Source organism: Rhodococcus koreensis (assembly GCF_017068375.1).
Taxonomy (GTDB): domain Bacteria; phylum Actinomycetota; class Actinomycetes; order Mycobacteriales; family Mycobacteriaceae; genus Rhodococcus_F; species Rhodococcus_F koreensis.
Genome location: NZ_CP070609.1, coordinates 1,539,215 through 1,596,885, shown reverse-complemented (window position 1 = coordinate 1,596,885; position 57,671 = coordinate 1,539,215). Strand labels below are relative to the sequence as shown.

The following is a 57,671-nucleotide window of genomic DNA, read 5'->3' as shown; positions in this document are numbered from 1 at the left end:
TGGTTCCGACTCCGAGTGCCGCGACCTGCGCGCGGAACGCCGCCGCCTCGTCCGGCCCGTCCGGGGTGGTGTGCAACAAGGTGAACGCGTGCGCACTGGTGCCCGCACCGGGAACGCCGTGCCTGCGGACCGCCTCCAGGTTCGACGTGGCCGTGAAACCCGCCAGGTACGCGGCGCGCGAGGCCGCGACCGCCGATTCCTCGTGGGTGCGCCGCGAACCCATCTCGATCATCGGGCGTCCGTCGGCGGCGCTGACCATCCGTGCGGCGGCGGACGCGATCGCGCTGTCGTGGTTGAGGATCGACAGGATCAGCGTCTCGAGCAGCACGCATTCGGCGAACGTTCCGCGGACGGACAGGATCGGGGAACCGGGAAAGTAGAAGTCGCCCTCGCGGTAGCCGTCGATGTCGCCGCCGAACCGATAGTCACGCAGCCATTCGACGGTTGCGTCGTCGAGGAAGCGGGAGACGATCTCGAGTTCCGGATCGCCGAAGCGGAAGTTCGACAGCGCCGCGACCAGGCGGGCGGTGCCGGCGACGATTCCGTAGCGGCGACCGTCCGGAAGGCGGCGGGCGAACACCTCGAAGCTGCAGTGACGGTGGGCGGAACCGTCGGCGAGGGCCGCCGACAGCATCGTCAACTCGTACTGGTCGGTGAACAAGGCGGTGCTGTCTCTGGACACCCGGCCACTGTAAGCCGCGGTGTCGCCGGGCGGTGGAGCGTCGTACCCTTGTGTCATGGCTCATTGCTCGACGACAGCTCCATTCGTGGATGCCATGCCGGCATCGCCGCAGGTCACCCCTGCAGAGTCGGAGGTCGTCGAGGTCGATGAAGCCAATGATCGTCCCTGGGTCACCGTGGTGTGGGACGATCCGGTGAATTTGATGCACTACGTCACCTACATTTTCCAGAAGCTCTTCGGGTACAGCAAAGCGAAGGCGACGGAACTGATGATGCAGGTGCATTCCGAGGGGAAGGCCGTGGTGTCGAGCGGCTCCCGCGACAAGGTCGAAAACGATGTACGCAAGCTGCACGCGGCGGGCCTGTGGGCCACGATGCAGCGGGACAGCAGCTAACTTTCCGTTCGGACAGTAAGGAACTCGGTACACGACGTGCGGATGTGGAGCAGGAAGAACTCGCTCGGGGGCATGAAGCTGCGCTCGGAGATGGACGCGCACGAGGCGACGGTGCTGCGATCGCTGGTCGCCTCCGTCCTCGGCCTCCTCGAGGAGCGGGCGGCGTCGGCCCCGGCCGACGAACTCGCCGCGCTCACCGGGATGCGGACGGGCAACACGACGGCACCCGACGAGGAGGTCCTCGCCCGGCTGCTGCCCGACTTCCACCGCCCCGACATGGACGCGCCGGACGACGACGAGATCCGCGCCGAATCGAAGGCCGACGTCAACGGTGCGCTGCGCGGACTCCACGAACCGGAGATCATCGACGCCAAGCTGGCCGCGGGCTCGGTCATCCTGCACACCGTCCCGGAGAACGGCGGCAAGGTTCTGCTCACGCCGGAGCAGGCCGACGCCTGGCTCAGCGGTCTCAACGACGTCCGGCTGGCGCTGGGGACCAACCTCGGCATCGACGCCGACACGCCCGACGAACTCGATCCGGGTGATCCCCGCGCCCCGCACCTCGACATCTACCACTGGCTGACCTGGATGCAGGACTCGCTCGTTCAGGCACTGGCGCCGTGACGGGCACGACGCCGGGCCGCACCGATTCGCTCGTCGATGTGGTCGGCCTGAGCGTCGGGCACCACCACCAACTCGATCCGGACGCCGCACTCGGCAGCGGTGCCGCCACCGGGTGCACGGTCGTCCTCGCCCCGCACGGCGCGACCGGAGCGGTCGACGTCCGCGGCGGCGGGCCGGGCACCCGGGAAACCGACCTTCTCGACCCCAGCCACAGCGTCCGGAAGGTGCACGCGATCGTCCTCACCGGCGGCAGCGCGTACGGGCTCGCCGCCGCGGACGGCGTCATGCGTTGGCTGGAGGAGCACGGTCACGGAATCGCCATGGGGGAGCCCGATCAGGTGGTCCCGATCGTCCCCGCCGCCGTCATCTTCGATCTGCCGGTCGGCGACTGGCGCACCCGTCCCACCGCCGAATTCGGGTACCGGGCAGCGGATTCTGCGTCGCACACCGTGCTCTCCGGTTCGGTGGGTGCCGGGGTCGGGGCGCGTGCGGGCGCGATCAAGGGCGGGGTCGGAACGGCGAGCGTCGTCATCACGGACGGTCCGGCGAAGGGCATCACCGTGTCCGCGCTGATGGTGGCCAATCCCGTCGGTACCGTGTTCGATCCGGCGACGGGGCTGCCGTGGGGTGTCGCCACCGTGGGCGCAGCCGCGTTCGGGCTCCGGGCGCCGGTCGCGGCCGAGGTGTCGGCGGCACGCGAACTGATGGCCAAGGCCACCGTCCTCAACACGACCATCGGGGTCGTCGCGACCGACGCCGCCCTGGGTAAGGCGGCGTTGCGCCGCGTCGCCGTGGCCGGACACGACGGGCTCGCCCGCGCGATCCGGCCCGCGCATTCGCCGCTCGACGGCGACACGATCTTCGCGCTCGCCACCGGCATCCACCCGGTGCACCACCCGGCCGGGGTGCCCGACGCGTTCCCGCCCGATCTGCCCGTCGTCGACGCCGTCTGCACCGCTGCCGCCGAAGTGGTCGAGAAGGCCGTCGTCGACGCCGTCCTCAGCGCCACCCCCGTCGCGGGAATTCCCACGTACCGCGAACTGTTCCCCTCGGCACTGCGTTCCTGACGCGGTCCCGGCCGATCGGTGGCCGAGTCGCCGGTCCGCACCTAGGATGGCGCTCACGGAGGTGGTTGACGTGCTGGTGATTCGATCGGACTTCGTCGAGGCGATGGTCGCGCACGCGCGCGCCGACCACCCGGACGAGGCGTGCGGGGTCATCGCCGGGCCGGAGGGCTCCGACCGCCCCGAACGGCACATCCCGATGATCAACGCCGAACGGTCGCCGACGTTCTACCGATTCGACTCCGGTGAGCAACTGAAGGTGTGGCGGGCGATGGACGACGCCGACGAGGTGCCCGTCGTGATCTACCACTCGCACACCGCCACCGAGGCGTACCCCAGCCGGACCGACATCTCCTTCGCATCCGAACCGGACGCCCACTACGTGCTGATCTCCACCCGCGACCCCGACGCCCACGAACTGCGCAGCTACCGCATCGTCGACGGCGTCGTCACCGAGGAACCCGTCGACGTGGTGCAGAGCTACAAGTTCGCCCACACATCGGTCGCGGACGTCCCCGACAAGTGACGACTCCGTCCCTCGCGACGGTCCCGCGGCAGAAAGACACCCACATCCCGAGGAGCCGACCATGGCTGTCACAGTTTCGATCCCCACCATCCTGCGTTCCCACACCGGCGGCGAAAAGCGGGTGGAGGCAACAGGTCCCACACTTTCCGCCGTCATCGACGACCTCGACGGCAACTACGGCGGCATCAAGGACCGCCTGATCGACGGCGGCCGACTGCACCGGTTCGTCAACGTGTACGTCAACGACGAGGACGTCCGATTCTCGGGCGGACTCGACACCGAGGTGGCCGACGGGGATTCCGTGACCATCCTGCCCGCCGTCGCCGGAGGCTGAGCGCGGCCGTGGCGCGGTTCGATTCGCTCATCGACACCCTCGGCAACACGCCCCTCGTCGGGCTGCCGCGCCTGTCACCGAGCTGGAACGGCACCTCACCGGTCCGCCTGTGGGCGAAACTCGAGGACCGCAATCCGACCGGTTCGGTGAAGGACCGGCCGGCCCTCCGCATGATCGAACAGGCCGAGAACGACGGCACCCTGACACCCGGCGCCACGATCCTCGAACCGACCAGCGGAAACACCGGAATCTCCCTGGCTATGGCCGCGAAACTCAAGGGCTACCACCTCATCTGCGTGATGCCCGAGAACACGTCCGTCGAACGCAGGCAACTGCTCACGATGTTCGGCGCCGAGATCATCGACTCACCGGCGCGCGGCGGCTCGAATCAGGCTGTGGCCGTGGCCAAGGAACTGTCCGCGGAACATCCCGACTGGGTGATGCTGTACCAGTACGGCAATCCCGCGAACGCGCTCGCGCACTACGAGACGACGGGGCCGGAGATCCTACGGGACCTGCCCGAGATCACCCACTTCGTGGCCGGCCTCGGCACCACCGGAACCCTGATGGGCGTCGGTCGCTATCTCCGCGAACACGTCGACGGCATCGAGATCGTCGCGGCGGAACCCCGCTACGGGGAACTCGTGTACGGCCTCCGCAACATCGACGAGGGCTTCGTTCCCGAACTGTACGACGAATCCGTCCTCACCTCGCGGTTCTCCGTCGGTCCCGCCGACGCAGTCCGCCGCACCCGGCAACTGATCGACAACGAGGGCATCTTCGCCGGCATCTCCACCGGCGCGATCCTCCACGCCGCGCTGGGGGTCGCGCGCAAAGCGGTCAAGGCCGAGCGCGCCGCCGACATCGCGTTCATCGTCGCCGACGGCGGATGGAAATATCTGTCGACCGGCGCATACGGCGGTACGGTCGAAGAAGCGGAAGAAGCACTGGAAGGGCAGTTGTGGGCATGACGACAAGCGTGTGCGGATCATGACTTCGCCGTTCGACTCCTCGCGATTCGGCTCGCCGGCGCCGAGGGGTGGCGCGTCGCCGGCGCCCGCGCGCAAGTCGAAGCCGCTGTGGTTGCAGTCCGCGATCGTCGTCGGCGCGTTCACGATGTTGCTGTACGTCATCGAGATCGCCGACGTGGCGTCCGACGAGCGACTCGAAGACAACGGCGTACAGCCGCGCACGATCGACGGACTGTGGGGAATTCTGTTCGCCCCGGTCCTCCACGACGACTGGGCGCATCTGTTCGCGAACACCGTCCCACTGCTGGTCCTCGGGTTCCTCGTGCTGCTGTCGGGCATCGCCCGCGGCCTCGCCGCCACCGGGATCGTCTGGGTGGTCGGAGGTCTGGGCACCTGGTTGACCGGCGGATCCTATTCCAACCACATCGGCGCCTCCGTCCTGATCTTCGGCTGGCTGGCCTACCTGCTGGTCCGGGGAGTCTTCGCCCGCAACCTCGGCCAGATCCTCGTCGGCGTGGTGGTGTTCGTCGTGTACGGCAGTCTGCTGTGGGGTGTGCTGCCGAGCGCGCCCGGTGTGTCCTGGCAGGGGCATCTGTTCGGCGCCGTCGGCGGTGTCCTCGCCGCGTGGCTGCTCTCCGCCGACGCCAGGAAGCAGCGGGCCCGGAAAGCGGTAGGGCCGCAATCGTTCGGATGAGGCCCGCCGCGGCGAACAGGTGGTCTACCGGCGTGTACGCCGCTTCCGGCGGCTGAGCGTATGCCCTGCTGGTACGCTCCTCGCGAGATCCGGGCACACCACCACTGCGTAGTTCAGGCCATCGACAGTGTCGTCACGGAGGGTCGGTCGAGGGGGTCGAGCTCGCGGATTCGCGCACATGCCGTGTCGCCGATGTCCGGGCGTCCCCAGCGGCGGACCTCCGTCGCCGCACCCCACCGCACCCTCAGGAGTTGATCATGGCTGTCACAGATTCGACCCCCGACGTCGACAGCGAGTGTCCGTCCGTACGCCGTGTAGTCACGGAAGGCTGATCGCTGACGTGGCAAGGTTCGATTCGTACATCGACACTCTCGGGAACACTCCACTCGTCGGCCTGCCCCGGCTGTCGCCACGCTGGAACGGCAGCAATCCGGTGCGGTTGTGGGCCAAGCTCGAGGATCACAATCCCACCGGTTCGATCAAGGATCGCCCGGCACTGCGCATGATCGAGCAGGCCGAACGGGACGGCCGTCTGACCCCGGGGTCGACGATTCTCGAATCGACCAGCGGAAACACCGGCATCTCCCTGGCCATGGCCGCCAAATTGAAGGGCTACCAGCTGATCTGCGTGATGCCCGAGAACACGTCGATGGAACGCCGCCAGCTCCTGACGATGTTCGGCGCCCGGATCATCGACTCCCCGGCCGCCGGTGGGTCCAACGAGGCGGTCGCCGTCGCGATGCGACTGTCGGACGAGAATCCGGACTGGGTACTGCTCTACCAGTACGGCAACCCGGCCAACGCGATGGCGCACTACGAGACGACGGGCCCGGAGATCCTGCGGGACCTGCCCGAGATCACCCATTTCGTGGCGGGGCTCGGCACCACCGGAACCCTGATGGGGACGGGCCGGTTCCTCCGCGAACACGTCGACGGTGTCGAGATCGTGGCCGCGGAACCGCGCTTCGGGGAGATGGTCTGCGGTCTCCGCAACATCGAAGAGGGATTCGTCCCGGAGTTGTACGACGAGTCGGTGCTCACCCGCCGATTCCGGGTGCGTCACGCCGAGGCGATCCAGCGCACCCGCGAGCTGATCGACGTCGAGGGAATCTTCGCAGGCACGTCCACCGGCGCCAATCTCCATGCCGCACTCGACGTGGCGTGGTCCGCCGTCGAGTCGGGGCAGCGCGCCGACATCGCCTTCGTGGTCGCCGACGGCGGATGGAAATACCTCTCGACCGGAACCTACGACCCACAGGTCCAGGTCCTCGAAGAGGCGTGGGAACGGTAACGGGGCCGGATCCACGGTAGATCAGCATGGTCAGGTCACATTTCCCCATCGGTTGTGAGGTCGACGCGCCAATTCCGTCGGAAGCTTTTTCCGAAACGGGTCGTCGTGGCAGCATGGCGGGTATGCGCATTACCGTCCTGGGATGTTCAGGGAGCGTCTCCGGACCAGACTCACCTGCATCGGGTTATCTGTTGACCGCGCCGGACACACCGCCGCTCGTACTCGACTTCGGACCCGGTGTCCTCGGTGCGCTCCAGCGGTTCGCCGATCCCGGCGAGGTGTCCGTCCTCCTCAGTCATCTGCACGCGGACCACTGCCTGGACCTCCCCGGACTCCTCGTCTGGCGTCGCTATCATCCGAACCCGCCGAAGGGACGCGCCCTCGTCTACGGCCCGTCCGACACCGCCCGCCGGATCGGCGTCGCGTCCGCCGAGTGCGGCGGCGACATCGACGACATCTCCGACACGATCGATCTGCACCACTGGGCCGACGGCGAACCGGTCACGGTCGGCGATCTCACCATCACGGCCCGGCGGGTCAACCACCCGCCCGAGGCCTACGGGTTCCGCCTGACCAACGGCGCCGGACGGACCCTCGTCTACACCGGCGACACCGGCATGTGCGAAGAAGTGATCGAACTTGCCCGCGACGCCGACGTGCTGCTCGCCGAGGCGTCGTGGACACACGGCCCGGATCGGCCCGAAGGAATCCACCTCTCGGGCACCGAGGCCGGCCAGGTCGCGCACCGCGCGGGTGTCGCCGAACTGCTGCTCACCCACATCCCGCCGTGGACGTCCCGCGAAGACGTCATCGCCGAGGCCAAGGCCGAATTCTCCGGTCCCGTGCACGCAGTGTCCGCGGGCGGCGTCTACACCGTCTGACGCCGTGTCCGCGCCCCACCCGGGGACGACTAGGCTCTCCGCTGTGACCACACGAGAAGACGGCAGGGCGGACGACGAACTCCGCGAGGTCAAGATCACCCGAGGCTTCACCACTCATCCCGCGGGATCGGTGCTGGTGGAATTCGGAAACACCCGGGTGATGTGCACCGCCAGCGTCGAGGACGGCGTTCCCCGCTGGCGTCAGGGCTCCGGGCTCGGCTGGCTGACCGCCGAATACGCCATGCTGCCCGCCGCCACCCACACCCGCAGCGGCCGAGAGTCCGTCAAGGGCAAGGTCGGGGGACGCACCCAGGAGATCAGCCGTCTCGTCGGACGCTCCCTCCGCGCCTGCATCGATCTCGCGGCCATCGGTGAGAACACCATCGCCCTCGACTGCGACGTCCTGCAGGCCGACGGCGGAACCCGCACCGCCGCCATCACCGGCGCCTACGTGGCTCTCGTCGACGCGGTGACCTATCTCCGTGCCGCAGGCCGCCTCGCCGACCCTCAGCCCATCTCCTGCGGCATCGCCGCGGTCAGCGTGGGCGTCGTCGACGGCCGTGTGCGCCTCGACCTGCCATACGAGGAGGATTCGCGCGCCGAGGTCGACATGAACGTGGTCGCCACCGACACCGGCACCCTCGTCGAAATCCAGGGCACCGGCGAAGGCGCGACCTTCCCGCGGAGCACGCTCGACAAACTGCTGGACTCCGCACTCGCAGGCTGCGAGCAGCTGTTCGAGATCCAGAAGGCGGCACTCGAACTGCCCTATCCCGGTGAGCTTCCCGAGCCGAAGGTCCCGGAGACGTCGAAGAAGAAGTTCGGGAGCTAGGGCGTTGCCGGAAACCACACGGGTGCTGGTGGCCAGCCGCAACGCGAAGAAACTCCGGGAACTGCATCGCGTGCTCGCGGCGGCCGGTGTCGACGGGATCGAACTGGTCGGGCTCGACGCCGTGCCCGAATACCCCGAGGCCCCCGAAACCGGCGCGACGTTCGAGGAGAACGCCCTCGCGAAAGCGCGCGACGGTGCCGCCGCCACCGGATTGCCCTGCGTCGCAGACGATTCCGGAATCGAAGTAGACGCGCTGAACGGTATGCCCGGAATCCTGTCCGCCCGGTGGTCGGGCACGCACGGGAACGATCCCGCGAACACCGCGCTGGTCCTGGCGCAGCTCGCGGACGTGCCCGAAGACCGCAGGGGAGCGGCGTTCGTCTCGGCGTGCGCGCTCGTCGTACCCGGCGGCGACGAAACGGTGGTCCGGGGCGAATGGCGGGGCAGCGTCGCCGGTGAGCCGGTCGGCGACGGTGGATTCGGCTACGACCCGGTGTTCGTGCCCGAAGGGGACACTCGATCGGCCGCCCAGCTCTCACCCGAGGAGAAGGACGCCTCCTCGCACCGAGGGCGGGCGCTCGTCCAACTCGTCCCCGCCCTGGCGGCGCTCACCGGACGCTGACACTCGCTACCCTGCAGGGGCACACATTCCGCTGCAGGGCAGGAGGGTCGTATGTTGCCGATGATGGTGCCGCAGACACCGCTCGGCTGGCTGACCTACGTGATCGCGATGATCACCGGTCAGCCGGTCGTCATGTGACGGAGCTCAGCGGCTCGATCAGAGATCGAAGTCGCGGCGGACCTGCTTGGTCCGCTGATGCTCCACGTAGAACGACAGGAACGGGATGGTGCCCGCGAGGAGCGTTCCGACCGTCCGGCCCGCGGGCCAGCGCACCTTGACCGCCAGGTCGAGCGTCACCAGCAGGTAGACGAAGTACACCCAGCCGTGGACCACGGCGATCCAGGTGGGCAGGTTGTCGACCTTGAAGATGTACTTGGCCACCATCTCTGCGGTGAGGACCAGCAGCCACACACCGGTGGCGTAGGCGAGGACGCGGTAGCGCAGGAGCGCGGGGGCGATCTTCTTCTGCTTCGCGGTATCTGCGACCGAACCGGCAGTCGTCTCGTCTTGGCCCGTGCTCACGTGGTGCTCCTATCGGTCTCGCGAGCGGACAGCTCGGCGAGGTACTGGTTGTACTGCGAAATCTGCCGGCTCTCGAGGTCGTCCGGGTCGTCGTCCTCGGCCGCCGCGGGGCGCGGGGGCAGGACGTCCGCAGGGATTTCCCTCAGTTCGGCGGGCGCGGCCGGGACCTCGGTGGTGTCTGCCGGCTCGGCGTCCTCGAGCTGCACGAAGCGCCGATAGGCGTAGACCAGGAACGCCGCGAACAGCGGCCACTGGAATGCGTACCCGAGATTCTGACCCGTTCCGCCCACCGCTTCGAAACGTGTCCACTGCCACCAGCCGAGTGCGAGGCACCCGACAGCCCCGACGACCACCAACAGGATCAGCGCGGGGCGGCGTTGCTTACGGTTACCGGACACGTAACGACGGTACCTGAATCGCCGAATGCGCTGCTAGGAGAGGTTGCCGCTATGGCGGCGGTCACAGCGTTGTGGCGCTCGGATTGCACGGCTACCGAAATCGGCAGGGCCGAGAAGTGCGCGAGGGGGGATTCGAACCCCCACGTCCTTTCAGACACCAGGACCTAAACCTGACGCGTCTACCCTTCCGCCACTCGCGCGCGAAGCACAGACTACGCCATGTGAGCGCGACACTCCGGCGCACACGTGTCAGCCGGTGTGCTCGCCTCCGTTCCCGCTCTTCCGCCCGGCCCACGTCGCAGTCTGACTGTGGCAGTTGGGGCACAGAAATCGAACTTCCTCCAAGCGGGAATCGGACGGGTCTCCCTGCACGTGGTCCACGTGCAGGATCAATGGGAGTCCGCACCAGTCGTCACCGAGTCCGCACAGGACGCATGTGTATTCGACCCCAGCCTCGATCAGGGCGCGGCGCAGTAGGTGAGGTGCAACGCGCCTGCTGTCGGCCGGACGCCGGACCAGGATCTCCTGCCACGCCATTCGGTTTTGGGCGGGCTTGCCCTTGGTGTGCGCCTGTCCCGTGAAGTGCGAGGTGTCGATTGCGAGTGCTCTGATCCGACGCCGCAGGTGCGCATGCGTCCCACCCGCGGGTTTCAGTCCGAGGTAGCGCACGACGCCGGCATAGCTCGTCGATTCCGCGACCGCCTGTCGAGGGCTTCACGCGTGTACTTCATTTCGCACCTGCGGCCCGTCGCTGCCGGCGCTGGTATCGCCAGACGGCATGGGTGAAGGTGGCGGGCGTGATCTCGAGCCGCGCTGCCGTGGCGGCGATGAGGTCGTCCGCCTGTGTTGCGGTTGCGGGTGATTCGAGGTCGAGTGCCTCGCCGAGAAAGTCGCACACCACTGCGCGAGATGCGGGTGTGGGCACGCCGAGTTGCATGGCGAAGCATTCCCAGGTGGCCGCTCCGAACCCGGGCACGGCGACGACGGCGCTCCGCTGCGCGTCGTCGTCGCGGAGATCCGCGGAGGTGGTGCAGCCCAGTTCGGCGAGCGCGCGTGCCGCCGATGCGACGGCCTCGGCCTTGGTGGTGTAGTTCCCCGGCACCCGCTGCCGGTTGTTCAGGACCGCCAGGAGGCCCTCGGGTTCGTCGGCGTGCGCAGCGAGTGCGGTGAGGTCGTCGAGGGGCGCGGCGCGGTGATCGCGCCAGCGGGTGATGACGGCGCGGACCCCGGAGGTGGGCGTGCCGTACGTCGCGCGGGCGGAGAAGGCGGCGTCGAGGAGGGCGGCTTCGATCTCCTGCGGCCAGCCCTCCGTCCAGTGCGGCCACGACTCTCGCGGCAGTTCGGCGGTGACGTGATCGAGTAGGGCGCGGACGTGGGCTGTGCTCATTTCTTCCCCCGGAGAATGGCTGTCGACTGTTCCTGGAATCGAACATTAGTGCGAGGGTCCGACAGGTTCGCTTTCGTCGCGCTCCGGACCCGGTTTCGAGGGCGCATACGTGCATGAACCTGGGACTTCGTCAAGGTGGTAACGAATTGATAACGATTAATGTGAGGCTTTCCTCAGGTTCTTGGACGTCCTTGCACCGCCTACGTCCAGCGGGGACGCGATCTACCCGCCGGTCACTTCGCGGTAGGTCTGTGAGGGACATCACGCGATATTTCTCCGATGCACGGCTGTGACACCGCTGCGGCTCGTGAACGTGAGGAAATCCTCATGATTCTGTGTCAACCTTGAGCAGCCCGGAAGAGCTGATCAGAGCCGATACAGCTGGCACACGATGCCGAGGGCGGCAGACACTATCCCCACCTCCCCCCAGAGGGGACCAGGAGAGGACATACGCGTGACGATTGACGACACGACACCCGCAGGAAACGGAAGCAACTCGAAGGGTTCGCGGCGCATCGGCGTAGACCGGGACGACACTCGGTCGTCGAGCAAGGGCACCCTGGTGGATCGTCTGCTCGGAGGTGAGCCGTACGCGCTCGCCTTCGGCGGTCAGGGCGCACCCTGGCTGAGCTCGCTCGAGGAACTGAGCCGCGACAACGGACTCGAGCCGGCACTCACCACCCTCGTCAACGACGCGGCCGACTTCCTCGCCCCCGTGGCGCAGGAGCTGCTCGTCGTGCGCCCGGTCGGATTCGACCCCATCGCATGGATCCTCGAGCAGGAACTCGCCGACGAAGAGGACGACGCCCAGGCGTCCGGACCTTCCGCGGCAGCGCTCACCTCGGCGGCGGTGTCCCTCCCCGGCGTCTTCCTCACCCAGATCGCAGCGCTGCGTGCGCTGGCAGCTCAGGGCCTCGATCCCGCGGTTACGGCTCCCGTGTCGGTGATCGGCCACTCCCAGGGACTCCTCGCCGCTGAGGCCGTCGCCTCCTCCGGTCAGAAGGACGGCGAACTCCTCGCCCTCGCTCAGCTCATCGGTGCTGCCGCCGGTCTCGTCGGCCGTCGTCGTGGAGTCATCTCCGCCGCCGACGCCACCCCGATGCTGGCCGTCTCCAACGTCGATCCGGAACGGCTCCGTCAGATCGTCGAGGAGCTCGCCGAGGGCCTCGAGCCCGAGCGTGCAGCGGTTCTCGGCATCCGCAACGCCCGTCGCCGCGTCGTCCTGTCCGGCCCGCCCGCCCAGCTGGCGCGCGTCCAGCAGCGGTGCGAGCAGATCGAGGCCGACGAGGCCCGTGAGCGCGACGCCAAGAAGCGCGGCGGCTCCATCTTCGCGCCCGTCTTCGAGCCCCTCGCGGTCGAGATCGGCTTCCACCACCCCGCACTCGCGGAGACGATCGACATCGTCGGCCAGTGGGCCGTGCGCTGCGGTCTCGACGAGGAGAAGGCCCGTGCCCTCACGAGCGCCTGCCTCGTCGATCCCGTCGACTGGGTCGAGGCCGTCGACGGCACCATCGAAGCCGGTGCCGGATGGATCCTGGACCTCGGACCCGGTGACCTCCTCACCCGCATGACGTCGGCCAGTGTTCGCGGCCAGGGCGTCGGGATCGTCGCCGCCGCGACCCGTGGCGGTCACCGCAACCTGCTGACCCCGGGCGCAACCCCCGAGGTTCCCGCCGCATGGACCGAGTTCCTCCCGAAGCCGGTGTCGCTGCCGGGCGGACGCATCGGCGTCGAGACCGCCTTCACGAAGCTGACCGGTCGTTCGCCGATCCTGCTCGCGGGCATGACCCCGACCACGGTCGACCCGAAGATCGTCGCCGCTGCCGCCAACGCAGGCCACTGGGCCGAGCTCGCCGGCGGTGGCCAGGTCACCGAGCAGATCTTCGCCGACAACGTCGAGAAGCTCACCGGGCTGCTCGAGCCGGGCCGCGCCGTGCAGTTCAACTCGATGTTCCTCGACCCCTACCTGTGGAAGCTCCACGTCGGTGGCAAGCGCCTCGTCCCGAAGGCCCGCGCAGCCGGTGCACCGTTCGACGGTGTCGTCGTCACCGCAGGCATCCCCGAGCTCGAGGACGCCGTCTCGATCATCGACGACCTCGTCGAGGGTGGATTCAGCTACGTCGCATTCAAGCCGGGCACGGTCGCGCAGATCCGCTCCGTCATCCGCATCGCCAACGAGGTTCCCTCGTTCCCCGTCATCGCCCACATCGAGGGCGGCCGCGCCGGTGGCCACCACTCGTGGGAGGACCTGGACGACCTGCTCCTCGACACCTACGCCGAGCTGCGTACCCGGCCGAACCTGGTCCTGTGCGTCGGTGGCGGCATCGGCACGCCCGAGCAGGCTGCGGACTACCTGACCGGACGCTGGTCCGTCGCGCACGGCTTCCCGGCGATGCCGCTGGACGGCATCCTGGTCGGCACCGCCGCCATGGCCACCCTCGAGGCGACCACGTCTCCCGAGGTCAAGCAGCTCCTCGTCGACACCCCCGGTACCCCGGACTGGGTCGGTGCGGGCACCGCCGAGGGCGGCATGGCCTCCGGCCGTAGCCAGCTCGGCGCCGACATCCACGAGATCGACAACGCCGCGTCCCGCACCGGGCGCCTGCTCGACGAGGTCGCCGGCGACGCCGACGCCGTCGCCGAGCGTCGCGACGAGATCATCGAGGCCCTGAACGTCACGGCGAAGCCGTTCTTCGGCGACGTCGCGACGATGACGTACGAGCAGTGGCTGCGCCGCTACCTCGAGCTGGCCGTCGGCATCGACGCGGCGAAGGCATTCGACTGCGGCACCGACCTCCAGGACGCCATCATCGAGGCCACCGAGAGCCCGTGGATCGACATCACCTGGCGTGCGCGCTTCGGTGAGATGCTGCAGCGCACCGAGTCGCGTCTGCACCCGGTCGACCGCGGACCCATCCCCACCCTGTTCGCCGACGATGCGATCCTCGAGCGTCCCGAGGCGGCAATCTGCGCCCTGCAGGCTCAGTACCCCGACTACGCGACCACGGTTCTGCACCCCGCGGATGTGTCGTTCTTCGTCTCGCTGTGCAAGACCCCCGGCAAGCCGGTCAACTTCGTGCCCGTCGTGGACGGTGACGTCCGCCGCTGGTGGCGTTCCGACTCGCTGTGGCAGGCGCACGATCCCCGCTACACGGCGGACCAGGTCTGCGTCATCCCCGGCACCGTCGCCGTTGCAGGCATCACGCGCGCCGATGAGCCCGTCGGCGAGCTGCTGGACCGCTTCGAGAAGGCCACCTACGACGAGCTGGTCACCGCCGGTGCCGAGCCGCAGTCGCTGCTTGCACGTCGTCACGCGGACATCGCCCGCGGCCTCCTCGACACCGTTCTCTCGGCTCCCGACATCCAGTGGGCCTCGCGCCTGACGCTGAACCCGGTTCGCCGGCTCGGTGACCTCGACAAGTGGTCGGTCGAGTCCGACACCCGCGCGGTCCACGAGACCACCGGTGCCGAGCTGTCCGTGATCGAGGACCGCCAGGTGCTCCTCACCGTCCCGCTGGTCGCAGGCAAGTCGGTCGAGATCACCCTCACCGTTCCCGCGTCCGTCGTCGACGGTGGCGCCCCCGTGGTCACCGAGGCCGACGCCGAGAAGTCCATGACGGCTCTCCTCGCGGTCGCGGCCGGTCAGGAACTGCCCGCCGTCAAGAACGGTGTCGCACGGCTCAACCTGGCGTGGACGCCCGACCTGGTCGCCGACCACGCCGGTGTCACCGGTTCGGGTCTGCCCACGACGCTGAGCGTGAGCGGCAAGGCCGTTCCCGACGTGGTCGTCGGCGCCTGCTGGCCGGCCGTGTTCGCCGTGCTCGGTGCCGCCAAGACCGAAGACTCGCTCTCCGTCATCGAGGGCATGCTCGACCTGGTCCACCTGGACCACGGCGTCGACTTCGTCGGCGAACTGCCTTCGGAGACCAGCATTCTCGTCGTCAAGGCCGAGGTCGCCTCGGTTCTCGACACCGACCTGGGCCGCGTCGTCGAGGTCAAGGTCGAGGTCGGCGCCATGCTCGGCGAGGGCCTGGATGCGCCTGCCGTCGTCACCCTGTCGGAGCGCTTCGCGATCCGCGGCCGCACCGGCAAGGGCGAACTGTCCGACCCGGCCCGCGCCGGTGGCTCGCTCAGTGACGCGGCCGTCGACACCCCGCGTCGTCGTCGCCGCGACACCACGATCGTGGCTCCCCGCAACATGGGCTCCTTCGCCCAGGTGTCGGGCGACCACAACCCGATCCACACCTCCGACAACGCGGCACTGCTCGCCGGCCTCGGCAGCCCGATCGTGCACGGCATGTGGCTCTCCGCCGCCGCCCAGCAGGTCGTCACCGCCGTGGACCCGGCCGAGACCAAGACGCCGCCGCGTCGCCTCACCGCGTGGACCGCGCGCTTCCTCGGCATGGTCCGCCCCGGCGCCGAGATCGACGTCCGCGTCGACCGCATCGCGACTGACCGTGGTGCCGAGATCGTCGAGGTCGGCTGCCGCATCGACGGTGACCTCGTGATGGTCGCCACCGGTCGCACCGCCGCCCCGAAGACCGTCTACGCGTTCCCCGGACAGGGCATCCAGCGTCCGGGCATGGGCCTCGACGCCCGCGCCCGCTCCAAGGCCGCCCGCGAGATCTGGGACCGCGCCGACAAGCACACCCGCAAGGCCCTCGGCTTCTCGATCCTCGCCGTGGTCCGCGACAACCCGACGGTCGTCAAGGCCCGTGGTGTCGAGCACAAGCACCCGGACGGTGTCCTGCACCTGACCCAGTTCACCCAGGTCGCGATGGCGACTCTCGGTGTGGCTCAGGTCGCCGAGCTCCGCGAGTCCGGTGCGTTCGTCGAGGGTGCCCTGCTCGCAGGCCACTCGGTCGGTGAGTACAACGCTCTCGCCGCCGTCGCCGGTGTGCTGCCTCTCGAAGCAGTCCTCGAGGTGGTCTTCCAGCGTGGCTCCGCGATGCACGCACTCGTGCCCCGCGACGAGGCCGGCCGCTCCGACTACCGGATGGCTGCCATCCGCCCGTCGCAGATCGGTCTGGCCGACGACGACGTCGAGGCGTTCGTCGCCGGTGTCGCCGAGGCGACCGGTGAGTTCATGCAGATCGTGAACCTGAACCTGCGTGGCTCGCAGTACGCCATCGCGGGCACGGTCACCGGGCTCAACGCGCTCGAGAAGGAAATCGACATCCGCCGTGAGGCTTTCGGCGGCAAGCGCGCGTACATCATGGTTCCGGGCATCGACGTTCCGTTCCACTCGACGGTGCTGCGTGGCGGCGTCGACGACTTCCGTGGACGTCTCGAGGAACTGCTTCCGCAGGACATCGACCCGGCCATCCTGATCGGGCGCTACATCCCGAACCTGGTTCCCAAGCCGTTCTCCCTGGAGAAGGAGTTCGTGCAGGAGATCGCCGACCTGGTGCCGTCGAAGCCCCTCGACAAGGTGCTGAAGGACTTCGACTCCTGGGCGAAGAAGCCGGTTCAGCTCACCCGCGTGGTCCTCACCGAGCTCCTGGCCTGGCAGTTCGCCAGCCCGGTGCGCTGGATCGAGACGCAGGACCTGCTGTTCGGCGACGAGTCCGAAGGTGGACTGGGTGTCGAGCGGTTCGTCGAGATCGGTCTGGGCTCGGTCCCGACCGTCGCGAACCTCGCGTCGCAGACCCTCAAGCTGCCGGGCCGCTTCGGCTACCCGGTCGAGGTCCTCAACATCGAGCGTGAAGCCGCGATCGTGTACTCCACCGACGTCGATCCGGCGCCGGTCGAGGACGACGAGCCTGCAGCACCCGCAGCCGCGGCTCCCGCCGCATCGGCCGCACCCGCCGCGGCTCCGGCCCCGGCAGCCGCACCGTCCGGCGGACCGCGTCCCGACGACATCGCGTTCAAGGCTGCCGACGCCACCAAGGTCCTGATCAGCCTGTGGACGAAGCTCCGCCCCGACCAGGTCGGCCCCGTCGACACGATCGAGGCGCTGTGCGACGGCGTGTCCTCGCGGCGTAACCAGCTGCTCGTCGACCTCGGCTCCGAGCTCTCGCTCGGCGCGATCGACGGTGCCGCAGACGCCGACATGGGCTCGCTCGCCGGCACGGTCGACTCCCTGGCCCGCACGTACAAGCCGTTCGGCCCGGTGCTGTCCGACTCGATCAACGATCACCTCCGTAAGGTCTTCGGCCCCTCGGGTCGTCGTCCCGCGGCCATCGCGGACCGTGTGAAGAAGGTCTGGGAACTCGGCGACGGCTGGGCGTACCACGTCACCGCCGAGGTGGCGCTCGGAACCCGCGACGGTTCCAGCATCCGTGGTGGTGACCTCGGCGGCCTGGCCGGCGGCGGTCTCGCCGACGGCGCCGCAGTGGACGCCGTCATCGACAGCGCAGTGGCCGCAGTCGCCTCGCGCCGCGGAATCAGCGTCTCCCTCCCGTCCTCGGGCGGCGGAGCCGGTGGCACCGTCGACGCAGCGGCGCTGGGTGAGTTCACCGAGCACATCACGGGCCGCGACGGCGTGCTGGCCTCGGCTGCCCGCCTCGTGCTCGAGCAGCTCGGCTTCGCCGGCGACACGGCGGCTGCAGCGCAGCCGACCGACACCGAACTCGTCGACCTCGTGTCGGCGGAACTCGGTTCCGACTGGCCGCGACTCGTCGCTCCCGCGTTCGACGCCAAGCGGGCGGTGCTCCTCGACGACCGCTGGGCCAGCGCACGTGAGGACCTGGCTCGTCTTTGGATCGACGCGGCAGGCTCCGAGTCCCTCGAGATCGAAGGCTTCGCCGGTGCAGGCAAGTCCGTTGCGGCACAGGCCGCATGGTGGCAGGCCCGCGCAACCGACGAGGGTCGCACGGCTCTGGCCGAGAAGTACGGACGCATCGCGGAGGCGGCAGTCGTCGTCACCGACGAGACCCCGGAATGGGCAGACCAGGTCGCCGTCGTCACCGGCGCCAGCAAGGGCTCCATCGCGGCCTCGGTCGCAGGGAAGCTCCTCGCCGGCGGCGCGACGGTCTTCGTGACCACCTCGCGTCTCGACGACAAGCGTCTCGGCTTCTACCGCGACCTGTACCGCCGCAATGCCCGCGCCGGTGCCGCCCTGTGGGTGGTTCCCGCGAACATGGCGTCCTACACGGACATCGACGCACTCATCGAGTGGATCGGTGAAGCCCAGTACGAGACGGCCGGTGGATCGAAGAAGCTGGTCAAGGAAGCGGTCACCCCGACGCTGCTGTTCCCGTTCGCCGCGCCCCGCGTGGCAGGCGACCTCGCCGACGCCGGCGCCCGCGCCGAAATGGAGATGCGTGTACTCCTGTGGTCGGTGGAGCGCCTCATCGGCGGACTGTCGAAGATCGGTTACGACCGTGACGTCGACACCCACCTGCACGTCGTGCTGCCCGGTTCCCCGAACCGCGGTCTGTTCGGTGGCGACGGCGCGTACGGCGAGGCCAAGGCCGCGCTGGACGCAGTGGTCGGCCGCTGGAAGGCCGAGCGCAACTGGGCCGAGCGCGTCACCCTGGTGCACGCACTCATCGGCTGGGTCCGCGGAACCGGCCTGATGGGCGGCAACGACCCGCTGGTCGAGGCCGTCGAAGGCGCCGGAGTCCGTACCTGGTCCACCCAGGAAATGGCTACCGAGCTGCTGCAGTGGTGCGAGCCCGAGGCACGTCGCCTCGCCTCCACCGAGCCGCTCGCGGCCGATCTGACCGGTGGGCTCGCCCAGGCGAACCTGGATCTGCCCGCTCTGGCGAAGCAGGCTCAGGACGCTGCGGCTGCCGCCGCCGAGGCCGACGAGGTCGCGGAGGCGCTCGACACCATCGCGGCCCTGCCCGCCCCGCCGCGGGTCTCCGCGTCAGTGGCTCCGGCCTGGTCCGGCGTCACTGCGGCTCCGGAGGACCTCGTCGTCATCGTCGGCGCCGGTGAGCTCGGACCGTTCGGTTCCTCGCGCACCCGCTTCGAGATGGAGGTCGACGAAGAGCTTTCGGCGGCAGGCGTTCTCGAACTCGCCTGGAACACCGGACTCGTCGTGTGGGAGACCACGCCGTCCGCAGGCTGGTACGACGCCGAGACCGGGGAACTGGTTCCGGAGGCCGAGATCGCAGACCGGTACCACGACACGGTCGTCGAGAACTGCGGCATCCGTCGCTACGTCGACGACGGCGCCATGATCGAGAACACTGCACCGCTGCTCACGTCGGTCTTCCTCGACAAGGACCTGAGCTTCGTGGTCAGCACCGAGGCGGAGGCACTCGCCTTCGTCGAGGCCGACCCGGAGAACACGGTTGCAGCCCCGGTTCCGGACAGCGGTGACTGGCAGGTCACCCGCCGTGCGGGCACCGAGATCCGCGTCCCCCGCAAGATGAAGCTCACGCGCAGCGTGGGTGGCCAGATCCCGACCGGCTTCGACGTCACCAAGTGGGGCATCCCCGCCGACATGGCCGACTCCGTCGACCGGGTGGGCCTGTGGAACATCGTCGCCACGGTGGACGCGTTCCTCACCGGTGGGTTCACGCCCAGCGAACTGCTGCGGTGGGTGCACCCCTCGCTGGTCGCCAACACCCAGGGCACCGGCATGGGCGGCATGACCTCCATGAGGTCGCTGTACATCGACACGCTGCTCGGTGAGAACCGGCCGAACGACATCCTGCAGGAAGCCCTGCCGAATGTGATTGCGGCGCACGTGGTCCAGTCCTACGTCGGCGGTTACGGCGCCATGGTCCACCCGGTTGCGGCGTGCGCCACGGCCGCGGTGTCCGTCGAGGAGGGCGTCGACAAGATCAAGCTCGGCAAGGCACAGCTCGTGGTCGCCGGCGGGTTCGACGACCTCAGCGCGGAGGGCATCATCGGATTCGGTGACATGTCCGCCACGGCCAAGACCGACGACATGCGGGCCAAGGGGATCGACGACCGTCGATTCTCGCGGGCCAACGACCGTCGTCGCGGCGGGTTCGTCGAGTCGCAGGGTGGTGGCACCATCCTGCTGGCCCGCGGTGACCTGGCACTCGAGATGGGCCTGCCCGTCCTCGGTGTGGTCGCCTACGCCGGATCGTTCGCGGACGGTGTCCACACGTCGATCCCGGCTCCCGGAATCGGTGCGCTCGGCGCGGGTCGTGGGGGAGCGGATTCGCAGCTCGCCCAGTCCCTCGGCAAGCTCGGTGTCAGTGCCGACGACATCTCGGTGATCTCCAAGCACGACACGTCCACCGCGGCCAACGATCCCAACGAGGCGGAGCTGCACGAGCGCCTCGCCGGGGCACTCGGCCGCAGCGAAGGTGCACCGCTGTTCGTGGTCTCGCAGAAGAGCCTCACCGGACACGCCAAGGGTGGTGCCGCAGCATTCCAGCTGATCGGTCTCTGCCAGGTGCTGGACCAGGGCATCGTGCCGCCGAACCGCAGCCTCGACTGCGTCGACGAGAAGATGGCCGAGTTCGAACACCTCGTGTGGGCCCGGGAGGCGCTCCGCTTCGGCGAGCAGTTCCCGCTGAAGGCCGGTCTGCTGACCAGCCTCGGCTTCGGGCACGTGTCGGGCATGGTCGCGGTCGTCCACTCGCAGGCGTTCGTCGAGGCCGTCCCGGCCGACCGGCGTGAGGCGTACCTCGAGCAGGCACGCAAGCGCACCGTCGAGGGTCAGCGTCGTCTGGCGAAGGCCATGGTCGGCGGCGGCAGCCTGTACGAGCGTCCGGCGGATCGTCGCTTCGGCGGCGACAGTGTCCCGGCCGCCGCGTCCCGTCAGCTCGAGGCGGACGTCCTGCTCACCGAGGCCGCGCGCCTCGGAGCGGACGACGTGTACAGCTCGGGTCTGCCCGGCTGCAAGTAGGAACGACGGATGGGAGTTCTGGGGATCGGCTTCGATCTCGTGACGGTGTCGGAGTTCGCCGAGCAGCTGGACCGGCCAGGGACGGCCATGCTCGACAACTTCACACCGGGCGAGCGTCGGGACGCCGTGACCCGGAGCTCCGATCCGGCTAGACATTTCGCCGCCCGGTGGGCTGCGAAGGAGGCAGTGATCAAGGCCTGGTCCACGTCTCTCTTCGCCAGCCCGCCGGTGCTGCCCGAGATGATCCACCACCTGATCGAGGTGGTGACGGATGCGTGGGGGCGACCGAGTATCCGCTTACGCGGGGACGTCGCCAAGCATCTGACCGATGTGAAGATTCACATCTCGCTCACCCACGACGGAGACATGGCCGGCGCGTTCGCCGTCATCGAATCCGTGTAGGCGCCTCCGGCGCTCGTGCGCCTTTCTGGTAGCCCCGGCAACCGGAAGGGCGCACGAGTGCGTAGCGCCTACGTGGTGCGCGATTCCTTTTCGGCGACCAGCAGGTACGCCACCATCAGCCGTTTCAGTTCGGCGACGGCGTCCGCGTGGCTCTGATTGTCCTGCACCGAGAAGTTGAGCATCGAGTACACGACGTGGACGAGCACCTCGGCCATCATCGTGCGCCGCTCCCGCGACGTCTGCGGGGTGAGAGGCGCCAGCATCCGCGAGACCTGCTCCGCGAACGCCTTCTCGTGGATGGCGCCGGTGGCGCGCGTCGAGGGCGTCGACTGCATCGCCAGCCACACCTCGCGCCTCGACGGATCAGACGTCCACAGCCCGGCCATGTGGTCGACGAACGAATTGAGGAACCGCAGCCAGTCGAGGGACGGGACCTCGCCGTTGAACTGGGCGATCTCGTGCTGCACGCCGACGAGGTCCTGCCGGTTGAGCTCGCAGACGATCACGTATTTGTTCGCGAAGAACTGGTAGAGCGTGCCGATCGGGACGTCCGCGCGGGCGGCGACCTCCTCGCACGTGAACGATTCGAATCCCACGTCCACCAGCAACTCCCGCGATGCCGTGAGCAGTGCGTCGAACTTGCGGCGGCTACGTTCCTGGGTCGGACGTCTGCGCGGCAGGAGTTCCTGCGGGTCCGACTGCAGCTCCAACGCCGGATCCACACGGCGCGGCGCTTGCTTGCTGACTGAAGACTCCACCGCCCCAGGCTATCCGTCTTTCGTCCGGATTCCGAAGATCCCTCCCGGTGACGCGTCGGGTTTCACCTGGGCGGGAGAGACTCAGCGGGCCGTCTTGCGGGTGAACGATGTGATCGCCCACACAGCGCCGACGGCGGCGATTCCGGCGCACCACGACACCGCGGGTAACGCCGTGTCGCCGACGGGTGTGCCCAGCAGCAGGCCACGGACCGTTTCGATCACCGGCGTGACGGGCTGGTTCTCGGCGAAACCGTGCAACCAGCTCGGCATGGTGTCGGTGGGAACGAATGCGCTGCTGACGTATGGCAGGAACAGGAGGAGGAACGTGAATCCGTTGGCGGCTTCCTCGCTGTCGGCGACGAGTCCGAGCGCGGCGGCGAGCCAGGAGATCGCGAGGATGAACAGCGCGATGAGCGCGAGCGCGCCGAGCCACTGCATCGGTCCCGCCGTGGGGCGGAATCCCATGATCACGGCGACGCCGATCACGACGAGCGACGTGACGAGGTTCCGTGCGACGCTCGACACAACATGACCGAAGAGGAAGGCCGAGCGCGCGACCGGCATGGACCGGAAACGGTCGACGATGCCGTGCACCATGTCTCCGGTGACGCTCACCGCGGTCTGCGAGGAACCGAAACCGGCGCAGAGCAGGATTATTCCGGGCACCACGTAGTCGAGGTACCCGGTCCGGGTCTGCATGGCCCCGCCGAAGACGTACACGAACAACAGCAGCAGCATCACCGGAAGAGCGACGCCCATGATCATCGTCTCGGGAGTGCGGAGCATGCGGGTGAGGCTGCGACCGGTCATGGCCGCGGCGTCGTCCACGGCGGACCGTATGCCGGTGATCATCGGGCTGTCGCCTCGTTCCGGATCGGGGACGCGTTCGACGTGTCGGTGAGCGCGAAGAAGACGTCGTCGAGATCGGGGGCGTGGAGCGAGAGCGTGTCGACGGTGACACTCTGGTCGTCGATCCGTCCGAGAAGAGACTTCAATTGGCCGATGCTCCCGTCGGTGGGCACCTGGATCGCCAGACGCTCGGTGTCGAGGACGGCGTCGCCGAAGGCGCGTGCGACGTGGTGCAGTTCGGACGGCTGCGTGAGCGTCAGCTCGAGGTGGCCGCCGGGAACGAGGCGTTTCAGTTCGGCGGGGGTCCCCTCGGCGACGACCCCGCCTCCGTGGAGGACGGCGACCCGGTCTGCCAGGTGGTCGGCTTCCTCGAGGTACTGGGTGGTGAGAAAGACGGTGACGCCGTCGTCGACGAGGCGCCGGACCATCTCCCACATGCTCTGACGGCTGCGCGGGTCGAGTCCGGTGGTCGGTTCGTCCAGGAAGATGATGTCGGGGCCGGAGATCAGGCTCATCGCCAGGTCGAGGCGCCTGGTCATGCCGCCCGAGTACGTTCCCGCGCGGCGGGCTCCCGCGTCCACCAGGTCGAACCGTTCGAGCAGTTCGCGCGTGCGTGTCCGGCCGTCCGCCCGGCCGAGGTGGCTCAGCCGGGCCATGAGCCGGAGATTCTCCTCGCCGGTCAGGAGGTCGTCGACCGCCGCGTACTGCCCGGTGAGGCTGATCTTTCGCCGGACTCCCTGCGGGTCGCGACGGAGGTCGTGGCCGGCGATGGTCACCGTGCCCGCATCCGGCGGTGTCAGCGTGGACAGGATGCGGACCATCGTCGTCTTACCCGCCCCGTTGGCGCCGAGGAGAGCGAACACGCTGCCGCGTGGCACGTCGAGGTCGATGCCGTTCAGGACGGCGACGTTTCCGTAGTTCTTGCGCAATCCCCGGACAGAGATGGCCGACTCCGAAAACTGTGTATCTCGTATACTCATGGTGTGCAGCGTACGCAGTTTTAGGATGAGCGCAAGACCCCGACGAAGTGGACCCGTGCATGCCCCCATCGAACGACCTTCCGGACGACCGCTCCACCGCCACTCTGCCCAAGGCGGTCCGGCTGGCATGGGGGATCGAGGAACCGGGGACTCGCGGACCGCGGAAAGGGCTCAGCCTCGAACGGGTCGTCGATGCGGCCATCGAGGTGGCGGACGCCGAAGGTCTCGCGGGCCTGTCCATGAGCCGGGTCGCGAAGCAGCTCGGGTTCACCACGATGTCGCTGTACCGGTACGTCGACAGCAAGGACGATCTGGTGGAGCTGATGGCCGATCGGGCCATCGGTCAGCCCAGCGGGCTCGTCGTATCGGGTGGATGGCGGGACCGGCTCGAATCCTGGGCGCTGGGCGAGTACCGGGCGGTCCGGGCGCACGCGTGGTGGCCGGAGGTGACCATCTCCGCTCCTCCGACGGGCCCCAACAATCTCGCGTGGCTGGAAGCCGGTCTGCAGTCGCTGGCCGACACCGGCCTGAGCGAGGACCGGAAGCTGCAAGTGGTGCTGAACGTTTCGCTGTTCGTGATCGGGCGGGCGCGGTTCGCGCTGGACCTGGAACGGTCGGCGAAGGCGGAGCAGGTCGACTACGCCCGGCTGCTCCCGCTACTGCTCGACGAGAAGCGGTTTCCCGCACTGCGGGCGGCGATCGAGGGGGGTGCGTTCGATGCCGGTGACGAAGATGACGCGCACTGGCTCGAACACGACTTCCGGTTCGGCCTCGACCGGATGCTCGACGGCATCGAACGGCTCACGGGCGGCTGACGAGACACAGCCGCCCGTCGCGCCGATCAGACGGACAGGTCCCGCCGCAGTTTCGCGACGTGGCCGGTGGCCCGGACGTTGTACTGGGCCACCTCGATCTTCCCGTCCTCGTCGACGAGGAACGTGGAGCGGATGACGCCCTGCACCGTCTTGCCGTACATCTTCTTCTCGCCGAACGCGCCCCACGCCTCGAGGGTGGTCTTCTCGGGGTCGGACAGGAGCGGGAACGTCAGTTCCTCGTTGTCGCGGAACTTGGCGAGCTTGGCCGGCTTGTCGGGGGAGATGCCGATCACGTCCAGTCCTGCGCCGTTGAGGTCGGCGAGATTGTCGCGGAAGTCGCAGGCCTGTTTGGTGCAGCCCGGCGTGCTCGCCGCCGGGTAGAAGTACACGACGACCTTGCGGCCGCGGAAGTCGGCGAGCGACACGTCGTTGCCGTCGGCGTCGGGCAGCGTGAAGGCGGGGGCGGTGTCTCCAGGGGCGAGTCTGCTGTTGTCGGTCACGAGAAGTCAGGCTACCGGGCAGGGGCGACAGTGGGCCGAAGGGCGATTGGGGGAGACGGCGACTGGGAAGACGGGGTCGCAGGCCGGGAGTTCTCGTCTACGGTTGACACAAGTGTGGGAACGCCGCGGTAGCGTCGCTCTCGCTGATCGAACCAGTCGAACAAGTTGGAGGACACGTGCCCAGGGACACCGAGAGCATCGAGCGTGAGATCGAGAACGCGCGTAATCAGCTCGCGAGCACTCTCGACGAATTGACGGTCCGCACCAACCCGAAGCGGCTCGTGGAGAACACGAAGCGGACGCTGATCGCGAAGCTGAACGAGCCGGCGGTCAAGTACGGACTGATCGCCGTGGGTGCGGTGGCAGGGCTCCTGGTGCTCCGCAAAGCGTTGCGCTGAACGACCCCCCGTGACAACGGGCCGTCGGAGGTGAAGTTCGCAGTGACTTCACGTTCCGGCGGCCCGTTCGTCATCTGACCGCCCGCACGGTCCGGTGAGATGGTGACAACGAAAAAGGCCCCCATCCTCGTGAGAGGATGGGGGCCTTCGTGCAAGTGCGCCCACAGGGACTCGAACCCCGGACCCAGTGATTAAGAGTCACTTGCTCTACCAACTGAGCTATAGGCGCTCGCTCTTGCGAGACAGAACATTAGCGGGTCGCTTCTCGGGAATGCAAATCGCCTGGTCGCGACTCCTCGTGACGACCCCATCCGCAGGGGGTGCGTAACAAGAGCGCCGCTGGTCACGATTGATATTCGAACGTTATTGAGCGGCCCGGCGCTTGGTTGGAACCGGTCTCCAGTGGCTGGCATCATTGGAGACCACACGGTCTCGACGTGCCGATTCGTCTTGCGAAGGCGAGGGACGTGCCGGCTTGAACGTGAATTCGGAGCGAGGACGTGAAGTGGGGTTATCCATGGGTGTGGGGCGTGGCGGGCGCATGCGGGCGCAATCGGTGGGATCCGTCTCGAAGACGGCGACGATTGTGGCGGCATCACTCGTATTCGCATTGTCGATCGCAGGGTGCACCGTCTCCGGTGCCGACAGCGTCACGGAAGGTGAGGCGCCGATCGATTCCAATCCGGTCACCGAACTCATCAAGCCGAAGCTGACGGCGTCGGCCGTCGATGGTGCAGTGGGATTCTCGCCGGGACAGCCGGTGACGGTGACAGTGGCCGACGGCACGCTGGCGAAGGTCACCATGCTCAACCCGGAGGGTGAACCGGTCGACGGCGCCATCGCCCCCGACGGGTTGTCCTGGGTCAACACGGAGCCGCTGGGCTACGACAAGGAGTACCGGCTCGAGGTGAAGGCGAACGGGCTCGGTGGCGGCACCGTCTCGACGTCCGAATTCACCACCAGCGCGCCCGGAAACGTCACCAAGCCGTACGTCATGCCGTCCGAGGGCGACGTGGTGGGCATCGGTCAGCCGATCGCCGTCCAGTTCGACGAGAACATCCCCGACCGCAAGTCGGCGGAGTCGGCGATCACGGTCACGACCAATCCGCCCGTCGAGGGCGCGTTCTACTGGGTGAACAACCGCGAGGTGCGGTGGCGTCCGCAGAACTACTGGGCACCCGGCACCGCCGTGGACGTCAAGGTCGCCGTGTACGGACGTGATCTCGGTGACGGACTGTTCGGCCAGGAGGACGTCCACACGGCCTTCACGATCGGCGACGCCGTGATCGCGACGGCGGACGACAACACCAAACAGGTGACGTTCGAGCGCAACGGCGAAGTGATCATGACGATGCCCACGTCGATGGGTAAGGACGACACACCCACCGACAACGGCGTCTACATCATCGGCGACCGGTTCGCGAACCTTGTCATGGACTCGTCCACGTACGGTGTGCCCGTCAACTCCCCGCAGGGATACAAGACTCCCGTCGACTGGGCCACACGAATGTCGTACAGCGGCATCTTCTTCCACTCGGCGCCGTGGTCGGTGGGGCAGCAGGGCTACTCGAACGCGAGCCACGGCTGCCTGAACCTCAGCCCGTCCAACGCGAAGTGGGTGTACGACAACACGAAGCGCGGCGACATCGTCGTCGTCAAGAACACGCTGGGCGGCACCCTGTCGGGCACGGACGGCCTCGGGGACTGGAACATCCCGTGGGATGTCTGGAAGGCCGGCAACGCCAACGCCTGAGCGGGCGTCAGACCAATCGCAAAGAGGAAAGCCCCCGGCCGAGGCCGGGGGCTTTCCGTGTGGGGTGAGTGACGGGACTCGAACCCGCGACACCCAGGATCACAACCTGGTGCTCTACCAGCTGAACTACACCCACCATTGCGCTTCTGTCACCGCCCGGGGGCAGTAACTTCGGCGAGGAAGATATTAGCGCGTTCGATGCGCAAAACGCCAATCGGTATCTCAGGCGGGTCCGAGTTCCTCGACGACTGCGGCGATGTCGCTGGTAGACGGCCCTGGTTCGGCCGCGAACGCCGTCTTCCGGTAGTACTTCAACTCCCGGATCGACTCCTTGATGTCGGCCAGGGCGCGGTGGGCGAGACCTTTTTCGGGCTGACCGAAGTAGATCCGCGGGTACCACCGGCGGCACAGTTCCTTGATGGAGCTGACGTCGATCATGCGGTAGTGCAGGTAGGTGTCGAGGTCCGGCATGTCGCGGGCGATGAACCCACGGTCGGTGGCGATCGAGTTGCCGGCGAGCGGCGCCGTCCCGGCGACCGGCACGTGCTCGCGAATGTAGGCGAGCACCTGCTGCTCGGCCTCGGCGAGTGTGACCGTGGACTTCCGGACCTCGTCGGTCAGTCCCGAGTTCTCGTGCATCTTGGTCACCACGTCGGGCATGGCCGCGAGCGCGTCGTCGTCGGCGTGGATGACGATGTCGACACCCTCACCGAGCACGTTCAGCTCGCTGTCCGTGACCAGAGCTGCGATCTCGATCAGCTTGTCGGTGCCGAGGCGGAGCCCGGTCATTTCACAATCGATCCACACAAGTTTGTCCTGCACCAGGAACACAGTAGTCAAGTGGGTGACGGGATATGGTTTGCGGTGGACACTTTCTCCCGACGTGCGTGATCCGAGGAGGGCGTCGATGACCCAGCAATCGCAGGACGGCGGCGCGACCTCGACTCCGGCGGAAAGGGCAGCGGCGGCGCGGGCGGCAGCCGCCGAAGCGGCCAGGGTCGCGGCTGAGGCCGCAGCCGCTGCGGAGGCGGCGGAGAAGGAAGCCCGGGACGCGGAGGCTGAGGAGAATCGCGCTCCTGCAGGTGCCGCGGCCCCCTCCGGTGCCGCCGCGGACATCGCGGCCGGATACGCGTCGGAGGGTGCGGCTCTGGAGCTGGGGACCGTCGTTCTGGGCGGCGCCGTGGATCGGACGGCCCGGGTGCGTATCCCTCTCGCGACGATCAACCGGCACGGACTCGTCGCCGGCGCCACCGGGACGGGAAAGACGAAGACGCTGCAGGGTATTGCCGAGCAGTTGTCGGCTGCAGGGGTTCCCGTGGTGATGGCCGACGTGAAGGGCGACCTGTCGGGTCTGTCACAGCCGGGCGAGGCCACCGGCAAGATCACCGCCCGGGCGGCCGAGACCGGCGACGACCAGTGGCGGCCCGCGGGATCCCCCGTCGAATTCCTCTCGCTGGGAACGGAAGGCCTGGGTATCCCCGTCCGCGCGACCATCACCGCGTTCGGGCCGATCCTGCTCGCCAAGGTGCTCGGGCTCAACGAGACTCAGGAGTCCACGCTGGGGCTGATCTTCCACTGGGCCGACGTCCAGGGGCTCGCGCTGCTCGATCTGAAGGATCTGCGATCGGTCATCGCGCACCTCACCAGCGACGAGGGCAAGGCCGATCTGAAGGGCATCGGCGGCGTATCCCCGGCCACGGCCGGTGTGATCCTCAGGGCCCTCGTCAATCTCGAAGCCGACGGCGGCGACACGTTCTTCGGGGAACCCGAACTCGAGACCGAGGATCTGCTCCGGGTGATCGACGGCACGGGTGTGATCACGTTGTTCGAGTTGGGTGCCCAGGCCGCGCGCCCGGCACTGTTCTCCACCTTCCTGATGTGGGTGCTGGCGGATCTGTTCCAGACCCTGCCCGAGGAAGGCGATCTCGACAAACCCAAGCTCGTCTTCATCTTCGACGAGGCACACCTGCTGTTCGCGGACGCGTCGAAAGCGTTCCTGCAGCAGGTGGAACAGACCGTGAAGCTCATCCGCTCCAAGGGCGTGGGGGTGTTCTTCTGCACACAGTTGCCGACGGACGTCCCGAACGCGGTGCTGTCGCAACTCGGTGCCCGAATCCAGCACGCGCTGCGCGCATTCACGCCCGACGACCAGAAGGCGCTGACCAAAACGGTACGGACGTACCCGACCACCGGAAACTACGACCTCGAGAAGGCCCTCACGTCATTGGGCATCGGCGAGGCGATCGTGACGGTCCTGTCGGAACGGGGCGCGCCGACACCGGTGGCATGGACGAGGATTCGGCCTCCCCGTTCGCTGATGGACACCATCGGCAACGACGCGATCACGGCTGCGGCGTCGTCGAGCCCGCTGTATGCGAAGTACGGGCAGACTGTCGACCGGGAGTCGGCGTACGAGAAGCTGACGGCCAAGGTCGCCGGGGCGCCGGCCGCGGGCCCGGGCCTCGACCTGCCCCCGCTGCCCGACTTGCCGCCGCCGGCGCCCACACAGCCGGAGGAGCCGAACATGGCCGAGCAGATCCTCGGGAACTCCGCGGTGAAGAGCTTCCTCCGCTCGGCCGCGTCGGCCGCAGGCCGCGAGATCTCCCGCAGCATCTTCGGCACGGGGCGACGACGCAAGCGCTAGAAACGCTGGGCGAATGTACCTTTCAGCGCCTCGGCAGCGGTGAACGGTACATTCACCCGACGGTCAACTGCCCAGCTTCTTGTAGAACGTCCCGACGATCGGTGCGACCACCGCGCGCGGGCTGTACTGCCCGGCAACGGACATCGCCTTGCTGATGATGCCGGGCACGACGCGCATCTTGTTGTCGGCCAGGCCGTCGAGCGACACCTTGGCGGTGTATTCGCTGGAGATCCACAGGAAGTCGGGCACCAGCCTGTCCACGATCGACGCATCCGCCGGATCGGGCTCCTCGGTGCGCACCGGGCCGGGGGCCAGCAGGGTGACGTTCACTCCCGTCCCCTTGAGTTCGCCGCGCAGCGATTCGGAGAACGTGTTGACGAACGCCTTGCTGGCGGCGTAGGTGGCGTTGTGCGGGATGGGCATGTTGCCCGCCGCCGAGCCGACCATGAGGATCGCCCCGGACCCGCGTTCGATCATCCCGGGCAGCACCGCGAGGGTGAGGTCGTGCACCGCAACGGCGTTGAGTTCCACCTGGGCCCGCTCGTACGCGGGGTCGAGTCCGGCGACGGGCCCGAACGTGGCGATACCCGCGTTGTTGCACAGGACGCTGACCTCACGGCCCGCCAGTTCGGTGACGAGTGCGGCCCGCGCGTCCCGATCGGACAGGTCGCACGCGCGCACGTCGACCTCGACGCCGTACTGGTCGCGAAGGGTCCCGGCGAGTGACTCCATCACCTCGCCGCGGCGCGCGACGAGGATCAGGGAGTGGCCCCGGGAGGCCAGATCGGCGGCCAGCGCCTCGCCGATTCCGGACGAGGCGCCGGTCACGACGGCGCGGGCACTGGGGGTGGGGTTCGGCAAGCTCACGGTCAGCAGCGTAGTGCGTCAGATGCGGGCCGCGAGCCGGGTGCCCTGCTCGATGGCGCGCTTGGCGTCGAGTTCGGCGGCGACGTCCGCGCCCCCGATGACGTGGGTGGTGACGCCGGCGACGGTCAGGTCGTCGACGAGGTCACGCACCGATTCCTGGCCCGCGCAGATCACGACGTTGTCGACGGCGAGGGTGCGGGGCTTCTCCCGCTTGGCGCCGAACGTGATGTGCAGGCCGTCGTCGTCGATGCGCTCGTAGTTGACCCCGGACAGTTCCTGGACGCCCTTGCTCTTCAGCGCCGCACGGTGGACCCAGCCGGTGGTCTTCGCGAGTCCTGCGCCGATCCGGCCGCTCTTGCGTTGCAGCAGGTACACCTCACGCGGCGACGGTTCGGGAATGGGTGTGGTGAGCGCGCCCGCCGCGGCCTCGGGTTCGGTGACACCCCACTCCTGCTTCCATTCCTTCAGATCGAGAGTCGGGGAGTGCTCGTGGGTGAGGAACTCACTGACGTCGACGCCGATCCCGCCGGCCCCGATCACCGCGACCGACCGTCCGACGGGCTTGCCGCCCCGGACGACCTCCGGATACGTGAGCACCTTCGGATGGTCGATCCCCGGAATCGACGGGACGCGGGGCGTCACACCGGTCGCGACGATCACCTCGTCGTACGTGCCGACCAGCTCGGCCGCGGTGACGCGGGTGTCGAGCCGGACGTCGACATCGGCGAGCGGCAGCTGGCGGGTGTAGTACCGAATGGTCTCCGCGAACTCCTCCTTGCCGGGAATCTTGCGGGCGATGCCGAACTGGCCGCCGATCTCCGAATCCGCCTCGAACAGGGTCACCGAGTGGCCGCGCTGGGCCAGCCCGAGCGCCGCGGACAGTCCCGCGGGGCCTGCGCCGACGACGGCGACCCGCTTCGCGGTCCGGGTGGGGGAGAGTGTCAGTTCCGTCTCCCTGCCTGCCCGCGGATTCAGCAGGCACGACACGTGCTTGCGGACGAAGGCGTGGTCGAGGCACGCCTGGTTGCACGCGATGCACGTGTTGATCTCGTCGGGGGTGCCCGCCTCCGCCTTCCGCACCCAGTCGGGGTCGGCGAGCATCGGGCGTGCCATCGAGATCAGCTGTGCGTCACCGCGGGTCAGGATCTCCTCGGCGACCTCGGGCATGTTGATCCGGTTCGACGCGGCCACGGGGATCGTCACGTGCTTCTCGAGTTTGCCGGTGATGTCGGCGAACGCGGCCCGCGGTACCGACGTCACGATCGTGGGGACACGCGATTCGTGCCAGCCGATGTCGGTGTTGATGATGGTTGCGCCCGCCGCCTCCACTTCCTGTGCCAGCGCGACGATCTCGTCCCAGGTCTGACCGCCTTCCACGAGGTCGGCCATCGACAGGCGGAAGATGATGATGAAGTCCGGGCCGACCGCCTTGCGCGTGCGGCGGACGATCTCGACGGCCATCCGGCGGCGGTTCTCGGGAGTCCCACCCCACTCGTCGGTGCGCTTGTTGGTGCGCTCGCACAGGAACTGGTTGACGAAGTAGCCTTCACCGCCCATGATCTCGACGCCGTCGTAATTCGCCTGCTGCGCGAGCCGTGCGCAGCGAACGAAGTTGCGGATCTGCCAGCGGACGCCCCGGCCCGTGAGTTTGCGGGGCCGGAACGGGTTGATCGGGGCCTTGATCGACGAGGCGGAGACACTGAACGGCTGGTAGCTGTACCGGCCGGCGTGCAGGATCTGCAGGGCGATTTTGCCGCCTTCGTCGTGCACCGCCGTCGTGATCGCGCGGTGCCTGCGGGCCTCGACACGGTTGGTGAGCTTCGCGCCGAACGGCAACAGCCAGCCCGTCCGGTTGGGCGCGTAACCGCCGGTGACGATCAGCGCGACCCCTCCGCGGGCGCGCTCGGCGAAGTACTCCGCCAGCCGGGGGACGTCCTTGGCGCGGTCCTCGAGTCCGGTGTGGATGGAGCCCATGATCACCCGGTTCTTCAGCGTCGTGAAGCCGAGGTCGAGAGGGGCGAGCAGCTGGGGAAACTGTGTCATTGGCGGCGTGTCCTTATCGTGAGAGCGCGTCGAGTACTTCTTGACACCAGTCGGCGAACCCCTCCTCGACGCGGATTCCGCCGCGCAGGACGAGGTACTGGTGCAGGGCTGCGCCGGAGAGCTGGTCCGGTGCGGGAAAGTCGCGTTTTTCGATCATGCGGTAGACCTCGAGCCGGGTGGCGTGGCCGTCGCGGTGGCGGGCGACCTCGGCCGTGAGTGCGGCGACGTCACCGTGTCGAGCGGCGCGGATCTTCACTGCCAGCTCGTTGCGCAGGTGGTTGGGCTCGGTGGGTTCGGCGATCCATCGCGCGAGTTCCGCGCTTCCGGCCGCACTGACCCGGTACACCTTCTTGTCGGGTCGGCCGTCCTGCGCCACCACCTCGGCGTCGACCCATCCCGCCTCGTCCATGCGTTTGAGGACGCGGTAGATCTGCTGGTGGGTGGCGCTCTGGAAGAAGCCGATGGACTTGTCGAACCGGCGCGCCAATTCGTAACCCGAGCCGGAGTGCTCGGTCAGGGAGACGAGAAGCGCATGTTCGAGTGCCACGAACCGAAGTATGTATGCAACGAGGTGCGTATGCAACTGAGTGCACACTAAGTTCTTCCGTCCGAACGGGACGCTCGTCGCGTCAGACCGCACGAACTCTCCGTTCACTCGCATAGGCTCGCGGGCATGAGCACCGACGTTCGTCCGCCGGCCGGGATCGGCGAGGCCGCGACGCGCAGACAGGTTGTCGCGTGGGGGCTGTGGGACTGGGGTTCGGCGGCCTTCAACGCCGTGATCCTCACGTTCGTCTTCTCCGTGTACCTGACGGACGCCGTGGGTGAGGACCTGCCGGGGTCGATCTCCGCGAGCACGTGGCTGGGATGGTCGCTCGGCATCGCGGGCTTCCTCATCGCCGTGCTCGCCCCCGTCACCGGTCAGCGATTCGACGCCGCGGGACGACGCAAATGGGCGCTCGGCGTTCTCACCTTCGCGACGGTCGGGTGCATGGCGGCGATGTTCCTCGTCCGCGACTCCTATCAGTACCTGTGGCTCGGACTGGTGCTGCTCGCTGCAGGTTCGGTGATCTTCGAACTGGCCGGCGTCCCGTACAACGCGATGCTCAGGCAGGTGTCCACGCCGGCGAACATCGGCCGGGTGTCCGGGTTCGGCTGGGCGATGGGCTATTTCGGTGGGATCGTGCTCCTGCTGCTGTGCTACTTCGGATTCATCGCCGGTGACGGTGACACTCGCGGATTCCTCGGACTCACCACCGACGGCGGCCTGAACATCCGGATGGTCGCGCTGCTGGCCGCCGTCTGGTTCGCGGTCTTCGCTATCCCCGTCCTGCTGAAGGTCCCCGAGCTGGCCCGTCCGCACGCAGACCCGGGCGCGGACAAGGCCGGCTTCCTCGAGTCGTACCGGGTGCTGTGGCGTGATCTGCGCGACCTCTGGGCCGCCGACCGGCGCACCGTGTACTTCCTGGTGGCGAGCGCGCTGTTCCGCGACGGACTGGCCGGTGTCTTCACCTTCGGCGCAGTCCTCGCCGTCAACGTCTACGGCATCAGCGCGGGTGAAGTGCTGCTGTTCGGCGTCGCGGCCAATGTCGTCTCCGCGCTCGGCGCGCTCACCGCAGGCCGGTTCGACGACCGGATCGGCCCGAAGACCGTGATCATGGCGTCCCTGATCGCGATGATCGTCGTCGGTGTCGTCCTCACGGCGGTGTCGGGACCGGTCATGTTCTGGATCTTCGGACTGCTGCTGTGCCTGTTCGTCGGTCCCGCACAGTCGTCGGCGCGCACATTCCTGGCCCGGATCACACCGCCCGGCCGGGAGGGCCAGATGTTCGGTCTCTACGCGACCACCGGTCGCGCGGTGTCGTTCCTCTCGCCCACCCTATTCGGGTTGTTCGCCTGGTGGTTCGCGGCGGATCGGGCCGGAATCATCGGCCTGGTGATCGTGCTCGGGATCGGGCTCGCCGCGCTGACGGTGGTGAAGGCGCCCGAGCGCGACTAGCGCCGCGCGCGATTGTCGTCGATCCGGAGCTTCTCCGGGAACAGCCGCCGCTGCGTCAGCCAGCCCGCTGCCGCCACGACGATCCAGATCAGTGTGGCGAAGAACTGCTGGGTGCCCTCGTTCGGATCCTCCAAGAAACCCAGCGGGGGGACGGCGAGGCCGAGTCCGGTCAGCACCAAGCTGGCGCCGCCGAGTGCGGTGAGCCACAGCAGCGCCCGCGCCCGGAACCGGTCGGCGACGAACCCGCAGGCGACGGCGAGCGCGACGATCACGATTCCGCTCAGGATCCAGCTGGCGTCATCCGGTTGCAGAACGCGACTGAGCTTCGCTCCGATCACCGCGCCCGCGATGATTCCGATGAAGAATGCGGCGAACTTGAAGACCAGAGTGGTGGCCGCCCACACCACGACCGCACCGATCGCCGCGACCAGGAACGTCGTTCCGAGCGACAGCGACAGCAGGTCGGACACGAGCCAGCCGAGGCCGAATCCGGAGGCGAGAACGGCGACGTGCAGTGAACCGACACCGGCGAAGCACAGAACGGCGCCGACCAGAAGGATTGCGATGCCACTCATGGTGCCCTCCCAGGGTGCACGAGACGACTAGTGCCATCAAACCAGAACGAACGCCCCGTCGAGGGGAACAGCGGATTTCAGTTCGGTGTGGTTCCGGTGCGGGTGCGGATCGCGTCCGCGAGAGCGTCGGGACGCTGCTCCGGGATCCAGTGCGTGACGCCGTCGAGTACGACGAATTCGTACGGCGCATCGACGAACTCGCCGCACCGCTCGGCCGCCGCGCGACCCATTGCGATGTCGCCGGTGCTCCAGACGTACGTCGTGGGAACGGTGACGGCGGGTGTCTCCGCGAAGTCGCTCGTCATCGCCCGGTACCAGTTCAGCGCGGCGGTCAGCGCTCCCGGTTCGCCGAGCAGTGCGACGTGCTCGTCGACGAGTGCCGGCGCGACGACGTCGCCGAACATCGCGCGCAGCGCCTGCGCGTCGTCGCGGAGCAGGACCCGTTCGGCCTTGCCCTCCATTCTCAGGAGGCGGATGTAGGAGGAGCGTTCCTTCTGATCTGCGTCCTCGCGCAACGCCCAGCCGAACGCGGCGGGATGGGGCACCGAGACGGTGGTGAGCGAGGTGATCCGGTCAGGGTGCCGCGCCGCGACGATCCACGCCACGGCGGCGCCCCAGTCGTGGCCGACGAGATGCGACGTGTCGAGGCCGAGCGCGTCGAGGAGCCCGACGACGTCCGCGACGAGGTGGTCGATCCGGTAGGAGTCGACTCCGTCGGGTCGCGCACCGGGCGAGTAGCCGCGCTGGTTCGGCGCGTACGTCCGCAGACCGGACTCGTTCAGCAGAGCGCTCACGGGGGCCCAGGATGCGGCGCTCTCCGGGAACCCGTGCAGCAGAACGACGGGGGCCCCGTCGTCCGGACCGCTGATCGTGACGTCGAACGTCAGGTCGCCGAGGGTGACGTGCGCGTGTTCCGAGGTTGACAACATGCCCCCACCGTACGGCGGTCGACCTACTTCTTTCCGGGATTCCACCCGCTCATGCCGAGCATGATCAGGCGCAGTTGCCGCTCGGCGCGCGCGACGACCTCGGCCTCGCTTCGGCTTCCGGGGCGATCGGCCTCGAGGAGATCCACGACGACCGCGAACATGGTGGACACGATGAGGTCGGCCGCCATCTCCAGGTCGTCGTGGTCCCAGGTCTGCAAGCCGTCGATGCGGGACAGATCGACCGTGAGTTCGCTGACGAACAGCTTCATCTCGGTCGCGATCGCACGGCGAATTTCCGGGACACCGCCGTAGCGTTCGCGGCTGAGGAACCGGAACTGCGCCTCGTGGGTGCGGACCTGCCGCACGAGGATGTCGAGCGACGCGCCTGCACTCTTGGTGCTCGGGGTGCGGCGGGCGTCGCGCAGCATCTGCCGCAGAATCCGCATGCCCTCCTCGACGAGCACCACGCCGAGTTCCTCGATGGACGCGAAATGGCGGTAGAACGCGGTGGGCACGATTCCCGCGGTGCGGGCGATCTCGCGCAGGCTCACGCCGGCGAAACTGCGGTCCGCCATCAGTTCGAGCGTGCCGTCGAGGAGGGCCTTCCTCGTGCGCTCCTTCCGCGCTGCCCTGCTCTCGGGTTCGGCGCCGGTCGACTGACTCACGGCAGTGAGTGTATTCGCGGGGGAGAGCACCGCCACCACCTCCGGGTGTTCGCGTTCGTCGTCCGGCATGCGCATCCGATCCCCGCCTCGAGTGTGCGTGCGGTCACATTGTGATTGACAAGTTCCTGTCTCCCTCTGTCACACTATTGTCAGTGTACAACCGTGCACTCAAATGGAGGAGGCTGACGTGTCAGTTGCCCACACCAGTCGTCCGGCGGAGGGACGCAGGTTCTCGCTGCTGTCGTTGTTCGAGGCGATGGCCACTCCGCACCAGCTCGACCGCTACCTCGAACTCGTCACGCCGATGGTCACCGTGCGCGACCTTCGCGCCGAAGTCGTCGAGGTCCGGCGGTCCACGGCCGACACCGTCACTCTCACGCTGCGCCCCACCCGCCAGTGGCGTGGATTCCGCGCGGGGCAGTTCGTGCAGGTGGGGGTCGTGATCGACGGGGTTCGGCACACCCGCTGCTACTCGCCTGCCAATGCACAGTCGTCCACCGACGGGCACGTCGAGTTGACGATCAAGGCGCATCCCGACGGGCTCGTCTCGCAGTACCTGCACGCGCAGGCGCGCCCCGGACTCGTGCTCGACCTGTCTCAGGCCGCGGGCGAATTCACCCTTCCGTCTCCTCGTCCGCGCCGGCTGCTGCTGGTGAGCGGAGGCAGCGGAATCACCCCGGTTCTGTCGATGCTGCGCACCCTCGTCGACGAGGGGCACGTCGGAAGCATCACTTTTCTGCACTACGCGTACACCGAAAACGATGTCGCGTACCTAGACGAGTTGCGCGCACTCGTGGACGCGAACGCCAACGTCTCCCTCGTACTGGCGTACACCGATCAGGAGGCCGGCGGGCACCTGCACGGGTTCTTCGGTCAGGAGCACCTCGACGCGGTGGCGCCCTGGTACGCCGACGCGGAGACGTTCCTGTGCGGCCCACCCGGACTGATGCGTGGCGTCCGGGAGGTATACCGCGAACTCGGCATCGAGGACCGTCTGCGCACCGAGGAGTTCGCTCCCGCCGCAGCCCCGGTGGAGGGGGAGGCCGGCGGCGCGGTGTCCTTCACCGCCAGCGGCGTCACCGCGGACAACTCCGGTGCGACACTGCTCGAACAGGCGGAAGCCGCCGGACTCCATCCGGAGTACGGCTGCCGGATGGGCATCTGCTTCTCCTGCACCACGGTGAAGACATCGGGGTGCACCAGGAACGTCCGCACCGGCGATACCGACACCGACCCGGACAAGGCGATCCAACTGTGCGTCTCGGTTCCGGTGGGCGACGTCGCCCTCGACATCTGACTTTCACGACATCAACGTTTGGAGACCGACATGTTTGGACTCTCACTCTCGTTTCTCCCGTTCGTCGGCGGCACCGACGGTTCCCGTAACGCCGCCCCGGTGGTGCTCAGCCACGACCAGGTCGAAGAGATCGGCAGGGAACTGGACGCCCTCCGCGACCGGACGGTTGCGGACCTCGGCGCCGAGGACCGCGAATACATCTACAAGATCATCAAGGCGCAGCGGGGATTCGAGGTCGCAGGCCGCGGTCTGATGTATCTCGGCTTCTTCCCGCCGGCCTGGATCGCCGGCGTCGGCGCCCTCGGCGTGTCGAAGATTCTCGACAACATGGAGATCGGCCACAACGTCATGCACGGTCAGTACGACTGGATGCGTGAACCGGGCCTGAACTCCCGGGTGTTCGAATGGGACACCGTCTGCCCTGCCGATCAGTGGAAGCATTCCCACAACTACATGCACCACACGTACACCAACATCCTCGGCCGGGACCGGGACATCGGCTACGGCATCCTGCGGATCGACGAGGCGCAGAAATGGAACCCCTACTACCTGGGGAACCCGGTCTACGCCTTCTTCCTGATGATGCTTTTCGAGTGGGGCGTCATGATGCACGACCTGGAAGCGGAGAACGTGATCCAGGGCAAGCGCAAGTGGCACGACGTCAAGCCGCTGCTGAGGGGCTGGTGGCGCAAGGCCGGCCGGCAGGTGCTCAAGGACTACGTGATCTTTCCCGCGCTCACCGGGCCGCTGTTCGTCCCGACACTGCTCGGCAACGTGACCGCCAACCTGATCCGCAACGTGTGGGCCTACTCGATCATCTTCTGCGGCCATTTCCCCACCGGCGTGCAGAGTTTCACCGAGGACGAGACCGCGGAGGAAACCCGCGGCGAGTGGTACGTCCGGCAGATGCTCGGCAGCGCGAACATCGAAGGGAGCCCGCTGTTCCACATCATGTCGGGCAACCTGTCGCACCAGATCGAGCACCATCTGTTCCCGGACCTGCCTGCCCACCGGTATCCGGAGATGGCACCCGTCGTGAAGGCGCTGTGCGAGAAGCACGGGTTGCCGTACAACACCGGTGGCTTCTTCAAGCAGATCGGCTCCGTGTGGGGGAAGATCTTCACGTTCGCACTGCCGCCCGGTCTCGTCTCGTCCGACACCCCTCCCGGTGTTATCGTCGAGCGGCAGAAGACTGCAGCCTGAGAGGCGAAAACACATGGTGGGGAAGTTCGAGCGGCGCAAGGACACCGTGCAGGAACTGACGGAGTCCGCGGCCACGCACGTGGGCAAGATCGCGACGATCATCGCGGGCGCCGTCCGGGACGTCACCCGGGAGATCGGCGACTGGGTATCCGACGGAATCGAGATGCGCGAGGCCGCGAAGAAGGCCCGCGAAGACGAGGGCGAGGGCGAGACGGTCGACTGAGTAACCGGCCGGCGCGTATCGACCCAGGGTAGAGATCGGGCCGCCGGGGGTGCGTTCATGGCACCCTCGGCGGCCTTTCTGCGGGCGGGGCTGAGGCCGATGCTGGTTGCAGCACGAAAACCGCCCCCCGAAAGGAACCCATGTCTCCCACCATGATCTCCACCACGGCGCGCATCGCCGTCGCCGGATTTGCGGCCCTTGCCATTTCGCTGACCGGTGCCGCAGGTATGGCCTCGGCCAAGCCGATCTGCGAGACCGGCTGTTCCCAGCCCCTGCCCAACAAGAACCCCAGGCCCGACGTCAAGCAGATGTGCTGGGTCGAATGGGGTCAGACACAGTGTCAGGTGAGCTGACGCGCTCGTGCTGTCGGAGCGTGGGGCGTGGCGTCGACGGCCAGGCCCTGACCCTACGTTGCTTCTAGATGACGCCCAGCGAGATCATGGCGTCGGCGACCTTCACGAAACCGGCGATGTTCGCGCCGTGCACGTAGTCGCCCGGCATGCCGTACTCGGCGGCCGTGGCGACAGTCCGTTCGTGGATGCCGCGCATGATCCCGGCCAACCGCTCGTCGGTGTACTCGAAGCCCCACGAGTCGCGGGATGCGTTCTGCTGCATCTCGAGTGCCGACGTCGCGACCCCGCCCGCGTTGGCCGCCTTGCCCGGCGCGAATGCCACGGCGGCATCGCGGAACACCTGGACGCCCTGCGGGGTGGTGGGCATGTTCGCGCCCTCCGCCACCGCCTGCACACCATTCGTGACCAGGGTCTTGGCTGCTGATTCGTCGAGTTCGTTCTGGGTGGCGCAGGGGAGCGCGACGTCGCACGGCACATCCCAGATGGAACCGTTCGGCACGAACCGGGCGTGCGGCACGGTGTCCGCGTATTCGCTGATCCGTCCCCGCCGCACCTCCTTGATCTCTTTCAGGAGGTCGAGGTCGATGCCCTTCTCGTCGACGACGTATCCCGCGGAATCGGAGGCTGCGATCGCGATTCCGCCGAGTTGGTGCACCTTTTCGATCGCGTAGATCGCGACGTTCCCGGAACCGGAGACGACGACGGCCTTGCCGTCGAGTGAACTGTTCGCGGTCTTCAGCATCTCGGCGACGAAGTAGGCGACGCCGTACCCCGTGGCCTCCCGACGCACCTGCGAGCCGCCCCAGGTGAGTCCCTTGCCGGTGAGAACGCCCGACTCGTACGAGTTGGTGAGGCGTTTGTACTGGCCGAACAGGTAGCCGATCTCGCGACCGCCGACCCCGATGTCACCTGCGGGGACGTCGGTGTATTCCCCGATGTGGCGATGCAGTTCGGTCATGAACGACTGGCAGAAGCGCATGACCTCGGCTTCGGAACGGCCCTTGGGGTCGAAGTCGGAGCCGCCTTTGCCGCCGCCGATCGGAAGCCCGGTGAGGGCGTTCTTGAAGATCTGCTCGAATCCGAGGAACTTCACGATTCCCAGGTTCACGCTGGGGTGAAACCGCAGCCCACCCTTGTAGGGGCCGAGCACGCTGTTGTACTGCACGCGGAAACCGCGGTTCACGTGCACGTTGCCGGAATCGTCGACCCACGGCACCCGGAAGATGATCTGACGTTCGGGCTCGCACAGCCGCTCGATCAGTCCGGAATCGGCGTAGTGCGGACGGTGCTCGAGCACGACCTGGAGCGATTCGAAGACCTCCGCGGCGGCCTGGTGGAACTCGGGTTCTCCGGCGTTCCGCAGACGGACCTGCTCGTAGATCTCTGCTACCCGGTCGCGCGTTGACACAGACCACCCCTGCCTTACGTGTGAGGACTTCTTTACCTGACGTTTACATCGGAAACTATAGACCGGTGTCAGGACGTCCTGTATCGGGCCGTGCCGGCAGCTCAGGATTCTCGTCGCGGTGCGCGGGAATGCATTGCGACAGCGGTGTTCTCGACCGCTTCGCCGCAGTGCGCGCAGCGGTGTTCCAGTTCCAGCGAGTGCCCGCACTCGTGCACGAGCACCGACGGAGCCTCGTCGACGGCCCATTTGCTGCCCCACTGGAACAGGGAGAGCAGCAGTGGCCGCAGGTCCTCGCCCGCGGGGGTGAGGTGGTACTCGAAGCGCGGTGGATGCTCGGAGTACTGCCTGCGTTCGATGACGCCGACCTCCTCCAGCTTGCGCAGCCGCGCGGTGAGGATGTCGCGCGAGACGCCGATGTAGCCCGCGATCCGGTCGAAGCGGTGCACCCCGTAGGACAGTTCCCGGATCACCAGCATCGACCAGCGGTCGCCGATCAACTCCATGGTGGCGGCGATGGCGCAGGGCCTCGGCGTCAGGGGCATGCGGTCCATGACGATCTCGGGTGTTGCTGGCTGGGTGTCGCCGTTGCTCATGCTTTCCATCATAGAGGGTTGTGTTTTCCAACTGATAGGGGTTACTGTCGTCGACATAGTTAGTTGGAAAAGCAGACTTACTCACTCGAAGGGGTCGTCATGACCACGATTCAAGATCGAACGGTGCTGGTCACCGGGGCCAATCGCGGGCTCGGCCGGGCCTTCGTCGCCGAGGCGCTCGCACGAGGAGCGCGCACGGTCTACGCGTCGGCGCGCGACACGTCCACGATCGACGGGCACCCGCGGGTCGTGCCGGTCCAACTGGATGTCACGAACCCCGAATCAGTCTATGCCGCAGCGGAACTCGTCGGGGATCTCGGCGTGCTGATCAACAACGCCGGGATCCTCGTCGGCGAGTCGCCGCTCACGGGCGATCTCGACGGGATGCGCCGTGAACTCGAAACCAACCTCTACGGCCCGCTCAACGTGACACGCGCGCTCGCACCGATCATCGCCGCCAACGGCGGTGGCGCGATCCTCAACGTGCATTCCGTGCTGTCGTGGCTGGCGATCGGCGGCTCCTACAGCGTCTCGAAGGCCGCCCTGTGGAGCGCCACCAACGCCATGCGCGCCGAACTCGCGGCGCAGAACATCCAGGTGGTCGGGCTGCATCTCGGCTACATGGACACTGACATGACGAGTGGTCTGGACGTGCAGAAGATCTCCGCGGCCGAGGTCGCACGACTGGCCTTCGACGGCATCGAGTCCGGCGCCCACGAGGTGCTCGCCGACGACACCACCCGCACCGTCAAGGCGGCGCTGTCCGGCGACCTCGACGTCCTCTATCCGCAGCCGGCGCAGCGGGGAGCCGCATAGTGAGGCCGTACGGAAACGGTGAGGTGTCGACGGTCGAGAGCCTGCCGGACGCCGGCGAGTGGGGCGAGATCCGGTCGAAGATCGTCGAATGGCACGACCCGGCAGGTCCGGCGCGCACGGCCCGGGAACTCGACGGCCTCACCTACCTGCGGGCAATCCTCGACGGCAGCGTTCCGGCGCCGCCCATCGCCAGCCTGATGAATCTGCGGTTTCTCGAGGCCGAACCCGGGAGGGTGGTCTTCGCGCTCGATCCCGACGAGTCACAGTACAATCCGATCGGCGCCATCCACGGCGGCGCCGTGTGCACGCTGCTCGATTCGGTCGCCGGCTGCGCCGTGCACACCACGTTGCCCGCCGGGTGGGGGTACACCTCGGTCGAGATCAAGGTCAACTACATCCGCGGGGCGACCCGCGACTCCGGGGCGCTCACTGCCACCGGTGTCGTGAAGAAGGCGGGCCGCCGCATCGCCTTCGCGGAAGGGGAGGTCACCGACTCGCAGGGCCGCCTGGTGGCCACCGCCACCAGCACGCTGCTGGTGTTCGAGGTTCCACCACAGGGCTGACGCAGGACGGTCGGGAAACCCGCCACCCGCGGAGGGGAGTGGCGGGTCCCGATGCACCGTTGCCCCGTCGGGTTGGGGCGATGCGTGAACAAGACTAATCAGTCGGTTTGCTACGCGCGAGTACGGGACACCGCCGCCGGTCGAAGCAGCCCTACGGCATACCGAAGTTTGATGTACTGAATTCCGTCCTCATCAGCGTCATTGCCGGAGCGGTCAAGGAAGGCACACCCATGGGCACGATCACCACGCAGGACGGTACGGAGATCTTCTACAAGGACTGGGGAACCGGTCAACCCATCGTGTTCAGCCACGGCTGGCCGCTGTCGGCCGACGACTGGGACGCCCAGATGCTGTTCTTCCTCCAGCACGGCTATCGAGTCATCGCCCACGACCGGCGCGGGCACGGACGCTCCACGCAGACCGGCGACGGCCACGACATGGACCACTACGCCGACGACCTCGCGGAGTTGACCGCACACCTGGACCTCCACGACGCCATCCACGTCGGCCACTCGACCGGCGGCGGCGAGGTCGCGCACTACCTCGCGCGACACGGCGAGAGCCGAGTGTCGAAGGCCGCACTGATCAGCGCGGTGCCGCCGCTGATGGTGAAGACGGAGGCGAACCCGGGCGGCCTGCCCAAGGCCGTGTTCGACGATCTGCAGGCGCAACTCGCGGCCAACCGTTCCGTCTTCTACCGCGACCTGCCGTCGGGGCCGTTCTACGGATTCAACCGGCCGGGCGTGGAGTCCTCGGAGGCGATCATCGAGAACTGGTGGCGGCAAGGGATGATGGGCGGGGCCAAGGCCCACTACGACGGCATCGTCGCCTTCTCGCAGACCGATTTCACCGAAGACCTGAAGAAGATCACGGTGCCGGTGCTCGTGATGCACAGCGAGGACGACCAGATCGTTCCCTACGCCGACGCCGGACCCCTGTCCGCGAAACTTCTCGCCAACGGGACGTTGAAGACGTACAAGGACTTCCCCCACGGCATGCCCACCACGCAGGCGGAGACGATCAACGCCGACCTGCTGGCCTTCCTGAAGGGCTGACGCCGGTGTTCCGATCGTCGTGAGACGCGTGTCCCGCCTCGCTCGCCGTACCGGATGCATCGCGGCGCTCGGGTGCGTCGTGGTGTCCGGTTGTGGCACCGCGGCGGACGGCCCCGCGCCCACGACGACTCCGACGGCGACTGCGGGCAGATTCGTTCCCGGTGCCGGTGACCGTTCCGGGTTGGTCGATATCGGTGGGGGCCGCGGCATCTATCTCGAGTGCCGCGGTTCCGGTTCGCCCACGGTCGTGCTCGTCTCCGGGGCCGGGGTCGCCGCCGACAATTGGAGTTACACGGGCGACCCCACAGATCAGACGACCCCGCCCGTCCGCACCGAGCTCGCCGTACACCCCGACATCGCGAAGTTCACCAGAGTATGTGCCTACGACCGTCCCGGCACGGAGCAGATGGACGGCACCGCGAGCCGATCGACCGGCGTGACGCAACCGACCACTGCGCAGGGCGACGCGGCAGATCTTCGTGCCTTGCTGACGGTCGCCGAGTTGGAGGGACCCCATGTGCTGGTCGGACACTCCTGGGGCGGAATGATCGCGTCGGCGTACGCCAGGACCTATCCGGACGACGTGTCCGGTCTCGTCCTCGTCGATCCGGGATCGCAGTATCTGCAATCGACATTGCCGCCTGCCGTGTGGGACCAGTGGATGCGGGACATCGAGACGAACGGCCGGAACCATCCCGGTGCGGAGACACCCGACTATCCCGCCACGCTCGCGGCGCTCGAGACCATGCCCCCGCTGCCTGCGATGCCCGCCGCCGTCCTGACTTCGGACGAGCCGTTCGACTATCTCGGGATCGGCGACGCCGACACGTACTGGCCGCAGTGGCTCGACGCCGCCGCGCTCCTCTCGACTGCCCTCGATGCCACCCACATCACGCAGACCGGCAGCGGTCACTTCATCGAGAACGAGAATCCCGCCCTCGTGGTCGAGCAGATCTGCTCCGTGATCGCCCCGGCAACGAGTTGCCCCGGTTCGTGAGGGCCGGGCTCGGGCGGACGGGCACCCCCGATCCCTGACTGTGCAGGTGATCGGGGGTTTTCGCCGTCTGACGCTCCGTCGAACGAGTGCCCCCGGCAGGATTCGAACCTGCGACCAAGAGATTAGAAGGCTCTTGCTCTATCCCCTGAGCTACGGAGGCGCGCAGCAAATATTACCTGCCGCCCCGAGTGCTCCGACCGGGGCTGGGGGGTGTGCGTCACGAGCCCAGGACCGCCGCGCAGAGCAGGAGTCCCGCCAGAACGATCTCGACGACGAAATAGAACCACACGGGGTAGAACCGGGTCGGCCGGTCGGTGAGGGCGGCCACGATCCGGCCGAATGCCATCCCCAGCAGGGCGACGGCCACCGTCACCGCGGCGACGGATCGGATGCCGTGGGCGTCGAAGGCCGCGAAAAAGAGCAGGCCCGCCACCGCGACACCGAAGCCGCCGTAGACCGCGCGCACCTCGGCGCGGGCCGTCGCCGAATCCGCGGTCAGACCGAACGGTGCGACCAGGCGGGCGGGCAGGGCGAGCCCGTAGACGCCCATGCCCGCGAAGAACAGTGCCACCACGATGATCAGAAACTCCGCCATCTCAGCCTCTCGTTTCCCTGCGACACGTCCCTGTCGACGGTAGCCGGAACCGAGACGGACCCTCGCGTCTCCGACGGCCTGTCGTAGGTCCTACCCTTGATGTATGGCTACACCCCAGCTCGCGGCGTCCGACCCGGCTTCGAAACCCCCGAATCGTGCCGATTCGACCGCCCTGTTCGTCGTCGGCGGTCTCATCGCCGGCCTGGTAGCGGCAATCGTCGTCGGACTCTCCGCTGCTCAGGCGCTCGTGCTGCTGGGAATTCCGGATCCCGGACCGATCACCACCTACGGATTGCCCGCCATGCGGGCCGTGTCGGAGATCGCTGCCGTCATCACGATCGGATCGTTGCTGCTCGCCGCGTTCTTCGTGCCACCGCAGAAGTCCGGCGTCCTCGACGTGGACGGCTACCGCGCCGTCCGCACCGCGTCGTACGCCGCGATCGTGTGGGCGGCGACCGCCCTCGTCCTCGTCCCGTTGACGCTGTCGGACACGTCCGGGCAACCCTTCGCCGAAGCGGTCAAGCCGGCCAACATCTTCAATTCGATCGATCAGGTCGAACTCGCCGGCGCCTGGCGCTGGACCGCGATCATCGCCATCGTCCTCGCGATCGCCTCCCGGCTCGTGCTGCGCTGGTGGTGGACGCCGATCCTGCTGGTCGTCGGCATCCTCGGACTGATGCCGCTCGCGTTGACCGGGCACTCGTCCTCGGGCGGTTCGCACGACATGGCGACGAACAGCCTGATCCTGCACCTCGTGGCGGCCTCGCTGTGGGCGGGCGGTCTGTTCGCTCTCCTCGCCCACGCGCGTCGGCGCGGCGCCTACACCGACGTCGCGGCGCGCAGGTTCTCCGCGGTCGCGACCGTCTGCTTCGTCGTCATGGCGGTCAGCGGTGTCGTGAACGCTCTCGTCCGCGTCCAGATCGGCGACCTCGTCGACACCACGTACGGACGCCTGGTGGTCGCGAAGATCGTGGCCCTCGTCGTACTCGGTGTGTTCGGGTGGGCGCAGCGTCGCCGGGCGCTGCCCGCACTGCAGAAGGATCCGACGAAACGCGGCAACCTGATCCGCTTCGCCGGTGCGGAGGTCATGGTCTTCGCCGCGACGATCGGTCTCGCCGTGGGACTCGGCCGCACGCCCCCGCCGCCCCCGACCGCGGCGCCCACCCTCACGGAGGTGGAACTCGGCTACAACCTGGCGGGGCCGCCCACGTTCGCTCGCTTGATGCTGGACTGGCGATTCGACCTCCTCTACGGCACCGCCGCGATCGTGCTGGCCGTCGTGTACGCGCTCGGACTGCGCAAACTGCGGCGGCGCGGCGACCGCTGGCCCGTCGGCCGGACCGTCGCCTGGATGTGCGGGTGCGTGGTGCTGCTGATCGCCACGTCGTCGGGTGTCGGTCGCTACTCGCCGGCCGTGTTCAGCGTGCACATGGGCGCTCACATGGCGCTGTCCATGCTGGCGCCGGTTCTCCTGGTGCTCGGTGCCCCGATCACGCTCGCCCTGCGCGCCCTCGATCCCGCGGGCAAGAACGGTGTGCCGGGACTGCGCGAATGGATCCTGACCGCGCTGCACAGCCCGTTCTCCCGGTTCATCACGCACCCCGTCGTCGCGGCGGTGCTGTTCGTGGGCGGTTTCTACGCCCTGTACCTCGGCGGGATCTTCGAGGCCGCCGTCGACTCCCACTCCGCGCACGTCCTGATGAACCTGCACTTCCTGCTGAGCGGCTACCTCTTCTACTGGGTCGCGATCGGCATCGACCCGTCGCCGCGCAAGCTGCAACCGGTGACGAAGCTCGCGATGGTGTTCGGCTCCCTGCCGTTCCACGCCTTCTTCGGCGTCGCGCTGATGAGCATGGGCGCCGTGATGGGCGAGTGGTACTACCGATCGCTCGGACTCGGCTGGAACGCCGACCTGGTGGGTGACCAGCAACTGGGCGGCAGCATTGCCTGGGCCACCGGTGAGATCCCGCTGGTGCTGGTGATGATGGCGCTGCTCATCCAGTGGTCCCGCAGCGACGGCCGCACGGCGCGGCGGGTCGACCGGGCCGCGGACCGGGACGACGACGCGGATCTGGCCGCGCACAACGCGATGTTCGCGGAGTTGGCGCGACGGGACCGCGAGGCCGGGCGCTGACCGTTAGCACGCCGCCCCGACACGTTCGGGGCTCCCGGGGCCGTTTTCGCGGTTCCATCCACAACCGCTCGATTTCTCCACAGATGTCCGCTGCAGGCCGAAAACGGCGCCGCCGGACGGCACGCTGTGAGTGAAGGCACCTTGCCGCACTCACAGGGGGTAGACGTCATGTACGAAACACACGGCACCGTCGTCGGAACGGTCATCACCAGCCCGGTCGCCCGGTCGAACGCCGCCGGTGACGAGTTCCTCAGTTTCCGGATGGCGAGCACGGTCCGGCGCCGCGACCACGCGACGGGGGAGTGGCGTGACGGGAGCACGCTCTACCTCACGGTGACCTGCAGGCGACGGCTGATGGCCGGCGTCGTCGCCTCGATCACGAAGGGCGATCCCGTTCTCGTGACGGGCGAGTTGCGCGCCACCGAATACACCACCCGGGACGGCATCGCCCGCTCCGACCTGGAGTTGAGCGCCACCGCGATCGGACCGGATCTGGCCCGGTGCACGGTCGTGCTCGAGCGTGCGCCGAGAACGACCGACGGCGGTGCGGGGAACCCGGCGACCGAAGAGGTGGCCACCCGGTCCCTCGTCGCGTAGCGCACCTGCGGGTATCGGCGCCGACCTCGCGTTCCCGGCGCCGATGCCCACGGCATCTTCCCGGGAAGCCCCCGATCACGTCCCCGACCCTCCGCGATGTGGGTTCATCGCGCGTCACCATTAGGCTGGCCCCATGGCTGAGTTCATTTACACGATGAAGAAGGTGCGCAAGGCGCACGGTGACAAGGTCATCCTCGATGACGTCACGATGAGCTTCTACCCCGGCGCCAAGATCGGTGTGGTCGGCCCGAACGGCGCGGGTAAGTCCAGCATCCTCAAGATCATGGCGGGGCTGGATCAGCCGGGCAACGGTGAAGCGTTCATCGCTCCGGGTGCCACCGTCGGGATCCTCATGCAGGAACCGCACCTGGACGAGACGAAGACCGTTCGCGAGAACGTCGAAGAGGGCATGGGTGAAACCATGGTCCAGCTCAAGCGGTACAACGAGATCGCCGAGCTGATGGCCACCGACTACTCCGACGAGCTGATGGAGGAGATGGGCGAGCTCCAGGAGAAGCTCGACCATGCCGACGCGTGGGAGATCGATTCCCAGCTCGAGCAGGCGATGGACGCTCTGCGCTGTCCGCCGCCGGAGGACATGGTCACTCACCTCTCCGGTGGTGAGAAGCGCCGCGTCGCCCTCTGCAAGCTGCTGCTCAGCAAGCCCGACCTGCTGCTGCTCGACGAGCCGACCAACCACCTCGACGCGGAGAGCGTCCTGTGGCTGGAGCAGCACCTCGCCGCCTACCCGGGTGCGATCCTGGCCGTCACCCACGACCGGTACTTCCTCGACCACGTCGCCCAGTGGATCTGTGAGGTCGACCGCGGCCGCCTGTACCCGTACGAAGGCAACTACTCCACCTACCTGGAGCAGAAGGCCGCCCGGCTCGAGGTCCAGGGCAAGAAGGACCAGAAGCTGCAGAAGCGTCTCAAGGAGGAGCTGGCCTGGGTCCGTTCGGGAGCGAAGGCCCGACAGGCGAAGAACAAGGCCCGCCTCGACCGCTACGAGGAAATGGCCAACGAGGCCGAGAAGACCCGCAAGCTCGACTTCGACGAGATCCAGATTCCCGCGCCGCCGCGCCTCGGCGACGTCGTGGTGGAGGTGTCGAACCTCGACAAGGGCTTCGACGGACGGGTCCTGATCAAGGACCTGTCGTTCACCCTGCCGCGTAACGGCATCGTCGGCGTGATCGGACCCAACGGTGTCGGTAAGACGACGCTGTTCAAGACCGTCGTCGGGCTCGAGGAGCCGGACGCGGGCGAGGTGAAGATCGGTCAGACCGTCAAGCTCAGCTACGTCGACCAGAACCGCACGGGCATCGATCCCGACAAGACGGTGTGGGAGGTCGTCTCCGACGGTCTCGATCACATCGTGGTCGGCCAGACGGAGATGCCGTCGCGCGCCTACATCAGCTCGTTCGGGTTCAAGGGCCACGATCAGCAGAAGCCGGCGGGCGTCCTGTCCGGTGGTGAGCGCAACCGCCTGAACCTCGCGATGACGCTCAAGCAGGGCGGAAACCTGATCCTGCTCGACGAACCGACCAACGACCTCGACGTCGAAACCCTCGGTTCGCTGGAGAACGCGCTCGAACAGTTCCCCGGCTGCGCCGTCGTGATCTCCCACGACCGCTGGTTCCTCGACCGGACCTGCACGCACATCCTCGCGTGGGAGGGGGGCTTCGGCGACAACGAGGCGGCCTGGTACTGGTACGAGGGCAACTTCGAGGGCTACGAGGCCAACAAGGTCGAGCGGCTCGGACCGGATGCTGCCCGTCCGCACCGCGTGACGCACCGCAAGCTGACGAGGGACTGACCTGGTGGGGCAGCAGGCCTTCACGTACGAGATCCAGGTCCGGTGGGGTGACTCCGACCGCCTGGGTCACGTCAACAACACCCGCTTCATGGAGTACATGCAGGAAGCGCGGATCGCGTTCCTGACCACCGAGTTGCGCGCCGCCGGCGCGCAGCCCGGTGCGATGGTGGTGCGCAAGATGGACGTCGAATTCCTGCGTCCGGTCACCGACGCCTCCGGTCCGCTGACGATCGACGTGTCGGTGCTCCATGTCGGCAATTCGTCGTACACGATCCGGCACGTCGTCACGAGCCGCGACGGCGTCCACTGCGCGACGGGCGACGCCCTGCTGGTGGCGTTCGACGTGAAGACCGAACGGTCGCGTCCGCTGTCCGAGGCGGAACGCGACGGGCTCGAGAAGTACCTCGCGCCGGTGACCACCGGCTGACGGATCCGGCACGCGGGGTGCCCGAAGTTCACCCTCTGTTCCCATCGCCGCGGGCTAGTCTCGAGAGAGTTGCCCGCGGCGATCGGAACGAAGAGGAAGTGAGCCCCGATGACGGAATCGGCAGCACTGAAAGATGCGGAGTGGGCGCGGAATCTGCCCGAAGGTCTCCGGTCTCAGGTGCCGACTCTCGCAGCCGTGTACTTCCGGCACGTCGATCGCGGTGACAGCGAGAGCGCCGTCAACGGCGCCTCCGACGCAGTGCTCGGCGCGCACCTGACACTGGCGCTGCATCGGCCTCCGGAGCGCGCGATCACCCGGGTCTACCGGCCGGGCGACGGGCGCGAACTCGGTGCGTCGCTGCAGATCGTCACGGACGATATGCCGCTGCTCGTCGAATCGATCACCGCGCTGCTGAACCGTCTCGGCATCGGGATCAGCGAATTCGTGCACCCGATCGTCTCGGTGCGGCGTGATCCGATCGGCGCACTGCGCGGAATCCTCATGGGCGACAAGGCCAAGGATGCCGGCGAGGACGGTGTGTCCGAGTCGTGGATCCACGTCCAACTCGATCCGCGTGCCGACTCCGCGGTTCTCGACACGCTCGAGAAGGAGGTCGGCACCGTCCTCGCCGACGTGCGCCAGGTGGTCCGGGACACCGACATCATGCGCAAGCTCGAGCGGACGCTGGCCGACGAACTGGAGGCCTCCGCAACCTGTCCAGGTGTGTCGAAGAACGACCTGGAGGACTGCGCCGACCTGCTGCGGTGGATGTCGCAGGGCAATTACGCGGCGCTCGGGTACCGGCGATTCGAACTGGGGGAGCCGGACGATTCCGGCACCCGGAGCCTGCAGGTGGTGCCGGGCAGCGGTCTCGGGCTGCTGCGCTCCGACACGGTCACCGAAGGCCCGCTGAGTCTGCCGCCGGCCGCCGAGATCCCCGACCGCCCGCTGCTCGTGCTCACGCAGGGCTCGTTCCCCGCGACCGTGCACCGCTCGGTCTACCCGTTCTTCGTCGGTGTGAGCATCCTCGACGCGAACGGCAACATCACCGGTGAGCACCGCTTCCTCGGCGTCTTCACCGTCACGGCCCTGCACGAGAACGTCCTCGACATTCCCGTGATCGCCCGCCGGGTGCGCAAGGTGATCGACCGGGCCGGGTTCCAGTTGAACTCGTATTCGGGGCAGGCGATGCTGGAGGTAATCCAGTCGTTCCCGCGCACCGAACTGTTCTCCAGCGACGCGGACACCCTGTTCGACACGGTGACGGCCGTGCACAGCATCGGGCTCAGGCGCCAGGTGCGCCTGTTCGTGCGCGAGGACTTTCTCGGACGGTTCGTCTCCTGCCTGATCTACCTGCCCCGGGATCGGTACACCACCCGGGTCCGGCTCGCTATGCAGGACATCCTGCTGCGGGAATTCGGCGGCGGCACTTTGGAATACACTGCACGCGTCACGGAGTCCGATCTGGCGTTGCTGCACGTGACGATTCGCAAGAACACCGAACAGATGGGGTCGCGGCTCGACCTGTCGGACGCCGACCGCGAACGGGTCCAGGCGATGCTGGCCGAGGCGAGCCGCAGCTGGGACGACCACCTCGGGGACCTCCTGCCGGTCACCGCCGGTGTGGATCCCATTCTGGCGCAGCGGTATGCGGACGTGCTGCCCGAGGGATACAAGGAGGATTTCGACGCCACCCGCGCGTTGTCGGATCTCGCGAGGCTCGAGGCGCTCGAAGGCGGCTCCATCGACCTGCTGCTGTACCGCGACCGCGGGGCGGAGGTCGGGCACTGGCGGTTCACCCTGTACGTGGGCGGCGACGGTATTTCGCTGAGCCAGGTGCTCCCGGTGCTGCAGAGCCTGGGCGTGGAGGTCCTGGACGAACGGCCCTACCAGATTCCGCGGCCCGACGGGTTGACGTGCTGGATCTACGATTTCGGGTTGTCGGTGCCCGCGGAGTTGCTGCGCTCCTCGGTGGAGGACGACCTGGATGCCGAACTCGCCGCCGAGGAGGCATCCGCGGCCGAACCGAAGCTTCAGGAACGGTTCACGGACGCGTTCACCGCGGTCTGGTTCGGGCGGGCGGAGGCCGACCGGTTCAACGAACTGATCCTGCGGGCGGGAGTGTCGTGGCGGCAGGCCGTGATCCTGCGTGCATACGCAAAGTATCTGCGCCAGGCGGGTTTTCCCTACAGCCAGTTCCACATCGAGGGGGTTGCGCTGGCCAATCCCCGGTCGGCGTACACGCTCGTCGAGTTGTTCGAGGCGATGTTCGACCCGGAAACGCCCTCACCCGACCTGGTGGCCGAACTCGACACCCGTCTGCGGGAGTACATCGACTCCGTGGTCAGCCTCGACGCGGACCGCATCCTGCGCGGTCTGTTCGGGCTGATCAAGTCGACGCTGCGCACCAACTACTTCGTCACCGGCGAGACAGGGGAGCCGCCGGCGCATCTGTCGATCAAGCTCGATCCGACCTCGATCCAGGAACTGCCGAAGCCCCGGCCGAAGTACGAGATCTTCGTGTACTCACCCGACGTCGAGGGTGTGCACCTGCGGTTCGGGTCCGTCGCCCGTGGCGGATTGCGCTGGTCCGACCGGCGTGAGGACTTCCGCACCGAGATCCTGGGATTGGCGAAGGCGCAGGCCGTGAAGAACGCGGTGATCGTCCCGGTCGGGGCGAAGGGCGGCTTCGTCGTCAAGAATCCCCCGACGCCGTCGGGGGACGCGGCGGCCGACCGCGCCGCCGCGCTCGAGGCGGGCCAGGACTGCTACCGCACGTTCATCTCCGGGCTCCTGGATCTCACCGACAACGTCGATCAGGTGTCGGGCGAGATCGTGCCTCCTACCCGGGTGGTGCGGCGGGACGGCGACGACCGGTACCTCGTCGTGGCCGCGGACAAGGGCACCGCGAAATTCTCCGACCTCGCCAATTCGGTTGCCGAGCAGTACAACTTCTGGCTCGGCGACGCGTTCGCGTCCGGTGGGTCTGCCGGCTACGACCACAAGGGGATGGGCATCACCGCCCGCGGCGCCTGGGAGAGCGTGAAACGGCACTTCCGGGAGATGGGGGTCGACACCCAGACGGAGGACTTCACGACGGTCGGTGTCGGCGACATGAGCGGCGACGTGTTCGGGAACGGCATGCTCCTGAGCAGGCACATCCGGTTGGTGGCGGCGTTCGACCACCGGCACGTCTTCCTCGACCCCGATCCCGACGCCGCGACGTCGTTCGAGGAACGGTCCCGGATGTTCGCGCTGCCCCGGTCGTCGTGGGCCGACTACGACACCAGCCTCATCAGCGAGGGCGGCGGAGTGTGGGACCGGACCCGCAAATCGGTCCCGATCAGCGCGGCCGCGCGCGCCGCCCTCGGACTCGACGACACCGTCACCGAACTCTCCCCACCGGAACTGGTCCGGGCGATCCTGTGTGCCCCGGTGGATCTGCTGTGGAACGGCGGCATCGGCACGTATGTCAAGGCGTCCACCGAGACCAACGCGATGGTGGGCGACAAGAGCAACGACTCGGTGCGCGTCGACGGCAACGAGGTGCGGGCCAGGGTGGTCGGTGAGGGCGGCAACCTGGGGGTGACGGCGCTCGGCCGCATCGAGTACAGCCAGAACGGTGGCCGGATCAACACCGACGCGATCGACAATTCCGCGGGCGTGGACTGCTCCGATCACGAGGTGAACATCAAGATCCTGCTGGACTCGCTGGTGAGCAGCGGCGGGTTGACGCGGGAGGACCGCAATCCGCTGCTGGCGTCGATGACCGACGAGGTGGCCCACCTCGTTCTCGCGAACAACATCGCCCAGAACAACCTCCTAGGTGTCTCCCGGACGAGCGCGGTCCCGATGCTGAGCGTGCACCGCCGCCAGATCGAGCACCTAGCGTCCCGCCGCGGCCTCGACCGGAAACTCGAGGCCCTGCCCACCGAGGAGGAGATCGCCCGTCGCAGGCAGGCCGGGCAGGGGCTGACGTCCCCGGAACTCGCGACCCTCACCGCGCACGTGAAGCTTGCACTCAAGGACGACCTCCTCGCGACGGACCTTCCCGACAGCGAGACGTTCGCGCCGCGCCTGCCGCGGTACTTCCCGACGGTGCTACGCAAGCGGTTCCGGACGGCGATCAAGGCGCATCCCCTGCGCAGGCAGATCGTGGCGACGATGCTCGCGAACGAGACCATCGACAACGGCGGCATCACCTTCGCGTACCGACTGGCGGACGAGGCGGGCGCGAGCAGCACCGACGCCATCCGCGCGTATGCGGCGGTCACCGAGATCTTCGCCCTGCCCGACCTGTGGTCGAGGATCCGGTCGGCGAACATCGCCGCCGACATCGAGGACGACCTGATCCTCGAATCGGGCCGAGTTCTCGACCGGGCGTCGCGCTGGTTATTGACCAATCGGCCCCAGCCTCTCGCTGTGGGCGCCGAGATCGCCCGCTACTCGGCCGACTTCCGGGCCCTCTCGCCGAAGGTGCCGCAGCTCGTGCGGGGGCATCAGCTCACCGACGTGGAGCTGCGGGCGCGGCCGCTGGTCGTCCGCGGAGCGCCCGAAGACATGGCCTTCGAGGTGTTCCGGCTTCTGGACAAGTTCTGTCTGCTCGACATCATCGACATCGCCGACATCGCCGAGCGCGATATCGACGAGGTCGCCGAGCTGTACTACGAACTCGACGCGCACCTCGGCATCGACTGGCTGCTCAGCGCGGTGTCCACCCTCGCGCGCGGTGACCGCTGGCATTCGCTGGCCCGCCTCGCGTTGCGCGACGACCTCTACAGTTCGCTGCGTCAGCTCACGATGGAAGTGCTCCTCGGTGGCGAACCTCACGAGACCCCGCAGGAGAAGATCGACGACTGGGAGTCGACGAACGCGTCCCGGCTGGCCAGGGCGAGGTCCGCTCTCACCGAGATTTTCGAGTCTGGGACCCTTGACCTCGCGACGCTCTCGGTGGCGGCGCGTCAGGTACGCAGCATGGTGCGCGGTATGGGCACCCGATCGGAGGTATGACGTTGAGCGAGGGCTTTCACGCGGAGGTCGAAGTTCGATGGTCGGACATGGACGCCTTCCAGCACATCAACCACGCTCGGATGGTGACGCTGCTGGAGGAGGCGCGGATTCCCTGGCTGTTCGAGGACGATCGGCCCACGGTCACGTTGCGTGATGGCGCGGTCATCGCCGACCTGCACGTGCGCTACCGCGGGCAGCTCCGGCACAGCGATTCACCGCTGGACGTGCTGATGTGGGTCGAGAAGGTTCGCGCCGTCGATTTCACGATCAACTACGAGGTCCGCCCGAAGGGCGTCGACGTCTCGGTCGCGCCGTCCATCATCGCGTCGACGCAGATCGCGGCGTTCGACATCGACACTCAGCGCCTCCGCAGGATCACGGACGTCGAGCGCGGTTACCTGGAGAGCTGGCAGCGTGCATGAGCGCGTCCTGTCGATCCCGGACGCGACGGAGCGCGGCGATCTCGCCACCTTCCTCACCCGGGTGGTCCGGTTGGACGAGGCGACGGTGGTGCGTCTCCGCCAACGCGGACCCGGCCGTCTGACGGCCTGGGCGGCAACCGGTTTCGACGCGCTGGCGGTGCGCACGATCGCGGGGACGATCACCCCGGACGACACGTCGGCTGCCGGTGACCAACTGCTCGCCGCGCTCGAAGCGGCGACCGCAGCCGACATCGATCCGGGGTTCTCGATGGATTCGGCGTGGCGGGGCGCCCTGCCTCCGACGGTGGGTTTCGTCCACGTCGACGACGTTCCGGCGCGCGTCCTGGTCGACCTCGCACAGCGCGGTGCGGCGCTGGCGCAGGAGCACGGCAGCAGCCACGGCCCGCCCGCGTCACTGCTCGACCAGGAAGTCCTGCGGGTGGAGGGCGCGGGGCAGACGGTCGGCATCCCGATGCGGGTGGTGTTCGCGCTCACCGCGATGGGGTTCGTCCCGCACGCCGGCTCGGATCGGTTGACCGCCGACATCGACCTCGACCGCATCGACGCCTCGGAACTGGTCCGGGTGCGGGCCACCGCCTCGTGGCTGCGGGTGGACGCCCGGTTCGGGTCGATCTACCGACACCGCGGTGGGGGGATTCCGCTGTCGGTGGCCCGGTAGGCCGGGCGCACACCGCAACTGGGTGAGTCCGGGTCAGATGAGCCACGCAGCCGCGTTCGGCGGAAGCTGCCCCTCAACGAGCGGCGCGCTGCTGAGCAGCACCTCGCCGGGCGGCAGCGAGATCGGCGCCTCGGTGGCGTTCAGGGCACAGATCAGACCACCGCGCCTGCGGAAGGCGAAGCAGCCCTCGGGACTGCCGTACCAGTCGACTCCGGGACCGGAGAACTCCGGACGGAACGAGCGCAGTTCGAGTGCCGCCCGGTACAGCGAGAGCGTCGACGTGACGTCCTCGAGTTGCGCCTCGACGGT

Annotated in this window: 52 protein-coding genes, 4 tRNA genes and 1 pseudogene (2 of these 57 running past the window's edge); 33 read left to right on the top strand and 24 right to left on the bottom strand. The window is 67.8% G+C overall.

The window, feature by feature from the left end:
* A protein-coding gene (locus tag JWS14_RS07420) for a nicotinate phosphoribosyltransferase (protein WP_072946999.1) crosses the window boundary here: on the bottom strand, nt 1-739 show its 5' portion. The gene continues 641 nt to the left of window position 1, outside the view; 739 of the gene's 1,380 nt are visible here — the first part of the coding sequence; its start codon is at nt 737-739; its stop codon lies beyond the left edge, outside the window.
* On the opposite strand from JWS14_RS07420, the gene clpS reads away from it, so the two are divergent.
* The 11 genes from clpS to rdgB all read left to right on the top strand — a co-directional run bounded on the left by clpS (nt 738) and on the right by rdgB (nt 8,915).
* Nucleotides 738-1,076, top strand: a complete 339-nt coding sequence (gene clpS / locus JWS14_RS07415; RefSeq protein ID WP_072947001.1) for an ATP-dependent Clp protease adapter ClpS — start codon at nt 738-740, stop codon at nt 1,074-1,076. The genes JWS14_RS07420 and clpS overlap by 2 nt on opposite strands.
* 36 nt (nt 1,077-1,112) lie before the next feature.
* A complete protein-coding gene (gene aosR / locus JWS14_RS07410) occupies nt 1,113-1,700 on the top strand; it encodes an oxidative stress transcriptional regulator AosR (RefSeq protein WP_206012776.1) in 588 nt (195 codons plus the stop codon).
* Entirely contained in the window at nt 1,697-2,767 is a 1,071-nt protein-coding gene (locus JWS14_RS07405; RefSeq protein ID WP_206012775.1) for a P1 family peptidase, read from the top strand. Before aosR ends, JWS14_RS07405 begins: the two co-directional genes overlap by 4 nt.
* 46 nt (nt 2,768-2,813) lie before the next feature.
* Nucleotides 2,814-3,290 carry a M67 family metallopeptidase gene (locus JWS14_RS07400; RefSeq protein ID WP_095864953.1) on the top strand — a complete coding sequence of 159 codons (477 nt, stop codon included), beginning with the start codon at nt 2,814-2,816 and terminating at the stop codon, nt 3,288-3,290.
* A 61-nt stretch (nt 3,291-3,351) separates the two neighbouring features.
* Complete coding sequence (locus JWS14_RS07395) at nt 3,352-3,624, top strand: MoaD/ThiS family protein (protein ID WP_072947006.1); 273 nt, start codon at nt 3,352-3,354, stop codon at nt 3,622-3,624.
* 8 nt (nt 3,625-3,632) lie between these two features.
* Nucleotides 3,633-4,595 carry a PLP-dependent cysteine synthase family protein gene (locus JWS14_RS07390; protein ID WP_072947008.1) on the top strand — a complete coding sequence of 321 codons (963 nt, stop codon included), beginning with the start codon at nt 3,633-3,635 and terminating at the stop codon, nt 4,593-4,595.
* Nucleotides 4,596-4,614: 19 nt separating this feature from the next.
* Nucleotides 4,615-5,289, top strand: a complete 675-nt coding sequence (locus JWS14_RS07385; RefSeq protein WP_095865304.1) for a rhomboid family intramembrane serine protease — start codon at nt 4,615-4,617, stop codon at nt 5,287-5,289.
* Between the two features lie 340 nt (nt 5,290-5,629).
* A complete protein-coding gene (locus JWS14_RS07380) occupies nt 5,630-6,580 on the top strand; it encodes a PLP-dependent cysteine synthase family protein (protein WP_072947010.1) in 951 nt (316 codons plus the stop codon).
* Nucleotides 6,581-6,702: 122 nt separating this feature from the next.
* Nucleotides 6,703-7,461 (top strand): cyclic nucleotide-degrading phosphodiesterase, encoded by a 759-nt coding sequence (locus JWS14_RS07375; RefSeq protein WP_072947015.1) that lies wholly within the window; start codon nt 6,703-6,705, stop codon nt 7,459-7,461.
* A gap of 43 nt (nt 7,462-7,504) precedes the next feature.
* Entirely contained in the window at nt 7,505-8,293 is a 789-nt protein-coding gene (rph, locus tag JWS14_RS07370; RefSeq protein WP_072947017.1) for a ribonuclease PH, read from the top strand.
* Between the two features lie 4 nt (nt 8,294-8,297).
* Nucleotides 8,298-8,915 (top strand): RdgB/HAM1 family non-canonical purine NTP pyrophosphatase, encoded by a 618-nt coding sequence (gene rdgB, locus JWS14_RS07365; RefSeq protein WP_072947020.1) that lies wholly within the window; start codon nt 8,298-8,300, stop codon nt 8,913-8,915.
* A gap of 156 nt (nt 8,916-9,071) precedes the next feature.
* Here rdgB and JWS14_RS07360 read toward each other — a convergent pair whose 3' ends face one another.
* The 5 genes and pseudogenes from JWS14_RS07360 to JWS14_RS07345 form a co-directional block, all read right to left on the bottom strand.
* On the bottom strand, nt 9,072-9,437 hold the full coding sequence (locus tag JWS14_RS07360) for a DUF3817 domain-containing protein (RefSeq protein ID WP_095864954.1): 366 nt from the start codon (nt 9,435-9,437) through the stop codon (nt 9,072-9,074).
* A complete protein-coding gene (locus tag JWS14_RS07355) occupies nt 9,434-9,835 on the bottom strand; it encodes a transcriptional regulator (protein WP_072947024.1) in 402 nt (133 codons plus the stop codon). The genes JWS14_RS07360 and JWS14_RS07355 overlap by 4 nt, the downstream gene beginning before the upstream one ends.
* A 117-nt stretch (nt 9,836-9,952) precedes the next feature.
* Nucleotides 9,953-10,035 (bottom strand) — tRNA-Leu (locus JWS14_RS07350).
* A 49-nt stretch (nt 10,036-10,084) separates the two neighbouring features.
* Nucleotides 10,085-10,566: pseudogene (locus tag JWS14_RS49990) on the bottom strand (HNH endonuclease).
* Nucleotides 10,563-11,222 carry a hypothetical protein gene (locus tag JWS14_RS07345; RefSeq protein WP_072947026.1) on the bottom strand — a complete coding sequence of 220 codons (660 nt, stop codon included), beginning with the start codon at nt 11,220-11,222 and terminating at the stop codon, nt 10,563-10,565. The pseudogene JWS14_RS49990 and the gene JWS14_RS07345 overlap by 4 nt, the downstream one beginning before the upstream one ends.
* Nucleotides 11,223-11,676: 454 nt before the next feature.
* Here JWS14_RS07345 and JWS14_RS07340 point away from each other — a divergent pair, with 454 nt between their 5' ends.
* Both JWS14_RS07340 and acpS read left to right on the top strand, forming a co-directional pair.
* Nucleotides 11,677-21,000 carry a type I polyketide synthase gene (locus tag JWS14_RS07340; protein ID WP_206012774.1) on the top strand — a complete coding sequence of 3,108 codons (9,324 nt, stop codon included), beginning with the start codon at nt 11,677-11,679 and terminating at the stop codon, nt 20,998-21,000.
* 9 nt (nt 21,001-21,009) lie between these two features.
* The gene (gene acpS / locus JWS14_RS07335) at nt 21,010-21,402 is read left to right on the top strand and encodes a holo-ACP synthase AcpS (RefSeq protein WP_009474123.1); all 393 of its coding nucleotides are present in this window, start codon (nt 21,010-21,012) and stop codon (nt 21,400-21,402) included.
* 68 nt (nt 21,403-21,470) lie between these two features.
* Here acpS and JWS14_RS07330 read toward each other — a convergent pair whose 3' ends face one another.
* The 3 genes from JWS14_RS07330 to JWS14_RS07320 form a co-directional block, all read right to left on the bottom strand.
* A complete protein-coding gene (locus JWS14_RS07330) occupies nt 21,471-22,160 on the bottom strand; it encodes a TetR family transcriptional regulator (RefSeq protein ID WP_072947030.1) in 690 nt (229 codons plus the stop codon).
* Nucleotides 22,161-22,241: 81 nt separating this feature from the next.
* Nucleotides 22,242-23,012, bottom strand: coding sequence for an ABC transporter permease (locus JWS14_RS07325; RefSeq protein WP_241031280.1), 771 nt, complete (start codon nt 23,010-23,012; stop codon nt 22,242-22,244).
* A complete protein-coding gene (locus tag JWS14_RS07320) occupies nt 23,009-23,989 on the bottom strand; it encodes an ATP-binding cassette domain-containing protein (protein ID WP_206012773.1) in 981 nt (326 codons plus the stop codon). Before JWS14_RS07320 ends, JWS14_RS07325 begins: the two co-directional genes overlap by 4 nt.
* A gap of 59 nt (nt 23,990-24,048) precedes the next feature.
* Between JWS14_RS07320 and JWS14_RS07315 the strand changes: the two genes are divergently transcribed.
* Entirely contained in the window at nt 24,049-24,804 is a 756-nt protein-coding gene (locus JWS14_RS07315) for a TetR/AcrR family transcriptional regulator (RefSeq protein ID WP_072947036.1), read from the top strand.
* A gap of 26 nt (nt 24,805-24,830) precedes the next feature.
* Here the strand turns inward: JWS14_RS07315 and bcp are convergent, their stop codons facing one another.
* Complete coding sequence (gene bcp / locus JWS14_RS07310; RefSeq protein ID WP_095864958.1) at nt 24,831-25,304, bottom strand: thioredoxin-dependent thiol peroxidase; 474 nt, start codon at nt 25,302-25,304, stop codon at nt 24,831-24,833.
* Between the two features lie 176 nt (nt 25,305-25,480).
* On the opposite strand from bcp, the gene JWS14_RS07305 reads away from it, so the two are divergent.
* Nucleotides 25,481-25,702, top strand: a complete 222-nt coding sequence (locus tag JWS14_RS07305; RefSeq protein WP_037236402.1) for a DUF3618 domain-containing protein — start codon at nt 25,481-25,483, stop codon at nt 25,700-25,702.
* A 156-nt stretch (nt 25,703-25,858) separates the two neighbouring features.
* Here the strand turns inward: JWS14_RS07305 and JWS14_RS07300 are convergent.
* A tRNA-Lys gene (locus JWS14_RS07300) sits at nt 25,859-25,931 on the bottom strand.
* Nucleotides 25,932-26,219: 288 nt separating this feature from the next.
* On the opposite strand from JWS14_RS07300, the gene JWS14_RS07295 reads away from it, so the two are divergent.
* Nucleotides 26,220-27,455 carry a L,D-transpeptidase gene (locus tag JWS14_RS07295; protein WP_083395821.1) on the top strand — a complete coding sequence of 412 codons (1,236 nt, stop codon included), beginning with the start codon at nt 26,220-26,222 and terminating at the stop codon, nt 27,453-27,455.
* Nucleotides 27,456-27,515: 60 nt separating this feature from the next.
* On the opposite strand, the gene JWS14_RS07290 is transcribed toward JWS14_RS07295, so the two are convergent.
* Both JWS14_RS07290 and orn read right to left on the bottom strand, forming a co-directional pair.
* Nucleotides 27,516-27,591 (bottom strand) — tRNA-His (locus JWS14_RS07290).
* An 86-nt stretch (nt 27,592-27,677) separates the two neighbouring features.
* Nucleotides 27,678-28,277, bottom strand: coding sequence for an oligoribonuclease (orn, locus tag JWS14_RS07285; protein WP_072947105.1), 600 nt, complete (start codon nt 28,275-28,277; stop codon nt 27,678-27,680).
* Nucleotides 28,278-28,362: 85 nt separating this feature from the next.
* Between orn and JWS14_RS07280 the strand changes: the two genes are divergently transcribed.
* The gene (locus JWS14_RS07280) at nt 28,363-30,099 is read left to right on the top strand and encodes a helicase HerA-like domain-containing protein (RefSeq protein ID WP_206012772.1); all 1,737 of its coding nucleotides are present in this window, start codon (nt 28,363-28,365) and stop codon (nt 30,097-30,099) included.
* Nucleotides 30,100-30,162: 63 nt separating this feature from the next.
* Here JWS14_RS07280 and cmrA read toward each other — a convergent pair whose 3' ends face one another.
* The 3 genes from cmrA to JWS14_RS07265 are packed head-to-tail and all read right to left on the bottom strand — an operon-like array spanning nt 30,163 to nt 33,556.
* Complete coding sequence (gene cmrA / locus JWS14_RS07275) at nt 30,163-30,966, bottom strand: mycolate reductase (protein WP_095865085.1); 804 nt, start codon at nt 30,964-30,966, stop codon at nt 30,163-30,165.
* An 18-nt stretch (nt 30,967-30,984) separates the two neighbouring features.
* Nucleotides 30,985-33,009 (bottom strand): NADPH-dependent 2,4-dienoyl-CoA reductase, encoded by a 2,025-nt coding sequence (locus JWS14_RS07270; protein ID WP_206012771.1) that lies wholly within the window; start codon nt 33,007-33,009, stop codon nt 30,985-30,987.
* 13 nt (nt 33,010-33,022) lie between these two features.
* Nucleotides 33,023-33,556 carry a PadR family transcriptional regulator gene (locus tag JWS14_RS07265; protein ID WP_206012770.1) on the bottom strand — a complete coding sequence of 178 codons (534 nt, stop codon included), beginning with the start codon at nt 33,554-33,556 and terminating at the stop codon, nt 33,023-33,025.
* Between the two features lie 126 nt (nt 33,557-33,682).
* Here JWS14_RS07265 and JWS14_RS07260 point away from each other — a divergent pair, with 126 nt between their 5' ends.
* Nucleotides 33,683-35,008, top strand: a complete 1,326-nt coding sequence (locus JWS14_RS07260; protein ID WP_206012769.1) for an MFS transporter — start codon at nt 33,683-33,685, stop codon at nt 35,006-35,008.
* Here JWS14_RS07260 and JWS14_RS07255 read toward each other — a convergent pair.
* The 3 genes from JWS14_RS07255 to JWS14_RS07245 form a co-directional block, all read right to left on the bottom strand.
* A complete protein-coding gene (locus JWS14_RS07255) occupies nt 35,005-35,583 on the bottom strand; it encodes a DUF4203 domain-containing protein (RefSeq protein ID WP_206012768.1) in 579 nt (192 codons plus the stop codon). The genes JWS14_RS07260 and JWS14_RS07255 overlap by 4 nt on opposite strands.
* Nucleotides 35,584-35,660: 77 nt before the next feature.
* Nucleotides 35,661-36,512 carry an alpha/beta fold hydrolase gene (locus JWS14_RS07250; RefSeq protein WP_206012767.1) on the bottom strand — a complete coding sequence of 284 codons (852 nt, stop codon included), beginning with the start codon at nt 36,510-36,512 and terminating at the stop codon, nt 35,661-35,663.
* A 23-nt stretch (nt 36,513-36,535) separates the two neighbouring features.
* Entirely contained in the window at nt 36,536-37,246 is a 711-nt protein-coding gene (locus JWS14_RS07245) for a TetR family transcriptional regulator (RefSeq protein ID WP_206015930.1), read from the bottom strand.
* Between the two features lie 118 nt (nt 37,247-37,364).
* On the opposite strand from JWS14_RS07245, the gene JWS14_RS07240 reads away from it, so the two are divergent.
* The 4 genes from JWS14_RS07240 (at nt 37,365) to JWS14_RS07225 (ending at nt 40,253) form a co-directional block, all read left to right on the top strand.
* Complete coding sequence (locus JWS14_RS07240; RefSeq protein WP_206012766.1) at nt 37,365-38,474, top strand: ferredoxin reductase; 1,110 nt, start codon at nt 37,365-37,367, stop codon at nt 38,472-38,474.
* A gap of 30 nt (nt 38,475-38,504) precedes the next feature.
* Nucleotides 38,505-39,677 carry a fatty acid desaturase family protein gene (locus tag JWS14_RS07235; protein WP_072947053.1) on the top strand — a complete coding sequence of 391 codons (1,173 nt, stop codon included), beginning with the start codon at nt 38,505-38,507 and terminating at the stop codon, nt 39,675-39,677.
* Between the two features lie 13 nt (nt 39,678-39,690).
* Entirely contained in the window at nt 39,691-39,900 is a 210-nt protein-coding gene (locus JWS14_RS07230; protein WP_072947054.1) for a hypothetical protein, read from the top strand.
* A gap of 140 nt (nt 39,901-40,040) precedes the next feature.
* A complete protein-coding gene (locus tag JWS14_RS07225) occupies nt 40,041-40,253 on the top strand; it encodes a hypothetical protein (protein WP_095865091.1) in 213 nt (70 codons plus the stop codon).
* 64 nt (nt 40,254-40,317) lie between these two features.
* Here the strand turns inward: JWS14_RS07225 and gdhA are convergent, their stop codons facing one another.
* Together gdhA and JWS14_RS07215 are read right to left on the bottom strand one after the other, a co-directional pair.
* Nucleotides 40,318-41,661 (bottom strand): NADP-specific glutamate dehydrogenase, encoded by a 1,344-nt coding sequence (gene gdhA / locus JWS14_RS07220; RefSeq protein ID WP_206012765.1) that lies wholly within the window; start codon nt 41,659-41,661, stop codon nt 40,318-40,320.
* A 101-nt stretch (nt 41,662-41,762) separates the two neighbouring features.
* Nucleotides 41,763-42,266 carry a winged helix-turn-helix transcriptional regulator gene (locus JWS14_RS07215; protein ID WP_206012764.1) on the bottom strand — a complete coding sequence of 168 codons (504 nt, stop codon included), beginning with the start codon at nt 42,264-42,266 and terminating at the stop codon, nt 41,763-41,765.
* An 87-nt stretch (nt 42,267-42,353) separates the two neighbouring features.
* Between JWS14_RS07215 and JWS14_RS07210 the strand changes: the two genes are divergently transcribed.
* The 4 genes from JWS14_RS07210 (at nt 42,354) to JWS14_RS07195 (ending at nt 45,685) form a co-directional block, all read left to right on the top strand.
* Nucleotides 42,354-43,070: an SDR family oxidoreductase gene (locus JWS14_RS07210; RefSeq protein ID WP_206012763.1), complete on the top strand. Its 717-nt coding sequence runs from the start codon at nt 42,354-42,356 to the stop codon at nt 43,068-43,070.
* Nucleotides 43,070-43,633 (top strand): PaaI family thioesterase, encoded by a 564-nt coding sequence (locus JWS14_RS07205; protein WP_206012762.1) that lies wholly within the window; start codon nt 43,070-43,072, stop codon nt 43,631-43,633. The genes JWS14_RS07210 and JWS14_RS07205 overlap by 1 nt, the downstream gene beginning before the upstream one ends.
* A 230-nt stretch (nt 43,634-43,863) precedes the next feature.
* Nucleotides 43,864-44,688 (top strand): alpha/beta fold hydrolase, encoded by an 825-nt coding sequence (locus JWS14_RS07200; RefSeq protein WP_206012761.1) that lies wholly within the window; start codon nt 43,864-43,866, stop codon nt 44,686-44,688.
* Between the two features lie 19 nt (nt 44,689-44,707).
* On the top strand, nt 44,708-45,685 hold the full coding sequence (locus tag JWS14_RS07195; RefSeq protein ID WP_167372211.1) for an alpha/beta fold hydrolase: 978 nt from the start codon (nt 44,708-44,710) through the stop codon (nt 45,683-45,685).
* A gap of 87 nt (nt 45,686-45,772) precedes the next feature.
* On the opposite strand, the gene JWS14_RS07190 is transcribed toward JWS14_RS07195, so the two are convergent.
* A tRNA-Arg gene (locus tag JWS14_RS07190) sits at nt 45,773-45,845 on the bottom strand.
* A 57-nt stretch (nt 45,846-45,902) separates the two neighbouring features.
* Entirely contained in the window at nt 45,903-46,280 is a 378-nt protein-coding gene (locus JWS14_RS07185) for a DUF4345 family protein (RefSeq protein WP_072947062.1), read from the bottom strand.
* A 103-nt stretch (nt 46,281-46,383) separates the two neighbouring features.
* Here JWS14_RS07185 and JWS14_RS07180 point away from each other — a divergent pair, with 103 nt between their 5' ends.
* From JWS14_RS07180 to JWS14_RS07150, 7 genes are all read left to right on the top strand, one after another.
* The gene (locus tag JWS14_RS07180; RefSeq protein ID WP_095865123.1) at nt 46,384-48,414 is read left to right on the top strand and encodes a bifunctional copper resistance protein CopD/cytochrome c oxidase assembly protein; all 2,031 of its coding nucleotides are present in this window, start codon (nt 46,384-46,386) and stop codon (nt 48,412-48,414) included.
* Between the two features lie 168 nt (nt 48,415-48,582).
* Complete coding sequence (locus JWS14_RS07175; RefSeq protein WP_206012760.1) at nt 48,583-49,011, top strand: single-stranded DNA-binding protein; 429 nt, start codon at nt 48,583-48,585, stop codon at nt 49,009-49,011.
* 133 nt (nt 49,012-49,144) lie between these two features.
* Nucleotides 49,145-50,824 (top strand): energy-dependent translational throttle protein EttA, encoded by a 1,680-nt coding sequence (gene ettA / locus JWS14_RS07170; RefSeq protein ID WP_072947065.1) that lies wholly within the window; start codon nt 49,145-49,147, stop codon nt 50,822-50,824.
* A 4-nt stretch (nt 50,825-50,828) separates the two neighbouring features.
* Nucleotides 50,829-51,251, top strand: coding sequence for an acyl-CoA thioesterase (locus tag JWS14_RS07165; protein WP_072947066.1), 423 nt, complete (start codon nt 50,829-50,831; stop codon nt 51,249-51,251).
* A gap of 108 nt (nt 51,252-51,359) precedes the next feature.
* A complete protein-coding gene (locus JWS14_RS07160; RefSeq protein WP_206012759.1) occupies nt 51,360-56,261 on the top strand; it encodes an NAD-glutamate dehydrogenase in 4,902 nt (1,633 codons plus the stop codon).
* Complete coding sequence (locus JWS14_RS07155) at nt 56,258-56,683, top strand: acyl-CoA thioesterase (protein ID WP_206012758.1); 426 nt, start codon at nt 56,258-56,260, stop codon at nt 56,681-56,683. The genes JWS14_RS07160 and JWS14_RS07155 overlap by 4 nt, the downstream gene beginning before the upstream one ends.
* Nucleotides 56,676-57,362 (top strand): DUF8010 domain-containing protein, encoded by a 687-nt coding sequence (locus JWS14_RS07150; protein ID WP_206012757.1) that lies wholly within the window; start codon nt 56,676-56,678, stop codon nt 57,360-57,362. The genes JWS14_RS07155 and JWS14_RS07150 overlap by 8 nt, the downstream gene beginning before the upstream one ends.
* Nucleotides 57,363-57,395: 33 nt before the next feature.
* Here the strand turns inward: JWS14_RS07150 and JWS14_RS07145 are convergent, their stop codons facing one another.
* Nucleotides 57,396-57,671 carry the final stretch of a glycoside hydrolase family 13 protein gene (locus tag JWS14_RS07145; protein WP_206012756.1) on the bottom strand. Its footprint extends 1,320 nt past the window's final position, so only the last 276 of its 1,596 coding nucleotides appear in the window; its start codon lies beyond the right edge, outside the window — the gene reads right to left on this strand; the stop codon is at nt 57,396-57,398.

Bases quoted from the DNA above. Each gene is read 5' to 3' on its own strand.
- clpS (WP_072947001.1), top strand. From the start codon at position 738: ATGGCTCATTGCTCGACGACAGCTCCATTCGTGGATGCCATGCCGGCA.
- JWS14_RS07400 (WP_095864953.1), top strand. From the start codon at position 2,814: ATGGCGCTCACGGAGGTGGTTGACGTGCTGGTGATTCGATCGGACTTC.
- JWS14_RS07395 (WP_072947006.1), top strand. From the start codon at position 3,352: ATGGCTGTCACAGTTTCGATCCCCACCATCCTGCGTTCCCACACCGGC.
- JWS14_RS07385 (WP_095865304.1), top strand. From the start codon at position 4,615: ATGACTTCGCCGTTCGACTCCTCGCGATTCGGCTCGCCGGCGCCGAGG.
- JWS14_RS07375 (WP_072947015.1), top strand. From the start codon at position 6,703: ATGCGCATTACCGTCCTGGGATGTTCAGGGAGCGTCTCCGGACCAGAC.
- JWS14_RS07345 (WP_072947026.1), bottom strand. From the start codon at position 11,222: ATGAGCACAGCCCACGTCCGCGCCCTACTCGATCACGTCACCGCCGAA.
- acpS (WP_009474123.1), top strand. From the start codon at position 21,010: ATGGGAGTTCTGGGGATCGGCTTCGATCTCGTGACGGTGTCGGAGTTC.
- JWS14_RS07325 (WP_241031280.1), bottom strand. From the start codon at position 23,012: ATGATCACCGGCATACGGTCCGCCGTGGACGACGCCGCGGCCATGACC.
- JWS14_RS07320 (WP_206012773.1), bottom strand. From the start codon at position 23,989: ATGAGTATACGAGATACACAGTTTTCGGAGTCGGCCATCTCTGTCCGG.
- JWS14_RS07315 (WP_072947036.1), top strand. From the start codon at position 24,049: ATGCCCCCATCGAACGACCTTCCGGACGACCGCTCCACCGCCACTCTG.
- JWS14_RS07295 (WP_083395821.1), top strand. From the start codon at position 26,220: ATGGGTGTGGGGCGTGGCGGGCGCATGCGGGCGCAATCGGTGGGATCC.
- JWS14_RS07280 (WP_206012772.1), top strand. From the start codon at position 28,363: ATGACCCAGCAATCGCAGGACGGCGGCGCGACCTCGACTCCGGCGGAA.
- JWS14_RS07270 (WP_206012771.1), bottom strand. From the start codon at position 33,009: ATGACACAGTTTCCCCAGCTGCTCGCCCCTCTCGACCTCGGCTTCACG.
- JWS14_RS07260 (WP_206012769.1), top strand. From the start codon at position 33,683: ATGAGCACCGACGTTCGTCCGCCGGCCGGGATCGGCGAGGCCGCGACG.
- JWS14_RS07255 (WP_206012768.1), bottom strand. From the start codon at position 35,583: ATGAGTGGCATCGCAATCCTTCTGGTCGGCGCCGTTCTGTGCTTCGCC.
- JWS14_RS07250 (WP_206012767.1), bottom strand. From the start codon at position 36,512: ATGTTGTCAACCTCGGAACACGCGCACGTCACCCTCGGCGACCTGACG.
- JWS14_RS07245 (WP_206015930.1), bottom strand. From the start codon at position 37,246: ATGCCGGACGACGAACGCGAACACCCGGAGGTGGTGGCGGTGCTCTCC.
- JWS14_RS07235 (WP_072947053.1), top strand. From the start codon at position 38,505: ATGTTTGGACTCTCACTCTCGTTTCTCCCGTTCGTCGGCGGCACCGAC.
- JWS14_RS07230 (WP_072947054.1), top strand. From the start codon at position 39,691: ATGGTGGGGAAGTTCGAGCGGCGCAAGGACACCGTGCAGGAACTGACG.
- JWS14_RS07225 (WP_095865091.1), top strand. From the start codon at position 40,041: ATGTCTCCCACCATGATCTCCACCACGGCGCGCATCGCCGTCGCCGGA.
- JWS14_RS07215 (WP_206012764.1), bottom strand. From the start codon at position 42,266: ATGATGGAAAGCATGAGCAACGGCGACACCCAGCCAGCAACACCCGAG.
- JWS14_RS07210 (WP_206012763.1), top strand. From the start codon at position 42,354: ATGACCACGATTCAAGATCGAACGGTGCTGGTCACCGGGGCCAATCGC.
- JWS14_RS07200 (WP_206012761.1), top strand. From the start codon at position 43,864: ATGGGCACGATCACCACGCAGGACGGTACGGAGATCTTCTACAAGGAC.
- JWS14_RS07185 (WP_072947062.1), bottom strand. From the start codon at position 46,280: ATGGCGGAGTTTCTGATCATCGTGGTGGCACTGTTCTTCGCGGGCATG.
- JWS14_RS07180 (WP_095865123.1), top strand. From the start codon at position 46,384: ATGGCTACACCCCAGCTCGCGGCGTCCGACCCGGCTTCGAAACCCCCG.
- JWS14_RS07175 (WP_206012760.1), top strand. From the start codon at position 48,583: ATGTACGAAACACACGGCACCGTCGTCGGAACGGTCATCACCAGCCCG.
- ettA (WP_072947065.1), top strand. From the start codon at position 49,145: ATGGCTGAGTTCATTTACACGATGAAGAAGGTGCGCAAGGCGCACGGT.
- JWS14_RS07160 (WP_206012759.1), top strand. From the start codon at position 51,360: ATGACGGAATCGGCAGCACTGAAAGATGCGGAGTGGGCGCGGAATCTG.
- JWS14_RS07155 (WP_206012758.1), top strand. From the start codon at position 56,258: ATGACGTTGAGCGAGGGCTTTCACGCGGAGGTCGAAGTTCGATGGTCG.